Source organism: Ancylobacter rudongensis (genome assembly GCF_900100155.1).
GTDB classification, from domain to species: Bacteria; Pseudomonadota; Alphaproteobacteria; order Rhizobiales; family Xanthobacteraceae; genus Ancylobacter; species Ancylobacter rudongensis.
The window spans coordinates 1-56,676 of sequence record NZ_FMTP01000003.1 but is presented as its reverse complement, the minus strand read 5'-3'; the positions used below and the strand labels follow the sequence as shown (position 1 = coordinate 56,676).

Sequence of the window (56,676 nt, the reverse complement as noted above, 5' to 3'; positions counted from 1 at the left end):
CGGCGGCCTTGGCCGTGACACCTTCGAGTTCGCCGCGAATTCCGGCAACGACGTGATCGTCGATTTCCGGGCCGGGCAGGACATGATCGAGTTCAACGGCCTCGACTTCGAGACCTTCGACGACATTCTGGCGGCGATGCTCGACAGCGAGGACGGCGTGGTGATCCAGCTCGACGACAGCGGCGACCACACGGTGCTGCTGGAAGGCGTGACCAAGGCCCGTCTCGATGCGGATGATTTCTCGATCGTCTGATCGATCCGCGCCGGTTCTTGCCGCACGAAACAGCAAAGGCCGCCCGGCAGGGCGGCCTTTGTCGCGTTGTCCGCCCGCTTATCCGGCCGTGAGCGCGGCCAGAACCCGTTGCCGGCTGAAGGGCAGGTCCGTCAGCCTCAACCCGATGGCATCGCGCACGGCATTGCCGATCGCGCCCGCGACAGGCCCCTGCGCCGCCTCGCCGGTGCCGAGGAACGGCTCGCCCGGCCGGTCGATGACATGGACCTCCACCGTCTCCGGCACACTGGCGAAGCGCAGGATCGGATAGCTCGACCAGTCGACGCTGGTGATCTCACGGCGATCGAAGGTGACCGCCTCATAGAGCGTCCAGCTCGCCGCCTGCAGGATGCCGCCCTCGGTCTGGTTGCGGATGCCGTTCGGGCTGACGGCCTGGCCGCTGTCGATCGCCGCGACCGCGCGCACCAGACGGGTGCGGCCGGTCTCACGCTCGACCTCCACCTCGACCGCCACCGCGAGATAGGCGGCGAGGTTCTTGTAGCGGGCGAAGGCGAAGCCCTTGCCGCGGCCCGGCCCGCGCGTCGCCGTCTCCCAGCCGAAGCGCTCCGCCGCCATCTGCACGACCGCCCGGGCGCGCTCATCCTCCAGATGCGCGAGTCGGAACGCGACAGGATCGGCCTGCGCCAGCAGGGCGAGTTCGTCGATGGCGCTTTCCAGGGCGAACACATTGGCATAGGCGCCGAGCGCGCGCATCGCCGAGACCCGCAGCGGCATGTCGGGAATGAAGTGCCAGAGGATGCGCTTGTTGGGGATGGTGTAGAGCGGGTTGGCGTTGCGGTCGCCATTGCCGGACGGGCTGATCTGAAGGCGGGGCGTATTGGGCGTCGCCGGACCCGACTTCTGCCGGGCGGCGAGCAGCGCGCCCGCGCCGCCGGGGCGCGTGGTGTGGATGTTGCTCCAGAGATCGAAGGTGAAATCGCTGATCCGCCCGTTCGTCACCGCGCCGCGCACCGTGATCGACATCGCCGGCCCAAACGGCTCCCACGCATTCTCCTGCTCGCGCATCCACTGCACCCGCACCGGCCGACCCGGCGGCAGGCGGGAGGCAATGAGGGCGGCGTCGGCGGCGGCATCGTCGGCGCCATTATGGCCGTAGCAGCCCGAGCCCTCGACATGGATGACGCGCACGCGGCCCGGCTCCATGCCGAGCATCTCAGCGATCGCGGCCCGATCGGGGTAGACGCCCTGCGTATGCGACCAGACGATGAGCGTCCCATCCGGCTCCAGGCGGGCAATGCCGCAGGAGGGGCCGATCGAGCCGTGCATCTGGTAGGGGCGGGTGAAGCGCGCCTCGAACACCTTGTCGCCGGATGGGTTCGCATCGCCCTCTTCGGCGACCGTGCCGACCTCGCTTTCGAGGCCCCGCAGCACGTTGTGAATCTCCGCCTGTTCCGGCAGCTCGGTGCCCGCGCTCCAGCGCGCGCGCCGCGCCAGCTCCCGCATCGCCGTGACGGCCTGGAACTCGCGCTCGGCAATCACGGCGAGGAAATTGCCCTCTCGCACGACGCCCACGACGCCGGGCAGGGCCTCGATCGCTGAGGTGTCGACCTGCGTGAGCGTCGCGCCATAGCCGGGCGGACGCACCACGCGCGCATGCAGCATGCCGGGCAGCCGCATATCCTGGATATAGGCGGGGGCGCCCGTGACCTTGCCGGGAATGTCGAGCCGGGGGACATCCCGGCCGATCACCGTCAGCGTATCGGGCGCCTTGAGGGCGGGATCGCCTGCGAGGGGAACCTCAAGGTTCAGCGCCGCCGCCACCTCGCCATAGGAGAGGGCACGGTCGCCGGAGCGGATCTGCTTGCCTTGCAGGGTAAGGCTCTCCGGCGCCACCGCCAGCGTCTGCGCCGCCGCCTCGACCAGCAGGCGCCGCATCTGCGCCGCCGCCTTGCGGATCGAGGTGCCGCTATTGGGCATCGACATGCTGCCGGCGGTGAAACCCTCATTGGGCGTGCGGCCGGTGTCGGCCGTGATCAGCTCGATCTCGCCCGGCGCCACCTCCAGCTCCTCGGCCGCGACCTGGGTGAGGGCGGTGCGGATGCCCTGACCCAGCTCCGCCTTGCCGGTGAAAACGGTGATGTGGCTATTGGCGTCGACGCGAATCCAGGAATCGAGCCGGTCGTTGTCGATTGCGGTGAAGGTGGGCTGCGGCGCGCTGGTGCCGGCCTGAACCTCGCCCTCCTGCGCCTCAGCGCCCAGCGAGAAGGAGACGACGAGCGCGCCCGAACCGAGAAGGAAAGCGCGGCGGCTGGTGGCGATGGTCATCAGCCGGCCCTCCGGTTCGACGGCGCCCCGGCGCTCATCATCTCGCTCGCCCGCCGGATGGCGGCGAGGATCCTCATATGCGTGCCGCAGCGGCAGAGATTGGTGCGCAGCGCGTCGCGTATCTCCTGGTCGCTGGGCGAGGCGTTGCGCTGGAGCAGGGCCTGCGCGCTCATCATCATGCCGGGAATGCAGTAGCCGCACTGGGCCGCCTGCAGCTCGATGAAGGCACTCTGGATCGGGGCGGGGTCCTCGACGGTGCCCAGCCCCTCCAGCGTGGTGATCTCCCGCTCTCCGAGCGCGAGGATCGGCACGACGCAGGACAGCGTCGCCTCGCCATCCACCAGCACCATGCAGGAACCACATTGGCCGAGTCCGCAGCCATATTTCGCCGCGTTGAGTTCGAGATCCTCGCGCAGCACATAGAGCAGCGGGGTGGCGGGATCGGCATCGACTTCATGCACGGCCCCGTTGACCTTCAGCTTCACCGTCATGGTCCGATTTCCACGCCGACATTGAGGGGGGCCCGCTCGATACCGTCCGAGGGGCGGACGACGACCTTGTGTTCGCCGCTGCGGGTGCGCCGCGTCATCTCCGCCACGTCCGGCCAGGGAGTGCCGGAGGAGAAGCGGGTGCGCATATAGGCCAGCACGTCGGCGACCTGCTGGTCGCTCAGCGCCCCGGCGAAGCCCGGCATGACGGAACTCGCCTCCCCATCCGCCGGCGGCAGGCCGAACAGGGTGACGGTGACGATGTTCTGCGGGCTCGGTGCGTTGACGGCGGTGCTGAGGCGGAAGTCCAGCCCGCCGAAAGGCAGCGGCCGGCCGCTTTCATGGCAGGTGGCGCAGGCGGCGGCATAGAGGGCCGCGCCGGGCATTCCCGCGACATCGGGCGGCACAGCGAGGGTGTCGGCATCGCCGCCGGTGCGTTCGGGCGCACCCACATCCTGGCGCAGCCGCTCGGCCTGCTGGCGCCGCTCAGTGGAGGGCTCGCCCATCACATCAGCAACATAGGTGGCGATCGCGTCGATATCGGAATCCGGCAGGCCGGCGAGATTGCCCGTCACCTCGGCCATCGGGCCGCGCGAGACGCCATGCAGTTCGTGCCAGCCATGGCGGAGATAGAAGGCCAACGCCTCGCGGTCCCACGGGATCGGCGCCGGCGAGCTGGCATTGATCGCATAGGCCTGCCAGCCCTCGGCCTCGCCGCCGGCAAAGTGCCGGTCGGGGTCCTGGGCGCCGAGGGCGTTGCGCGGGGTGTGGCAGCCGCCGCAATGGCCCAGACCTTCGGCGAGATAGGCGCCGCGATTCCACTCCTGGCTTTTCGATGGATCGGGCGTGAAGCCGGCCGCCTCAAGGAAGAGCAGCTTCCAGCCGGCGATGAGCGGGCGGAATCCCAGCGGGAAGACGAGATCGTTGGCAAGAGCGTCCTGCCGCACCGGCGCGCGCGTCATGAGATAGGCGTAGAGCGCCTCATTGTCCGCGTCGCTGACCAGGCGGTAATGATCATAGGGGAAGGCGGGATAGAGGTGGTTACCCGCGCGATCCACCCCCTCGCGCATGGAGCGCGTAAACGCCGCGAGCGACCAGCCGCCAATGCCGGTCTCTCGGTCCGGGGTGATGTTGGTCGAGTGGATGGTGCCGAAGGGGGTGGGGATGGCCAGCCCGCCGGCAAAGGCCTCGCCGCCCGGCACGGTGTGGCAGGCGATGCAATTGCCCACGGCAGCCAGTTCGCGCCCCTTGGCGATGAGCGCCGGATCGAAGCTCTGCGCCTGCGCCTGCGCCTGTACCGGAATCTCCGGCCGCCAGACGAGAAAGAAGGCGCCGGCCGCACCGGCCAGCACAACGGCAATGAATACGAGCGACCTGATCCGCATGAGCCCCCTTCCGACGATGAAAGGGCAATGGCGAAGCGGACGGATCGGTTCCTTGGAACCGTTTCACGCTACGGTGTGCAGCGGGCACCGCCCGCCTGTGGCGCCGATCGGTGCCGGTTCCCCAGAGGAAGCCGGGGAAGGCTGCACTCATCTCAGCGCCCGGGACGCACGGGCCTGCTCGCGCCGGGCAGCCCCTCCGCCTTGGGCCGCCTCGTGGGGCCCCGGTCTGGTTCCTCGGCAGCGAGAGCGCGCGCGGTCAGCGCGTCGCTCACCGTCACGGCCCGGACATCGGCTCAACTCGATCGGCAAGGCGGGTCGTTTACCGAGGAAGACGGCGGTTGAGCCTGTGGGCCTCCCCGGCCTGAACGCGGCAAATCCAGGTGAGCGCCCGTTGGGGGCGCCACCTGGATGAGCCTTGGCGGTGCGCTCGGCCCGTCAGGCCGCGCGGCTGATCGCGAGGTTGATGTCCCCGCGCACCTCGACCTCGATCTCGAGGATCGACATCGGCGTCCCGCGCTCCAGCCGAACCTTCACATTGTCCTGCTCGCAGGGAACGTGCTTGGCGACGACCGCGAGAATGTCCTCGCGCAGCCGCGAGAGCAGATCGTCGCCGCCGACCACCTGACGCTCATGCGACAGCAGGATCTGCAGCCGTTCCCGCGCCTGGGGGGCGCTGGCGGGTGAGAAGAGGCGCTTCCACAAGGTCATGCCGCCCTCCGCAGGAGCTTGCTGAACAGACCACGCTGCCGGGGCAGCTCCATGGCGATGTTCTCGCCCTTGAGGCGCAGCGCCGCGTCCTGATAGGCGCGGGCCGGCACGCTGTTGGGATCATGAATCGAAACCGGCACGCCCATATTGGACGCCTTGAGCACGTCATTGCTCTCCGGAATGATGCCGAGCAGCGGCAGCGAGAGGATTTCAAGAACGTCCTCGGTCTTCAGCATGTCGCCGCGCGCCGCGCGGACATGATCGTAGCGCGTCAGCAGCAGGCGCTTGTCGACCGTCTCGCCGCGCTCGGCCTTCAGCGTCTTGGCGTCGAGAATGCCGACGATGCGGTCGCTGTCGCGCACCGACGAGACTTCCGGGTTGGTGACGACGATGGCGATCTCGGCATGGCGCATGGCCAGCGTCGCGCCGCGCTCAATTCCCGCCGGGCTGTCACAGATGACCCAGTCGAAATGCTGCGAGAGCATGCCGATGACCCGGTCGACGCCCTCTTCGGTGAGCGCATCCTTGTCGCGCGTCTGCGAAGCCGGGAGCAGGAACAGCGAATCCAGCCGCTTGTCCTTGATCAGGGCCTGCGGCAGGCGGGCATCGCCCTGAATGACGTTGACGAAGTCATAGACGACCCGACGCTCCGCCCCCATGATCAGGTCGAGGTTGCGAAGCCCGACGTCGAAATCGACGACGACGACCTTATCGCCGGTACGGGCCAGGGCGGCGCCGATGGCGGCGGTCGTCGTCGTTTTGCCGACGCCACCCTTTCCCGACGTGACTGTGATGATCTTAGCCATGTCTTGCTTCGCTCCTAAAGCGCGGTAATTTGCAGGGTCTCGTCTTGGGTCGATACGCGGACCGCCTTGCCCCGGAAGGCATCGTCAATGTCCTCGGCGGTCCGATAGGTGCCGTCCACGGCAAGCAGCTCGGCTTCGAGCTTGGTGCAGAAGATCTGGGCCGAGGCGCCGAAGGTCGCGCCGGCGATCGCCCGGCCGGCGAGGGTGCCGTAAACATGGATCGATCCGCCGGCGATGATCTCGGCGCCCGCTCCGACGGAACCGATGACCGTGACATCGCCTTCGAGGCAGACGATCGACTGGCCGGAGCGCACGCGCCGCTCGACGAGCAGGTTGGCGGGCTCAAGGGGCTTGGGCGGCGCCGGGGGCGGCGCGGCGACATCGGCGATGGTGAGGGTGGCGTTGCGTCCACCGCGCAGGATCGGCGGCATGCCGGCATCCACCAGGCTCGGGCGCACGCCTTCAAGGCCGATCAGCCTCACCCCGCGCGTGGCGAGTTCAGCGATCCAGCGCTCGACCTCGGCCTTGCTCTGCGCCGTGTCGGCCATGTCGAGAACGACGGTGCGCCCGGTGAAGAAGCCGGGAGAGCGTTGCAGCCACACGTCGAAATCGGCCAGCCAAGCCTGCAGTGGCACATCGGCGACGAGCGTCATCGCCATGAACGAGCGTCCACGGAAACGGATCGATGGCCCGGTTTGAGTGACAGCGTTCACGGATCGAATCTCCCATCTGATGGATAGATTCAGTTAATCTCGGTTAACGAGTGGTTAACCGGCCCGGCGATCTCCACTGCCGATGGGTGGCCGTGTCCGGGTCGCCACGCGCGGCCGCTCGGCTCCGGGGCGCGGGCTCACGCAGCGCCCTTCGGCGTTACGGTAGGCGGGTGCCGCGCCTATGCCTTGGTCGAGAGAAATGCCTTGTGGTCGCCATCGATGACCAGCGCGGTAAGGCGGCCGGTTCGATAGGCGCCGGTATCGATGCCGATGCGGTTGATCCGCTCCTCCGGCTTCGCGCTGATCGTGTGTCCGTGCACCACCACTTTTTCCAGCGGCATCAGGGAGTCCAGGAAGGGGGCGCGGATCCAGAGGAGGTCGTCGGGGTCCTGGCGGTCCAAGGATGTTCCGGGGCGGACCCCGGCGTGGCAGAAGAAATAGTCCCCGAACGACAGCGCGCGCTGCAGCCCTTGCAGAAGCTGCACATGCGAGGCGGGGACCGCTTCCACCAGCTTCCGATGCACCTGCGCGAGATCGCCCTCGGTCTTCAGCTTCGAGGGATTGAGCTTCACGCCATAGGAACGCGCCGTGGCGTTGCCGCCGCTATTGACGAAAACGCCATCGATGTCGGGTTGCTCGAGAAAGGCGAGGAATTCCACGTCATGGTTCCCTGCCAGCATCATGTAGCGGGGATCGGCTGCCTGTAGCGCGAGCAGGCGGTCGATCACGCCCTTGGAGTCCGGGCCGCGATCGACATAGTCGCCAAGGAAAACGATCCGCCAGTCGCCTGGCTTCGACCGAGCGATATCCTCATCGATTTTCTGTAGGAGCTTATCGAGCAGCGGCCGGCACCCGTGGATGTCGCCAATGGCGTAGACCCGGATTCCCTCAGGGCCGCGCGCCTCGGAAAGGGTGACGAGGGGTGTTTTCCAAAGCCCGAAAATTATCTGCCGACTCCAAACCGGAGCGCCAGAATGATCCATCGCTCCGTGGAACACAATATTCCGGCAGCGTGCCGCCCGGAAATCTGCGCGGCGAGTGGGCGTCGTCGCGAGTCCCCGGATCCGCCAATGCTACTTTTATGTGACAGTGCGAGCCGCTATCGGTGGCTTTCCAAGCTGACGGGAGGTGGCCTCTTCGTAGCGGCAAACGGGCGTATGCCCGGACGAGCGGAGAGACGACATGTCGGAGCAAACTCCCGAGGTTCAACTCACCGGCGACATCGACGCGCCGGAGCCGGCAGCTGCCGGCCGCGAGGTCGAACTCAAGCTGTTCACGGATCCCGACACCCTGCAGCGCCTCCTCGTCGCGGCCGTCATTACGCGAAATGCGACATCGAAGGGCGTCGTCCGGCGCCTGGAGGCCACCTATTACGATACGCCCGATGCGGTGATCGCCCGGCAGGGCGCCTCGCTGCGCGTCCGGCGTAGCGGCAAGCAGTTTGTCCAGACGCTGAAGCTGGCGTCCGAGGGGAGCCCGCTGCAGCGGCGCGAGATGGAAGCGCGGGTGCCCGATAGCGCCCTGCAGCTCGATGCGCTGCCCCTGGCCGAGCTGGGCGCGCCCTTCGCAACGCTGCCGGGCGCGGAGCTCGTGCCGGTGTTCACCACCAAGATCCGCCGCCACACCAAGGTCGTGGCCTTTGGCGGCGCCGTCATCGAGGTGGCGTTCGATGAGGGAACGCTGAGCGCCGGCGAGAAGGTGGAAGCCGTCTGCGAGATCGAACTGGAACTGAAAGCGGGTGGGGCGGGTACGCTCTATGAGCTGGCCCTGTCGCTGCTGGAGCAGGGGGCCGTTCGCATCGGGTTCCAAAGCAAGGCCGAGCGCGGCTATGCGCTCGCCTTCGGCACCGCGCCTCGCGCCGAAAAGGCGTTTGCGACAGGCATTGCCCCGGCCGATACCACGGACGATGTGATCGCCAAGGTTCTGAGCGCCTGCCAATGGCATGTGATGGCGAATCTGATGGCGGCCCATCATGGCCAGGACCCGGAGGGCGTTCATCAGCTGCGGGTCGCGCTGCGGCGCTTGCGCACCGCCCTGTCGCTGTTCAGGAAAGAAGTGCCGGCCTCGGCGCTCCAGGCCCTCGGCCTTGACGCCAAGCGGCTGGCCAGCGCCCTCGGGCCGGCCCGCAATTGGGACGTGTTCGCCACGTCGACCATCGCCGAGATCGAGCGCGCCAACCTGCCGGGCGTCGATTTCACCGCGCTCCGATCCGCCACCGCCGCGCCACGGGCGCGCAGTTATCAGGCGGTGCGCGTCGATCTGATCGATCTCGAATGCACCCGCTTCCTGCTCTCGCTCGGCCGGGTCATCGAGCGTCGAAGCTGGCGCAACGATATCGGTGTCGAGGCTCTCGCCGTGCTGACCCAGCCGGCCCGCGACTTCGCCGGGCGCGGATTGACGCGCCTGCACCGCAAGGCGCTGAAGCAGGGCCACAATTTCCGTAAACTGCGGCCGACGGCCCGGCATGAGCTGCGCCTGACGCTGAAGAAGCTGCGCTATGGGTCGGAGTTCCTGCTGCCGCTCTACGACCACGACGGCGCCGCCCGGAAATATCTGAAGCGGATGTCCCGGCTGCAGGACATTCTCGGCATCGATAACGATATCACCACGACGCAGTCGCTGCTGCGCGAGGTGGAGGAGAGCACGTCGCTCCCGCAGGTCCACAAGGCCATCGGCGCCATCACCGGCTGGCAGGGGCGCGACCGCATCGAGACCGCCGAGGCGCTGCGGCGCAGCTGGCGGAAGTTCATCGACGCCGAGCCGTTCTGGCACGGCTAGAGCATTTCTGGCGCTAGGGAGACCCGGCAGGTCCCTGCCAATGTGGTCGCCCAACGGTCGATCGACGCAGCAATTCAAATATGTGGGGTAAAATGAGGGCGGCTGGGCTAAGTCAGTCGTAAAATGTCTTGTAAATCAGTTCCTTAGGCTAAAAATCTGGCGGGCCGGAAGCAATCGAGATGAGAACTATGTGTTCGCTCTAGCACTCTCTGTGCCCCATTCTGACTCGCCCGCGCGACCACGATGAGCCTTATGTGTTGCAATCCAACTCCGCCTAAGCTCGCTGCACACACTTCACATTCGGATTCTGATGGGCTTAAGCCCCCTTGTTCTCCCTTTCCGCCAAATGACCGAACATCCGTTGCGCCTTTTGCGCGCCTTCTCACGTCTGCAAAATACCTCTCGTCACAATCGCCAAAATGTTATAACAAATTACAAATTAACATGTGGCGGAGGCTGACATGACGGCACGGACGAATGTTCAAGTCCTTCTCATTGGCTGCGGCAATATGGGGTACGCGCTGGCCGTCGGCTGGCTGACTGGCGCAGAGGCGATAGAGGTCCACATCGTCGAGCCGTCCGCGCCGCTGCGCGAACGCGCGGCAGCGGCAGGCGCCGCGACCTCGGCGGAGTTGGGCGACGTGTCCGCTCGGCCCACACCCGATGTCGTGTTACTGGCTGTCAAGCCACAGCAGATGGACACGGTCCTGCCTGACATCAGGCGATTCGCTGAGAGCAGTGCCTTGGTCATTTCCGTGGCCGCGGGTGTGGGGCTGGAGCGCATGGAAGAGGCTCTCGGAACCCGCACCTCTCTCATTCGCTGCATGCCCAATACGCCTGCGGCCATTGGCGCCGGCATGATGGTCTGCGTTGCGAATGGCCAAGCCTCGCCGGACCAGCGCGCGCTGGCACAGCGCCTGCTCTCCGCAACTGGGCAAGTGCGCTTCGTCCAGGACGAGGCCTTGATGGACGCGGTCACGGCGGTTTCGGGCTCCGGCCCGGCCTATGTGTTCCACATGATCGACTGCCTGGAGCGGGCGGGCATTGCCGAGGGGCTGCCGGGCGACCTCGCCCGCGAGCTGGCGCTGCAGACGGTCTATGGCGCCGGACGGCTCGCCCGCGAGGGCGACACGGACCCGGCAACCCTGCGCCGGCAGGTCACCAGCCCAAACGGCACGACCGCCGCCGCGCTTGCCGAACTCATGGGACCTGCCGGCGTGGACCCGGTCATCGCCCGCGCCGTCCATGCCGCACGTCGCCGCTCGGTGGAGCTTGGCGGCAGCTAGGGGCCGGTGTAGCTCTCCTCCCTCGGTCCCTCGCCCCCTTGGCGGTCCATGCTGCCCCTGTTCAATCGCCTGATCAGCCCCGCCAACGCCAACGCGTTCTGGATCGGCATCATCTTCATGGTGCTGGGCAATTTCTTATTCGCCCTCAACGACACGATGGGGAAGATCCTGGTCGGGACATTTGCGGTCAGCCAGGTTCTGGCGATCCGTTCCATCGGCGCCTTCCTGGTGCTGGGGCCCATGCTGTGGGCGGGGCGCAGCGTCGGGCGGATTAATCGCCCCTGGCTGCAACTCATGCGGATCGGCGTGGCGACGGGCGATACTGCGCTATTCTACGCCGCTGTCGCCTATCTCCCACTGGCCGATGTCTTCACCTTCTACATGGCCGGCCCGATCTATGTCGCCGCCATGTCCAGCTTCCTGCCGGGAGGCGGGGTCGGCTGGCGCCGCTGGCTAGTCATTCTCGCCGGGTTTGGCGGCGTGGTGATCGCGCTCGGCCCTTCCGTCGCGGTGTACTCGCCGGGCATCCTCTACGCGCTTGCCGGCAGCTTCTGCTATGCGGGCGCCTTGATGATGAACAAGTTGCTGGTGAAAACCAGCGATACCGCTCTGGCCACGCTTCAAGCGCTCGGGGCGCTTGTCGGCGGCGGGGTGTTCGCCGTCTTCCAGTGGACGCCGCCGGATGCCGTGGATATCGGCCTTCTGCTGCTGCTCGGCATCGTCGCCTGCCTGGCGCATCTGGTGATCAGCCGGTCGGTCAAGCTCACCCCGGTCAGCGTGCTCGCCCCGTTCCAGTATTCGCTCCTGCTGTGGGGTGTCGGCTTCGGCCTTCTGGTCTTCGGCGACGTGCCGAACGAGCGCACCCTGGTGGGCGCCGCCATCATCACCACGGCCGGGCTGTTCCTGCTCTACAGCGAATCGCGCTCGCGCCGGCGGATGCGGGCGGACGCGCTGATAAAGGACTTTCCCTGACAGGCGCCGCCGCCTTACTCCCCGGCGGTGCGGGCGGCGAGGTTGCGGAAATAGATCACCTCGATCTCGCGCAGCACCGCCTTGGGCTCGTCGTCATAGCCTTCGGAGAAGGTACCCGCATCGCTCTCCACCGTGATCGCCCAATGCCCGTGATGCGGGTTCAGGGCGCAGGCGGGGAAGTTCATGTGGTGGTGCCAGTGCACGCCCTGCGCGTCGATCGCGCGCACCCGCTTGAGCAGCGCCGAGCCGGCCACCTCGGCAGGGTCGGCCGCCCGCGCCGCGCCCTCGTCGAGAATGTCCTCGCCATGCAGCATCTTCACGAAGGTCTTGTCGACCTCCGGAAACCCTTCCGACGGGGCGATATAGGCAACATGCGCGCCATCATCCTCGACGACGATGGCGTAGCACCCGTCATAGGGATTGAAGGCGCAACCGGGCGAGAGAACGTGCGAATGCCATTTCGTGCCGGCGGCGATGAAGCCCTCGACCAGGTTCAGGCAGTGCTCAAGCGCGATCACGTGGTAGGTAATGTCGCCATGGGTCAATGTCTGGGTCAGCGTCTGCGTCATCGCCGGGCCTCGTTTCACAGGGGGTGGGTCAGCCGCGCCGCGTCGAGCATGGCGGCGTGGAGATTGCGCGAGGACCAGGCGTCGCCAACCTTGTAGAGCAAGAAGCGGCCCTCGCTATTGCTGACGATGGTCTGCTCGCGGGCGTCGGAGAGCGCCCGCAGGTCCACCTCGCCGAGATTGCGCGAGAGCGGCTTCAGCGCGGTGTAGACGTCGTCATTGGGCAGCGTGCCATTGTCGCCGATCACTAGATCGACCGGGATGTCGCGACGTTTCTCGCTATAGGTGTTCTCCACCGTGGCAATCAGCCCGTTGCCGGTGCGGCGAACCGCGACGAGGCGGGTATCGGTCTCGATCGTCACGTCGTGCTTGTAGAGCTCGCTCATGTGGGCGCCGAGATTCGTGCCGCCAATCTCGCGGCCGAATTCGCGGTCCGGCGTGACGATGTGCAGGCGCGCGCCCTTCGCGGCAGCAAATTCCGCCGTGGAGGCGACCGAGGAGGTGCCGTTCTCGTCGGCGATCAGCACCGTGCCGGAGACCGCCGTCTGGCCGGAGAGCACGTCCCAAGTGGAAACCGCCAGCTCCACGCCCTCGAACCGACCGAGATTGGGCAGACCGCCAGTGGCGATGATCACCACGTCCGGCCCCTCCGCCAGCACGTCCTCGGCCTCGGCATAGGTGTTGAGCCGCACATCGACGTTCAGGATCTCCATCTGCCGCGCGAGCCAGGCGGTGATACCGGAAATCTCGCGTCGCCAGGTCGCCCGTGCCGCTAGGAGAAGCTGGCCGCCGAGCTGTTCTCCGGCTTCGAACAGCACCACCTCATGGCCGCGCCGCGCGCTCACCCGTGCCGCTTCCATGCCGGCCGGGCCGCCGCCGACGATCACCACCTTCTTCTTCACTGCGGCGGGCACTACGTTTTGCGGGATCGTCGCCTCGCGCGAGGTCGCGACATTGTGGGCGCAAAGCGCGTCGATGCCACGAATCGCGCGGTCGACGCAGTAGCCGACACCGACGCAGGGGCGGATGTTCTCTTCCTCGCCCGCCCTCAGCTTGTTGGCGTAATGCGGATCGGCGATGAAGACGCGGGTCATGCCGACCATGTCCACCGCCCCGCTCTTCAGCGCGTGCTCGGCGGTGGCGGCGTCGGTAATGCGGGTGGCGTGGAAGATCTTCACCTTGCCCTGCACCTCGTCCCGGATCGCCTTGGCGAGCGGCAGCCAGGCGGCGGAGGGCACCCACATGGTGGGCCAGATGCGCGCTTCCGACTTGTAGTCGGAGGCCTGCCCGCCGACCACCGAGATGAAGTCGATGAGACCCGAGCCGGCATAGGTGGAGGCGATGGTGAGGCAGTCCTCCTGGGTGAGGCCACCCTTCAGCATCTCGTCGCCCGGCATGCGGATGCCGATGACATAATCATCGCCCAGGCGCCGACGCACCGCTTCGAGGATATCGAGGCCAAACCGCATGCGGTTGGCGAGCGGGCCGCCATAGCCGTCGGTGCGGTGGTTCATCGCCGGCGACCAGAACTGCTCGATCAGCGTGCCGGCCTGGCAGGAAATCTCCACCCCGTCGACATCGCCCTCGCGCACCCGAGTCGCGGCGGCGACATAGTTCTCGATGGTGCGCCTTATGTCGTGATCTTCCATGGTCGCCGGAAAGGTGCCGTGGATGATTTCGCGCAACGGCGAGGGCGAGAAGGTGGGCAGCCAGTTGGTGAGGTCCCAGCGCTCGCGCCGCCCGCCATGGGTCAGTTGCACCGTGCAATGGGCGCCATGCTGGTGGATTGCGGCCGCCATCTTGCGAAACTGCGGGATGACCTTGTCCACCGAGCCGTTGATCTGGCCGTAATAGAACGAGTTCTCGGCCGAGACGGCGGTCGCCCCGCCGAACTGCGTCAGGCCTATGCCGCCCTTCGCCTTCTCCGCCTGATAGGCGATGTAGCGGTCGGTGATGTCGCCGGCCAGAACATAGCCGGGCTCGTGGCTGGTGGAGAGAAAGCGGTTGCGGATCGTCAGGTTGCGGATCTGCAACGGCTGGAACAGAACATCATAGGCCGCCATGGTGCGCTCCGATGGGCCGGAAGTCGAAACCCCGCCACCGTCCACGCTCCCGGGCGCAAACGGCACGGGGCGGAAAGGGCCGCCTCAGCTCAGGCCGAGCCGGTCCTTGGCCTGGTAAAGCGGGAAGACAAGGCGGGCGGCCCGTACCTTCAGCGCCCAGAGCGGCACGTCGCGCCGCTGCTCGATCACCGCGACCGGCACCTCGTCGAGGCTGCGCGTGCCGGCGGCGAACTCGCCCACCACCCGCCCGAGATTCTGCGCCAGATTGACGCCGCGGGTGGAGAAGCCCACCACCGCGAACACCTCCTTGCCCAGGCGCTGCACCTGCGGCAGGTAGCTTTCGGTGACGGCGCAGTAGCCTTCCCAGTAATCCTCGAATTCGCAATCCGCATCGGTCAGTTGCGGGAAGAGCTGGCGCATGCGGTTCTTCGCATGGGCGATGCCATAGGCCTGCTTATCGCCGAAGGCGAACACCGCGCCACCGGAAATCAGCCGCCCGGCATCGTCCAGCCGGCCGAACCCGCCGGACTTGCGCAAATCGGTGAAGCACTCCCCACCCGGCAGGATCGAGGCCCTCAGCTCCGCCCGCAGCGGGTGGGTGGCGGCGTGGTAGAGATAGACCGGCACGGTCGCGCGCTGCACATCGGGGAGGAAATCGCCGGTATAGGCATTGGTGGCGACGATGACACGCTTCGCCAAAACACGGCTGGGACCGGCCTTGACGGTGACGCCGCCGGGGCCTTCCTCGATGCCGTCGACCGGGCTCTTCTCGAAGATGCGAACGCCTTCCTGGGTCGCCGCCCGGCCGAGGCCGATGGTCAGGCCATAGGGGTTGACCGTGCCGCCGGTCGGGTTGAACCAGCCGGCGATATAGCCGGCCGCCCCGAGGCGGGCGGAGAGGTCGCCCTGCGAGAGCCAGGTCACATCCGCGCCCCAGGCCTTCCAGGCGTCAAACACCTTCTTCACCTTGGCGAGGGAAGCTTCGGAATGGGCCGGCTGCACCCAGCCATGCTGCACCGCCGAACAGTTGATCTGGTAGCGCTCGATCTGCCGGAAGACGGCATCCGCGCCGCCGAGCACCAGCTCGGAAAGCGCCTGTCCCTTTTTCTTGCCGATGACCGCCTCAACGACGCCGGGCGTGATGGGGCCGGGGAATTGGGGGACATTGTAACCGCCATTGCGCCCCGAGGCGCCGCTGCCAACAATGCCGGCTTCCAACAGAATGACCTTCTGTCCCGTCTTGGCGGCGGCGAGCGCGGCATTGAGGCCGCAGAACCCGGCCCCGACCACCACGATATCGGTACTCTCCTCGCCGGCAAGCGTCGGGTAGGAGAGCACGGGCTCCTTCAACGTCCGCTTCCAGACGACACCTTCGAGTTTGCTGTCGATCGGACTGGCCAGCGACATGGGAGGGCCCCTGTGTTCGGACGTTGAGGAGTGGATTCAGATCAGCGAGAGGCTGCGGCGCGCCATGTCGAGCGATTCGCGCGGCGGGGGGCGCAGCTGCAGGCGCGTGCTCTTCACCGTGCCGAGCTTCATCGCGATGTCGGTCATGGCTTCGAGATATTTGAGCGCCACGGTCGAGGAATCCACCACCGGCACGCCCGTGCCCGGCACTTCCGTGTAGCCGGCCATGCGCAGCAGCGGGCCGTAATAGGCACAGCCGACGAGGATGACGTCGGCCCCGTCGGCGATGCAGGTCTTCGCCACCTCCTCGACGCGCGGGATGAAGGCGGCATACGGGTCGGAGACCGCGCCGAGCAGCAGATCCGCATCGGATTCCGGCAGGATGGTGCGTACCGGACGCACGATCGCGCGGTCGCGCAGGCCATAGGCCAGCAGGTCATTCTCGATCGCAACCGTGGTCTTCTGCGAGACGGTGACGACCGCGAGCCGCTTGCCCATGGCGAGCGCCGCCAGCATGGACTGCTCGCTGACTGAGCCGACAGGCACCGAAAGCACCTCGCGGGCCTCCCAGAGCGGGTCGTTCCAGCAGCCGAGGAAGATGCCGTCGAACCCGTCCGCCTCCGCCTTCAGTGCCGCCTCGACGATGTGCACCGAATTGATGTGCTCGGCATAGGCGGAGCGGACGAAATTGCCGCTTCTGGGCAGAAAGCGGAACTCCAGCTCGGTGCCCTGGTGCAGCGCGGGCCGCACGGCCGCGTCCAGCTTCTGCCAGAGCGGGGCGAGGGCGTCACTGGCGGTTGTGGGGTGTATCCAGCAAAGTTTCACGCAACCAGATCCTTCGTGCGGACCGACAGGCGAGAGGCGGCCGACTGGGCGTTGCGGCTACCTTCATCGCGGCCACCTTGGCATCGACTGGCGCGAAGTGTAATATGTTATAAAAGTTTTGCAACAGTGAGCGTGCGTTGAAACAGGAAGGGCGTGGCCCCGCCTTAAACGACCCGCAGCAAAGGTTATGAGCTTGACGCGCTTGATGCATATCATAACAAACGAAGAAATTGGCCGGGGACGTACCGATGGTTGAAGCTCTCTCCAACTTCTCTCCCTTCCAGCGCACCGAGACGCTCGGCGTGCGCGTACGCGACCAGCTTCGGAATGCGATCATGGCCGGCCTGTTCAAGCCGGGAGAGAAGCTGACCCTGCGCGCGGTGGCCGGCTCGCTCGGAGTCAGCCTCACCCCGGCGCGCGAGGCCCTGTTCAACCTGGCGGCCGAAGGCGTATTGGAGCTTGGCAGCAACGGCTCGATCTATATTCCCCGTCTCGATGAAGAGAATATCCGGGAACTGGTCAAGATCCGCTGCTCGCTCGAAAGCCTTGCCGCCCGCGAGGCCGCGCCAAACATCACGCGCGACGACATCATCGAGATAAGCTCCATCAACGACCGGCTCATCGAAGCAAACCGCGAAAAAAACTACACGTTGCTGACTGAGTTGAACTGGATCTTCCATTTCACCATTTACGAGGCATCGAAGATGCCGCTCCTGGTGAAGATGATCGAGAGTTGCTGGCTGCGCACCGGGTCCTACATCAAGACAATTTACCCCGCCTTTTCCAATACGGACGACGGTATTCTCAACCATATCGCCATCATCCGCGCGGTGCGCGAAGGCAATCCGCAGGCGATCGCCGACGCTATCGCGCACGACATCGAATATTCCTCGCAGGCCTTTTATCGCGCCGTGCGCGAAGAGGAATGAGGCGGACGGCGCGGGCGGGCGACGGAATCACCCGCGCAGCGCCGCCGGGTTCCGAGCGGTCGGTTGGCCCGTGCCACCGCTGAAATTTCGCGTTCAAACGGTCTTGGCGCGCCCATCGACGGTCGTATCGATGCGCGCACGCATTCCCCGCAATGACGCTTGACGGAGGCTTGATATAACAAATAACATCCTTCATGTCGGATCACGTGAAGGGGAGGGTCTCCATGCTTGAGAAGGGAATGCGCGCTCTGGTCACGGGCGGCAGCGGTGGTCTGGGCTCCGCCATGGTGCGCATGCTGACCCGCCATGGCGTCCATACCATCGCCCTGTCGAACGACCAGGCGAAGCTCGACGAACTCAAGGGCCTGCCCGAGGTCGAGACGGTGTTCATGGATGTGACCGATTCGGAGGCGATGCGCAGCACCTTCTCCGGCCAAGAGATCGACATCCTCATCAACGCCGCCGGCGTACTGGGGGTGACGGGCACGCTCTATTCGGTGCCCACCGCGTCGGCCCAGCGCATCCTCGACGTCAATGTGATGGGCATCCACAACGCGCTTTCGGCCACCGTCCCAGGTATGGTGGAACGCAATCGCGGTCATATCGTCAATTTCGGCTCGCTCGCCGGCCCCTATCCTTCCGCCGGCCAGCCGATGTACAGCGCCTCCAAAGGCGCGGTGCACAATATGAGCGCCAATCTGCGCATGGAACTGTTCGGCACCGATGTCCGGGTCACTGAGATCCGCCCCGGCCGCGTCCGCACCGGCATGCATGCCGAGATGTTCGACGGCGACCATTCCAAGTCCGACGCCCTGCTCTACGACCCCTATGAATGCCTGCAGGCGACCGACATTGCCGACGCCATCGAATATGTACTGAGCACGCCCCCGCATGTGTGCGTCTCGCAGATCGAGGTGGTGCCGACCCATCAGGTCGTCGGTGGAACCCGGATGTACAACCGCCAGCTCGGCAAGTGAGCGAAGGCGGATCCGCAGAGCGCGATCGGAGGACGCCATGCCGGCACCCGGCGAGCAGAACATAGCCGTCATCGGCGCGGGCATTGTCGGCATCTCCTCGGCCCTGTACCTCCAGAAGGCGGGGTTCGCCGTCACCTTGATCGATCGGGACGAGCCCGGCCAGGGCGCGACCTTCGGCAATGCGGCGGCGCTGGCGCCGCATGCCTTTGTGCCGATCAACAGCCCGTCCATTCCCCGGCGGCTGCTCCCGCTGCTGTTCGCCGCCGGCTCGCCGCTGAGCATCGATTGGGGCTACGCGCCGCGCATGCTGCCGTGGCTGCTGTCGTTCCTCTCCCACTGCACCGCGGCGGAAGTGACGCGTATCGCGCAGGCGATGCACACGCTGCTGTCGCGCAATCTCGATTACGCGCTGCCGCTGTTCCGCGAGTGCGGGGCGGACCGGCTGATGCGCGGCGGCGGCTATCTCCATCTCTATGAAAGCGAGGCCGCCTACCGCGCCAGCGCCGGCGAAGTCGCGCTCTACAAACGGCTCGCCGACGACGTCCAGGAGATCGACGCTGCCGAGATCCGTCGGCTGGAGCCCAATCTGGCCCCAGTGTTCGTGCGGGCGTTGTATTTCCATTCGGCCCTGCACTATCTCAGCACGGTCGATGTCTGCGCCACGCTGGTGGAGCATTTCTGCGCCCAGGGCGGGCGCTTTCAGCGCGACGAGGTGCGCACGCTGGAAGCCCGCCCGGACGGACGGATCCGCGTCGCCGGCATGCAGGACAGTGTCTACAACCAGGCCGTCCTTGCTGCCGGCGCGCAGGCGCGCCGCCTGTTCGGCGGTGCCGTCGAAAAGCTGCCGCTGGAGACTGAGCGCGGCTACCACATCATGTTCGCCGGGCAGGCCGGTATCATCAGCCGCACCTGCTCCAGCGCCACGGCGGGCTTCGCCATGACGCCGATGACCGCGGGCCTTCGCTGCGCGGGAATGGTGGAGCTTGCCGGCCTCGACAAGCCACCGAACCCGGCCTGCCACGCCTATCTCGACCGCACGGCCAAGCGCTTCCTGCCTGATATCATCGAAAGCCCGTCATCGAGCTGGATGGGCTTCCGCCCCTCCATGCCCGACGCGCTGCCGGTGATTGGGCGTTCCAACCGCACGGCGAACATCATCCTGGCCTTCGGCCACCAGCATGTCGGCATGTCTAGCGGCTGCGTCACCGGCGCCATCGTCGCCGACATCGCCACCGGCCGCACGCCGCCGATCGACATCACCCCCTTCTCGCCCGCCCGTTTCTAGAGGATGCGATGCTCCCCTATTACGACCGAGACCAGATCGCCGCCGTGCTCAACATCGATACGCTGATCAACGCCATGGAGAAGGCGCTCATCGCCTTTTCTACCGGCGCCTCGCTGCAGCCCGTGCGGATGCGGGTGATCGATGCCGAAGCCGGGGGCGACATGTGCCTGATGCCAGCGGTGACTGATGTCTTCGCGGTCAAGCTGGTCGGCAACTATCCCGGCAATCATGACCGGGGCCTGCCGAGCCACAATGCCGTGGTGGTGGTGTTCGATCGCTGGACCGGCCTCCCGAGGGCGGTCCTGGATGGCACTTACATCACCCAGATGCGGACCTCCGCCGTCTCGGCCATGGCGGCGCGCCGGCTCGCCGCCCCGGACGCGAAAGTGCTCACCATTATCGGCAACGGTATCCAGGCACACGGCCATTTCGAGACGATGCGCCGCGTGCGTGCCTTCGACGAGGTCCGGGTCTGGGCGCGCGATGTCGCCAAGGCGCAGGCCTTTGCCGCCGAGATCGGCGCCACCGCCTATGCCAGCGCCGAGGACGCAGTGCGCGGTGCCGACGTGATCGCCACCACCACCTCGGCCCGTGAGCCGGTGGTGAAGGGCGAGTGGCTCAAGCCCGGCGCCCATCTCAGCGCGGTCGGCTGGAACGGGCTTGACGGCCGCGAGCTGGACGACGCGGTGATGAAGAACCTCGTGCTTGTGGAATCGCGGGACGCGGCGAGCCAGGAATCCGGCAACATCCTGCTCTCCGGCGCCACCATTCACGCCGAACTCGGCGAGGTACTCGCCGGGACAGCCCAGGTCGACATCACGAAGACCACCGTCTTCATCTCGGTCGGCATCGCTACCGAGGACGCTTTCGCGGCCAGCCTCGCTCTCTCCGCGCTCGGCGGCTGAATCCGGCGACAAAGCTGCGAAGGGCGTCGACTTGGCGCCAAATATGTTACAACATATATCGTGTAACGATGCCCGATTGGCATCGGAGGTTCGCAAATGAAGAATTCGCCTTCCCTCGACGAACAGCTTGAGATGCACCGCAAGATGGTCATCGTGCGCCGGCTGGAGGAGCGGCTCGGCGAGTTGCACAAGGCCGGCAGGACGCGCGGGCCGATCCACCGCTGCGACGGCCAGGAAGCCGTCGGCATCGGCGCCACCGCCGTGCTCGGCACGAGCGACTTCGTCACCTCCACCCATCGCGGCCATGCCCATTACATCGGCAAGGGCGTCGACATTCGCGGCGTGACCGCCGAGATCCTCGGCCGCGCCACCGGCACCTGCGGCGGGCGCGCCGGCCATATGCTGATCGGCGACAGGGACAACGGCATGATCGGCGGCAACGCCATCGTCGGCGGCTCCATTCCCGCCGCCACCGGCATGGCGCTGTCGATCCAGGTGCGTGGCACGGCTGATGTCGCCATGTGCTTCTTCGGCGACGGCGCCGCCCAGACCGGCATCTGCCATGAATCGATGAACATGGCCGGGCTGTGGAAGCTGCCGGTCGTCTTCATCCTCGAACACAACCAGTTTGGCCTAACTGTCCACCACACTGTCCAGTCGCCGGTGGCCGATCTTAGCATCCGCGCCGCCGGCTACGCGATGCCGGCGGAGATCGTCGACGGCAATGACACGGTGGCGATGTACCGGGCGGTAGCGACCGCGGTGGAGCGTGCCCGCCGTGGCGAGGGCCCGACCCTGATCGAGGCCAAGACCTACCGCATGCAGGGTTTTTCCACCTCAGACATGGGCGGCTACCAGAGCGATGCCGACCTCGCGGAATGGAACCGGCGCGATCCCATCCAGGTGAGCCGCCGGGGCCTTGCCGATGCCGTCAGCGCGGAGCGGCTAGACCAGATCGAGGCCGGCGCCGTCGCCGAGGTCGATGCCGCGGTTGAGGAGGCCCTCGCGGCCCCCTTGCCGACTTTCGAGCTCTTCACCCGTAGCTCCCCCTACGCCACCGCGCCGGAGGCCGTCTGATATGGCGATGATGCGATATGCCGAAGCGCTGAATCAGGCGCTGCGCGAGGAAATGCAGCGTGATTCCAGCGTCTTCCTGTTCGGCGAGGACATTGGCCGCTATGGCGGCGTGTTCAAGGTCACCAAGGGGCTGATGGACGAATTCGGCGAGAGCCGGGTGCGCGACACGCCGATTTCCGAGCAGGCCCTGGCCGCTATGGCGGTTACCGCCTCCATGACTGGCACCCGCCCGGTGCTAGAGATCATGTATGCCGATTTCATGCCCCTCGTGCTCGACGCACTGATCAACCAGGCCTCGATCTACGAATATCTCTGGCAGAACGTGACCATGCCCTTCGTCCTGCGCACCCAGGGCGGCGGCGGCGCGGGGGCGGGGGCGCAGCATTCCAAGAGCCTCGATTCCCTCGTCGCCCATATTCCCGGGATCAAGGTGGTGGCGCCGGTGACGCCGGCCGACGCCAAGGGCCTGCTGAAATCCGCCATCCGCGACAGCCAGCCGGTGATCTTCCTCGAACACAAGCTGCTCTACAACCTGCGCGACGAGGTATCCGACGATCCCGAGCTTCTGGTGCCGATCGGCAAGGCGAAGACGGTGCGGGAGGGCACGGACGTGTCGATATTCGCGACGTCGCGCATGGTGCTGGAGAGCCAGAAGGCGGCCGAACTCCTGGCGCAGGATGGCATTTCCGCCGAGGTGATCGACCTGCGCACCCTGCGCCCGCTTGATCTCGACGCCATCACCGCCTCCATCGCCAGGACGCACCATGCGGTGGTAGTGAACGAGGGCTGGCGCTTCTGCGGTTATGCCGCCGAGCTTTCCGCCACCATCATGGACTTCGCTTTCGACAACCTCGACGCGCCGGTGGCCCGGGTGACCCTGCCCGACATGCCGGTGCCCTATGCCGAGCCGCTCGAACTCTCCGTCCTGCCGAACGCCGCGCGCATCGCCGATGCCGCGCGCGCCACGCTGAAGTGAGGGGGCGGCCGTGAAGGGGAGGATCTTGCCGTGACAGATATCACCGTCGTCGGCGCTGGCGGCGAATACATGGAATCCGTCGTCGTGGTCTCCTGGCACAAGACGCCCGGCGAATACGTCGCGGCGGGCGAGCTCGTCGTCACCGTCGAGACGGCCAAGGCGGCCACCGAGATCGAGGCCCCGGTTTCCGGCATTCTGGCCGACATCCGGGCGCAGATCGGCGAGGAAGTGGCGATCGGCACGGTGCTCGGCACCATCCGCGACGGCACGGTGGAAAGCGCGCCGGCCACGGCCGCGCCGACAGCCGCTGCCGTTCCTGCCGCCCCCGCTGCGCCGGCCCTCGTTCCCGTGGCACCACCCGTCGCCACTGCCAGGCCGACACGGATCAACGCCTCCCCGCTTGCCCGGCGCATTGCCGCGAGCCGGGGGATCGACCTGTCAGCGATCGTCCCCTCCAGCCCCTCCGGCCGCATCAAGCTGCGTGACGTCGAGGCCGTCGATAGGGCGCGCGAGGCTCCGGAAAGACATTCCGTGGCGTCTGGGCCGACCTCTCCGGCCCCCAGCATCAGCCTCACCCGGCGTGGCAGCGGGAGCCGCACGCCCTTCGTGTTCCTGCACGGCTTCGGCGCCGACGGCTTCTCCTGGCAGCCTCTACTCGCGACACTCGGCGCCGACCATGCCGCGGTGCTGGTGGACCTGCCTGGTCACGGCCGTTCGCCGGCGCTTTCCAATGCCGGCAGCTTTGAAGACCTCGCCTCCGCCGTCGCGCAGGCGCTAACGGAGACCGGCATTGGGGAGTGTCATCTCGTTGGCCATTCGCTGGGCGGCGGTGTCGCCATCGCTCTCGCCGAAACTGGCCGCGTGGCCCTGCGCTCGCTCACGCTGATCGCGCCGGCGGGGCTAGGCCCGGAGATCGACGGGGATTTTCTCGATGGCTTCTGCCGCGCGACCCGTGCGGAAAGCCTGAGGCCCTGGCTGCTGCGCCTCTTCGCCGATCCGTCCATCGTGTCGCCCGGCTATGTCCAGGCGACACTTAAGGCGCGCGGCGAAGACCACCGGCGAGCGCAGACCACCCTGGCCGACAGGCTTTTCCCCGACGGCACGCAGGCTTGGGAGATGCGCGCGGCGCTGCGCCGTGTGGCGGTGGCGCAGAAGATAATTTGGGGCGAATGCGACCGCATCATCCCGATGCGCCACGCGCTCGGCGCCGGCCCCGAAACGGCCATCCACCTGCTGCCTCATGTCGGCCACATGCCTCATGTCGAGGCCCCGGCAACGGTGGCGCGGTTGATCCTGCAAAACGCCCGCTGCGCCGGCCGAAACGGAGCGGGGGCGACATGAAACCGACGGCGATCGTGACAGGCGCGACAGGCGGCATCGGTCGCGTCATCGTCGCCGAGCTCACTCAGGCGGGCTATGCGGTGCTTGCGCTGGGCACCAATGCGGACGGCCTCGCCGACCTCGCCCGCCGAACCGGCTGCCGCAGTCGCACGCTCGACATCCGCGATGCGCTCGCGGTGATGGCGGCACTGGCGGACGAGACAGCCGATGTTCTGATCCACTGCGCGGGCATTCTCGGGCCGCAGATTCCGCTCCACGAAACGCCCGGCGATGTCGCCGAGGCCCTCGTCGCGATCAATATTCTCGGCACCGTCAACCTGCTGCGGGCGGTGGTGCCGGCCATGAAGGCCGCCGATGCCGGCACCATCGTGCTGCTGGGCTCGATCTGCGGTACGGTTCCCGGCACCGGGCCGGCGCTCTACAGCGCCACCAAGGCCGCCATGCATGCCATGTCGGCCAATCTGCGGGTGGATCTGCGTGACAGCCACATCCGCGTGACCGAGATCCTGCTCGGCCGTGTGCAGACCGGCATTCACGACCAGCTTGGCACCGAAGACGAATTCTATGACGGCTATGAGTGCCTCACCCCCGCCAATGTGGCCGCAACCATCCTGCATGTCCTGAGCAGTCCGGCCTTCGTCGATCTCAGCACCATCGAAATGCTCCCGACCCGGCAGGTTGTCGGCGGTGCGCTTTTCTCCAAGGGATAACAGTCACATGCCCTCGCTTTCTTTCAACCTTGACGGGATCGCGCACGAGATCGAGCTCTATCCCGACCTCGCACCGGTAACTATAGGCAAGGTGATCGCCAGTTTGCCGGCTGCGCTCGACATCCACTGCGCCAAGATCGCAGGGCAGCACATCTTCTGGCACGCGCCCGTCGTGGCCGATATCGAGAAGCCGGCGGACATCCTCACCCTTCCGGCTGGCACCTTCCTTTATTGGCCGGAACGCCAGTTCCTGGAACTGATCTACGGGGATCTGCAGGCGGAGAAGGCGCAGGTTTCGGTGCTCGGGCGGCTGACCGGGGATCTTGGCTGGCTGAAGGATTTCGGCCGCCGCGTGGTCGAGAATCACGGCCAGGAGCCGCTGCTGGCCCAGCTCGCCGCCAATGAGGACGCGCTCGCCCTCGCTCTGCCAGAAAAGTCATTTACCTCGCCGGGGCTGAATGCCCTGCGGGCCGCGCGCAAGGCGATGTGGCAGGCGCCGCCGGAAGAGATGTATGCATTGCTGCGCCGGGAGGGGATGATGATCCCCTATGGCCCGCTCGCCATGGCGGAAGGGGAGCTTCGCAAGCTGCACGAACTGATCTGGCGCCTGCGCAGCCCCTCCTACGGCATCGGTACCGCCGAGCGCGCGAGCGTGCTGTCCTTCCTCATCAACGCTTTCAATGCGCGCATCGACGGCTTCTGCGCCATGCACGCCACCGGTAAGGTGCTGGACGACGCCAAGGCGCTGCTCAGCGCGCCGGACGACATCGACGACGTGATCGAGGAACTGGTGCTTTTCACCGGCCGCGCCGCCGCGTGGCTGGACACGTTCATTCCCTGGAACGCCCTCAACGAGGCGACCCGGACCGCCCTTGCCCGGCAGGATCTGCGCTGAGCCCACGCGCTTCTGCCTAGCGAGAACGGGCGCCTCATCGCGGGGGGCGCCCGTTTCCGTAGGTGCGGAACGTTCAGTTGAGGCCGAAATAGATCCGCTCGACGCGGTTCAGCACCCGGGAGGGCTCGTCAGCATAGTCGCGGGTCACCGGCTCGTTTCCGTCGATCTCGACGAAAAGTCGCCATTTGCCGTCCGAGCTGTTTAGCCCGCAGGCCGGGAACATCATGTGATGGTGCCAGCTCGTGCCCTCCTTCGCCGCCGCCTCGATGAGGGCGAGCAGGGCCTCGTCCTCATCCGACAGGCTGACCCCGGCCGGCTTGTCGGCGAGGGCGTCCGTGCCGTGCAGCAGAGGCAGGAGCTGCTTGTTCACCGCCGTCGGCTTGTCGTCGTAGAAGGCGCAGAGCGCCCGCTTCGCGTCGGTCAACTCCAACAGGAAGGTGTAGGCGCCGGGCTTCGGGCTGAAGGTGCAGCGGGGTGCCAGCACATGAAAGTGCCAGGCCTGCTGGCTTGCATGCGCGGCGGTTGCCGCCGCGACGATGCCCGCCTCGTCCACGACCTCGAAGCTCAGGGGCAGGCCGGAATGGCAGGACTGGCACATGGGAAATCTCCGTCCGTTCCAGAGCCGTTCCGGGGAAGACCCGTTCACCGGAAAGGCTCTATCCATTTGTTTTATGCACTTTCTTTACGCGAGCCGGAATGCACGTCGCGTGAAATGGGAGCCGGTCATTCACAGCCAATGACGGCCGTCGCCGAGATTTCGACCAGCACGTGCGGCACTGGGAAAGCGACGACCAGCGCCGCATTGGTCGGCAGGATGTCGCCGAAGATCACGCCGAGTTCAGGGCCGACCTCCTTGAATACTTCCGGCGCCGTCACGTAGGTGGTGATCTGGACAATGTCCTTGAGCGAACCGCCGGCGGCCGCCAGCGGAAGCTCGAAATTCTTGATGATCTGGCGCACTTGGCCGACCGCATCCTCCGGCATCTTGCCGGCCGCATAGTCCATGCCGATAGTGCCGGAAATGTACAGCGTGTTACCCGCCTTCACGGCGCGGGAGTAGCCGAAGAGCTTCTCGAACTGAGAGCCGGAGGAAATATTCTGGCGCTTTACCATGGAGGTCTCCATCAGGAATGGGGCCCTCGGGCGAGGGCCGCACGAGGGATCAGGCGCCCGCCTTGGGCGCCATGAGGAAGCCGTTGGCGAGCCAGCCGCCATCGACGGCGAGGTGATGGCCGGTCGTCATGCCCGCCTCGTCGCCGGCGAGGAAGCCGCAGGCGGCCGCAACCTCTTCTGGCTCGGCGATACGGCGCAGCGGCGTGCGGCGCGAGACGGCATCGACATCGTAGATGCCGCGGTCGATCAACTCTTGGACCATTGGTGTGCGGGTGCCGGTGGGCGCCACACTATTGACCCGGATGCCGAGCGGACCCCACTCCACCGCCAGTGAATTGGTGAGATTGACGACGCCCCCTTTGGACGCGCAATAGGCGGTGCGGCTGGGGGCGCCCTGGAAGCCATAGACCGAGCTGATATTGACGATCGAGCCGCGGCCTGCCTTTGCCATGTGGCGCGCCGCCGCCTGGCAGACGATCCAGGTACCGATCAGATTGACCTCGATCACCTCACGGAAAATGTCGATCCGCGCCTCAAGCGCCGGTTCGACCACCACAACGCCTGCCGAGTTCACCACCGCATCGATGCCGCCATAGGCCGCGACCATCGCGTCGACCACATCGGCTATTGCCGCCTCGTCAGTCACCGAGGCGGCATGGCTCAGCACCTCGGTGCCCGGTGGCAGCTTGGCAATGGTGGCGGCCAGCGCTGCGGGGGCGATGTCGACAAGACACAGGCGCGCGCCCTCGCCCGCGAAGAAGCCGGCTGCCGCCATGCCGATTCCATTTCCGGCACCTGTGATGAGAACCCGCCGACCTGCGTGACGCTGCATATCCATCCCCTCCACTATTATATAACAAATGACACACTTGCCGAGTGAGGCAAGGAGAAAGGGGCGCCCCTTCACCCAGGATCGGGCCCGGAAAGAGAGAGATCGCAGCATAGGCGCGGAAAAGTTCCTTTATTTTCAGGCGATTGTAAGGATCTCCAAATGAGCGCCCCGCCCGGCGAATCTTCATTTGACAGGGGGGCTAAGATTTATACGATATAACAAAAAGAGCGCTCCAAACCTGATCGCCCGCTTCGACAGACATCATGCGTGCCTATCGGCTTCCGCAAAGGGGAACATGGAAATGACTTTAGCTCGCGTTTGGAAAAAGTTAGCAAGGCTCTGCACGCACGGCATCGGCGCAGGCGCCCTCGGCCTTGCCGTCGTCACCGGGCTGCAGGCCGCGCCGGCCCATGCCGACGGGTACTGGTCGGAAGTACAGAAGCGCGGCACGCTGCGCTGCGCCTCCGCCATCTCGCCGCCTTATGTCATGAAGGACCTCAAGACCGGCGAGTATGGCGGCGCCTATCTCGACCTGTGCAAGCAGTTCGCCGACGTGCTCAAGGTGAAGATCGAGTTCGTCGACACCACCTGGGACAACGTCGTCGCCGGCCTTCAGGCGGGCAAGTGGGACATGTCGCCGGCGCTGAACCGCACCCCGGCTCGCGCCCTCGTCATCAATTACAGCGGCATCGCCGGCTATGATGAGATGAACTTCGCCTATCTCCTGGCGACTGAGAAGACCAAAAACCCGGCCGGCGATCTCTCAACCTTCGACGTGCCCGGCATGCGTATCGGCGTGATGTCCGGCTCGGCCCAGGACCACAAGGTCACCGAGCGCTTCAAGAAGGCGCAGATCGTCCGCCTTCCGGACGCCAACGGCCTGAATCTCGCGCTTCTCTCCGGCCGCGTAGACGTGGCGGGCGCGGATTCCACCACAAATCTGCTGCTTCAGACCGCCAATGCGGACAAGGTCGGTATTCTCGAAGCCCATCCCGCTCTGATGAAGCAGGGCATCTCCTTCGGCCTGCCGCCGCAGTTGACCTATCACGACATTCAGGTGCTCAACATCTTCCTCGAAGAGAAGGTGTCGCTGGGGGCCGTGGACGCCTCGCTCAAGCACTGGAGCGAAGTGTATCTCGCCGGCGCCAAGTGAGCTGACGGTTTCTGGAGCGGACGGCACCAGCCGGTGCCGTCCGCCTCCCTATTTCAGAAAAGAGGGGTCGGCATATTGTCCAGCTTCCTGAACGTGCAAGGACTGCGCAAGTCGTTCGGCGGGCACTTGGTCGTCCTCGACGACATCAATTTCCAGATGGAAGCCGGTGAGCGCGTCGTTATCATCGGGCCGAGCGGTAGTGGCAAGAGCACGCTGCTGCGCTGCGTGATGGGCCTGGAAAAGATTGACAAGGGCCGCATCGAACTTGAAGGCGCGCGCTACATCGAGGCCAACCCCAAGTCAAAGAAGGACAATTTCGTCGATATCCCCGTCCGTAACAAGGTCGGGATGGTGTTTCAGCACTACACTCTGTTCCCCCATCTCACCGTGCTCGGCAACCTCATCCTCGCGCCGATGCGCGCCCGCGGCGAAAGCCGTTCGAGCGCCACGGAACGGGCCATGCAGCTGCTGGACCGCCTTGGCCTGAAGAGCAAGGCCGGCGCCTTCCCCGGCATGCTGTCCGGCGGCCAGAAACAGCGCGTCGCCATTGCCCGCGCCTTGCTGCTCGACCCCAAGATCATGCTCTTCGACGAGGTGACCTCGGCCCTCGACCCCGAACTCGTCACCGAGGTGGAAGGGGTGATGCTTGAGCTCGCCGAGCAGAAGATGTCGATGATGATCGTCACTCACGACATGTGGTTCGCCAAACGCATAGCCACCCGGGTGATCTTCTCCGCCGATGGGCGGATCATCGAGGACGCGCCCCCCGCGAAGATGTTCACCAACCCCTCCGAGCCGCGCACCGCGGATTTCCTGAAGAAGGTCCTTCACGTCGAGACCATTTCCTGAGGAGTGGAGACGATGGGTCGTTATACCTGGGACTTCTCGGTCATCACGGCGAACTGGGACCCGCTAATGGCGGGGCTTGCGGTCACGCTGCAGCTCACCGCAATCTGCGCCGTCATCGGCCTCATCGGCGGCTTTCTGGTCTGCCAGATGGTGATGAGCCGCATCGCGCCGCTGCGCTGGGTGGCGATCGGCTTCATCGAGCTGTTTCGCTGTACCCCCGCGCTCGTGCAGATCATCTGGATCTTCTACTGCGTGCCGTATTTCTTCGGCGTTTTCTTCGATCCCTTCTACATGGCCATCCTGGCGTTGGGCATGAACATCACGGCCTTCAACGCCGAGGCCTACCGCGCCGCCATCCAGTCCATTCCCGCCTCGCATTACGACGCCTGCACGGCGCTCGGGCTTTCGCCGCTGAAGAAGACACTGTTCGTGATTCTGCCTCAGGCGGTGCTGATGGCGATCCCTGTGCTGCTTACCAACACCATCGGCCTGCTGCAGCAGACCTCGCTGGTTGCGATCGTTGCCATTGCCGACCTCATGTATGAGGGCAAGACGCTAGCAACCCAGACCTATCGCCCGATCGAGATCTACACCACGGTCGCCTTCATCTACTTCGCGCTCTCCGTCCCTCTCTCGCAGGCCGTGGGCCTGTTCGAGCGGCGCCTGCGCTCGCGCCTGGCCTGAGGAGAAGGACGACATGAACATCTCCGCCGCCCTCGACTTCCTCTGGGACTATCGCCTTGCGCTGTCCATCGGGCTCGGCAACACGCTGTATTTCACCGCCTTCGGCCTCGCTTTCGGCCTCGCCATAGGCTTCCTCGTAAGTGTGGTGCGCCAGGCCGGCCATCCGGTGCTGAAGGTGATCGCCACGACCTATGTGGAGATCTTCCGCGGCACGCCTGTATTGATCCAACTGTTCTGGTTCTTCTTCTGCCTACCGGCCCTTCTCGGGATGGAACTCGGCAACGTGTTCTCCACCGTGCTTACATTGTCGCTCTACATGGGGGCCATTTCCAGCGAGAGCTTCCGCGCGGCGCTGAAATCCATCGGCACCGAGCAGCGCGATGCCTGCATCGCCCTCGGCCTGCCGGCGCGGGTGAGCGTGCCTTATGTAATGCTGCCCCAGACGGTGCTGCGCGCCGTCCCTACGCTGCTGTCCAATTGTGTGACACTGTTCAAGGAAAGCGCGCTGGTCTCCGCTGTCGGCATGGCGGACCTGATGTATCAGGGCCAGATGATTGCCGATGCGACCGCCCGGCCGATCGAGATTCTCACGGCGACAGCATTGATCTATTTCATCATCGCCTTCTCGGTGACGCGGATCGTCTCCTTCTACGAGCGGGGCTATCTCGCCCGCATGCGGCTGTAGATTCTCTGTCGAGCGCTGCGCCCACGGGCTTACCGGAATTGGCCGCGCTTCCTCGGAGGCGGCCGTGCCGGTTTTCTTCCAAGCATGATGAGGCGCATGCCACCTTTCCGGCCAATGGCTGCGTGATCGAGGAGGTAAGAGGCCGTCCATGGTCGCAGTCGGCAGCGGCGTGGGATTAGGTTGGAGGCGACCGAGCCTGCCATGTTCCACTCACTGCCGTCATGCAGGCGGTGCTGCACAGCAGGGTGAACTCGTACGGCGCGCGGATTCAGATATCGAGACGCCATATGTTCGAACAGCGAGCAACAGAGCGAAATCGGCGGTCAATGGCGGAGGGAGCGTCAGCCGGCGTGAAATCCAGAGCCGTCCACCATCGTGCGATAAGCTTAGCACTATTAATGGCTTAGTTACAGCCGATTGTTCGGAATTGTCCATTGCAATCCCGCGCCAGCCCGATCAATATGTGGGGTGAAATGTGGGTTGTATGCTGATGAAGCAGCGCGGTCGTCATCGCGAGAAAGTCCTCACCGCCGTGCAAGTGCGGCAGCTCAAAGAGCCCGGTCGCTATGCTGATGGTAACGGCCTCTATCTTGTTGTCGATCCCACCGGCGCGAAGCGCTGGCTTTTGCGGACTGTTGTCCAAGGCAGGCGGCGGGACATCGGCTTAGGTGGGGCGGCGTTAGTCAGTCTGAGCGAGGCCCGCGAGCAGGCTCTGGCATATCGGAAGCTGGCCCGATCGGGCGGCGACCCACTCGCCCAGCGACAGAAGGAACAGGCGGTCCAGAAGCCGCTGACCTTTGAGGAAGCTGCGGTAGACGTGCATGAGGCGCACCGGGCCAGCTGGAAGAATGCGAAGCATGCCGCTCAATGGCTTTCGACGCTTCAGCAATATGTCTTTCCTGACATCGGTAATGTCCCGATAGCGCAGGTCGACACGCCCGACATTCTGCGCGTTTTAACCCCTATATGGCTCAGCAAACCAGAAACGGCCCGGAGAGTGCGGCAGCGCATTGGCGCCGTGTTGGACTGGGCGCGTGCGGCGGGTCATCGTGACGGCGAGAACCCGGTGCGAGGTGTTGCAAAGGGCTTGCCGAAGCAGACGCAGCAGGTTCGCCATCACGAGGCATTGCCCTATGCCAAGCTGCCCGAGTTCATTCTGCAATTGAGAAAGGCTGATTCGAGCCCCTTCGCGAAGCTGGCGTTCGAGTTCCTTATTCTCACGGCCACCCGCACCGGCGAGACGTTGGGGGCACGGTGGAGTGAAATCGACCGCGATCAGCGCGTTTGGACAATTCCCGCCGTGAGAATGAAGGCAGGGAAGCCACACCGCGTACCTCTGAGTGCCCGGGCGTTGGAGATCCTTGCCGATGCGCGCAGGTTCGATGTCACAAGCGACTACGTTTTTCCGGGGCGGAAATCCGATGCACCCCTTTCCAATATGGCGCTCGCGATGATCCTGAGGCGCCTTGGTAGCACCGTGACGGTGCACGGCTTTCGCTCCAGTTTTCGCGATTGGACGGCCGAAGTAACGAACTACCCGCGTGACGTTGCCCCCAACTTCTATCCAGCTGTTAGTTCGTTCTGGCGGTTGGATTTGCCCTCTCGGGCGTGCGGAGCGGCGGGGGCGGACGCGGCACCATTCATGGCGCGGAGCGTCGGATCCCGCCGCAGGTGGAACGTTGAGGCGAAGGCGCTTGGCGTCTGCCATCCGATCTTGGAGTGCGGCCGGGCGGTGTTGTAGTCGAGCTGCCACCGGGCGAGAGCGGCTCTGGCCTGGGACAGGCTGGAGAACAGCGTTTCGTTCAGCAGTTCGTCCCGCAGGCGGCCGTTGAAGCTCTCGATGAAGCCATTCTGCATCGGCTTGCCGGGTGCGATGTAGTGCCACTCGACCCTCGCCGCGTCAGTCCAGGCCAGAATGGCATTGGAGGTGAACTCGCTGCCATTATCGCTCACGATCATCTTCGGCCGCCCGCGCTCTGCCAGAAGCCTGTCGAGTTCGCGAGCGACCCTCACCCCGGATAGCGACGTGTCCGCTACCAGCGCCAGGCATTCGCGGGTGCAATCGTCCACGATGGCCAGCATCCGGAAGCGGCGGCCGTCGGTCATCTGGTCGGCAACGAAGTCGAGCGACCAGCGCTCGTTCGGTCGCATCGGGATCATCATCGGCGCCCGTGTCCCGATCGCTCGCTTGCGACCGCCCCGCCGGCGGACCATCAGCCGTTCCTCACGGTAGAGCCGGAACAGCCGCTTGTGGTTGACCCGGAAGCCCTCCCGCCGCAGCAGGACGTGGAGACGGCGATACCCGAACCGCCGCCGTTCCTGGGCGATGGCTTTCATCCGCTCCCGCAGCGAGGCGTCACTCCCGCGCCTGGCTTTGTATCTCATGGTCATACGGCAGAAGCCGGTGGCTTTACACGCCCGCCGTTCGCTCATCCCATGGGCATCCATGAGGTGGGCGACAGCCCTGCGCTCGGCAGCGGACGTCACCACTTCTTTCCCAGCAGATCCTTCAGCGCGACGTTGTCCAACATGGCGTCGGCGAGCATGCGCTTCAGCTTGGCGTTCTCATCCTCGAGCGCCCGCAGCCGCTTGGCCTCCGATATGTCCATCCCGCCGAAACGGGCCTTCCACTTGTAGATGCTGGCGTCGCTGACCCCGTGCTTCCGGCACAGGTCCGAGACCGGCACCCCGGCCTCGTGCTCCTTCAGGATCCCGATCATCTGCTCCTCGGTGAAGCGGCTGCGCCTCATGTGCTCTGGTCCTTTCAATGGGCCAGAACGAACTTCAAGCTGGATTAGCCAGGAGGGGCAACGTCACCGGCGCTGAAGCCAATGATCCTTTCTGGCACAGAGGTGCCGACGTGCCCTACCTCGCTTAATACCGCTTTTGGGCCTGTGCCGCTGCTAGAGGCAATGACTGAGATGGCGGCGCAAAGCGGACGCTCATGAGAGGCCGCTCGGGGGAGGCAAAGAGTGATGGGGGGCGGCTCACGGGATGTCCTGACCGCGTGGCCGACGCCCGTGGCATGGGTGAGGTGCAGTTCGAAGGGGACCATTTCGGCGTGCGCCGCAGCTGAGCCGTTGAGCCCTTCGGCCCGCAGGGCGCTTGGCCGCTTGCTCGCGGCGCGTCGTTGCCGAGGTGGCCGATCGCGTACCAGCCCACTCCCTCATCAGGAAGCCAAGCCGCCGTCAAACCATCACTTGCCGTTGTTGGCCACTTGGCCAATGCGGCAGGGATTATCGGTCAGGTCCAAAAGGGGTCACGAGGGCTCACCCGGGGGCTTGAGGCGACTGCCGCAAAACACCTGTTTTCGGTTGAGACAACTCCCGGCATGGCCCCATGCCAGATCGGTGGTGTGCTGGGAAGGAACACAGATGCCCGCCGCTTCACGAAGTAATTGTTATGTCGTTGAGGCGGATTGGTTGCGTTGGGCGAAATCCGAAGGCTGGTTTTGATGCGGAACCGCGCGCGCTTCGCGCACCGTGTCAGCCCTCTGTTGGTGCGAAGGCCACGGGGGAGGCGCGCTCTCTGCATATGTGACCTTCTATGTGGCTGGCAAAATGCGCTGCAGCCTCGGAAAGCCCCTCTCGTCGACGCCAGAGCATGAGGTCCACCGGCGGAAGGGCCGGCAGGCCGCAATTCTCGGGAAGATTGACGAGGCCGCGGGCGTAGACGGATTCGGCCAGGACGATGATCGCCGCATCCGCCAGCGCCATGGCCTGTAGCCCCGCAATGCTCTCCGAGACACAGGCGACGCGCCACTTGATTCCCGTCTCGTTGAGTTCCATCAGCGCCAGATCACGATACAGATTGCCTTCAGGCAGCAAGGCCAGGGGAATAGGTTCGCGCCGATGCGCGTCCCCCCCTTCGGCGCCGAGCCAGACCAGGGCCTCCTCGCGAAGATGGGTGGCGTGGGCGGATTTCGGTAGGACGCCCGGCATGCGCGTGACGATGGCCACATCGACAAGGCCGCTGTCCATGTCGGCGGCGATCTGCCGGGTCAGGTTGCAGCGGACCGACACCTCGACGCGAGGATAGGCCGCGCGAAAACTCGCCAGCGTCGCCGGAAGCAGGAACGCGGCATACAAATCCGGGCAGGCCAACGTCACGCGGCCCTCGATCTCATCGGAGGCGAGTTTGGCCTGCGCCTCGTCATGCATGCGGAGCACAGCCCGCGCATAGGGAAGAAGCATTTCCCCATATGGGGTCAGCCGTAGCTGGCGCAGGCTGCTCTCGAACAGGGGGCGGCGCGCCGCATCCTCCAGTCGACGTATTTGGAGGCTGATAGCGGGCTGCGTGCGGCCCAATTTCTCAGCAACGCGCGTCACACTTCGCTCTTCGACCATGAGAACGAAGGTTCGCAGCAAAACGATTTCGAGCGTCCGGATCATCAATAATAAATATCACTTATATTCAACCAAAACATTATAAATTTGTAGGTGCTAAGGCTTCACATATACACTGACATACGTAAAAATACTGAACATAAGATGGGCTAATGCACGTCATAAAGGCATCGAATGCGCACGGTTTGTGCACTGGACGGCTTGCGAAGGGGCGGCGCGGTGGATAAGCGCCCCGCCTTCCTCGAGGTCTGCACGGTCACGAAACGCTATGGCGGTCTCGTTGCGCTCGATGCCTGCACACTCTCGATCGCCACCGGAGGCATCACCGGCCTGATCGGGCCCAATGGCGCGGGCAAGACGACACTGCTCAACGTCATGACCGGGCTGGTCCGGCCCGATAGCGGCACGGTCCACCTGTCGGGTGCCGACATCACGTCGCTGCCCGTCCATCGCTTCGCCGAAATGGGCATGGCCCGCACCTTCCAGATCGTGCGTGAACTCGGCAGCCTCACTGTCTTCGAGAACCTGCTGCTGGCGCCGCGCCATCAGTCGGGCGAGGGCGTCGGCGCGGCCCTGTTCGGGCGGCGCAAATGGTGGGCCGAGGAACACGCCAATGCCGTGCGCGCCCGTGCCCTGCTGGAGCGCATCGGGCTCTGGCATCTGGCTGATCAGCCCTCCTCTGGCCTGTCCGGCGGACAGAAGAAGCTCCTCGATATAGCCCGGGCCCTGCTGCTCGAACCCCAGCTCATTCTTCTTGACGAGCCCGGAGCGGGCGTATCGCCACCGCTCAAGCTCGAAATGATCCGGCTGGTGCGTGAACTGAGAGCGGAAGGCGTCACCTTCGGCATCGTCGAACACGACATGCATCTGATCGGGGAGCTTTGCGACCACGTCCATGTGATGGCCGAAGGCCGGCTGCTGGTTTCCGGCTCTTTTGAGCAGATTTCGCGGGATCCGCGCGTCGTCGAAGCCTATCTCGGAGCAGCCGCATGACCGAGGGGAATAGCATTCCAGCCTTGGCGATCGAAGGTCTGCGCGCTGGTTATGGTCGGGGTGGCGACATTGTGCGCGGCATTGACCTGCGTCAGGACCCCGAGACCATCCTCGCGGTCATCGGTCCGAACGGCTCGGGCAAGTCGAGCTTCGTGAAGACCCTCGCCGGCCTGCTCGATGTCCGGGGCGGCTCGGTGAGGGTGACAGGCCATGACGTGACCCACGAGGCGCCCGCCAGCCGCGTCTCCGCCGGCCTCGCCTATGTCCCGCAGGAAGCGAACGTCTTTGCCAACCTGACGATCGGCGAGAATTTCAAGCTCGCCACCGAGTTCCTGCGCGGTCGCGCCGGAGTGGGGCCGGAACAGCGCGAGCGGGTGCTGGCGCTGTTTCCCGAACTGGCGGGACGCTTTCGCGCCCGAGCCGGGGACCTATCCGGCGGCCAGCGCCAAATGCTCGCCTTTGCCAGCGCGCTGCTGGCCAATCCGGAAGTCCTGCTGCTCGACGAACCGTCGGCGGGCCTCTCGCCCAAGATCGTCGACCAGACCATGGAGGCCGTACTGCGTGTCCGCGAGGCTGGCGTCACTGTGCTGCTGGTCGAGCAGAACGTAACTGCGGCCTTGCGCATCGCCGACGAGGCCGTCGTGCTTGTCGCCGGGCAGTTGAGCCTGCGCGCCCGTGCCGCCGATCTCCGTGCCGCCGATCTCGGCGAGCTTTTCTTCGCGAAGGTCGTCTGACATGGTCGCGCAGCTTTTCCTCAATGGCCTTGTCACCGGACTTCTGCTGGCACTTCCCGCCCTGGCGCTGACGCTCGTGTTCGGCGTGCTGAAATTTGCCAATTTCGCGGTGGGGGCGATGCTGACCCTGGGCGCCTATGCCGCCTGGGTCGCCAATACCCAATTGGGGCTTTCCCTGCCGGCGTCGGCGGCCGTTGCGGCCACCACCGTTGCGCTGACGGGCATACTGTCCGACCAGCTGGTGTTCGAGCGCCTGAAGAACCGCGACTCGATCTCGCTCCTGGTCGCGTCCATGGGGCTGTCGCTCGTCCTTGAGAACATCTGCCGCTTCTTCCTCGGCAATGCCAGCCGCAGCTTCGATGTGCCGATCTCCCGGCCGATGCGCTGGGAGGGCCTGCGCATCAATCAGGAGCAGATCACCACGGCCCTGACCGTGTGCGTCTGCCTGGTTCTGGTCCACCTGCTGCTGCGCCATTCTCCCCTTGGCCGGGCCATGCGCGCCGTTGCGGACAATCCCTCGCTCGCCGCGACGCGCGGCGTCGACCGGAGGTTGATCGCGCGCCTGACCTGGGCTCTCGTCGGGGCGCTCATCGGCCTTGCGGGTGTCCTGGCAGGCCTTGACCGTTCAATCGACCCGCAGATCGGCTGGAACTATCAGATCCCCATCTTCGCGGCGGCCATACTGGGCGGGCTGGGCTCACCCGTGGGCGCCGTCGTGGGTGCACTGGTCATCGGCCTAGCGGAAGAGATGTCCGCCCTCATCATCCCCACCAATTACCGGCAGATCGTAAGCTTCACGGTCATCCTCGTCCTGCTGCTGTTCCGGTCGAACGGCCTGTTGAGTGCCAAGGCGGTGCGAAAATGATCCCCTATCTCATTACGATCGCCATTCTCGTCATCATTGCCGCGCTGATCGGCCTTGCGCTCAATCTGCAATGGGGCCTCGCCGGTCTGGTCAATTTCGGCGTGGTCGGCTTCGTCGCGATCGGCGCCTACACCACTGCTCTGACGGCTCCGTCCATCGGCTGGCTCCCGGCCATGATCCTCGCTGCCCTTATCGCTGCCGCGCTCAGTGCAGGACTGGCGCTGCTCTCGATCCGCCTTGAGGAAAATTACCTTGCCATCATCACCATCGGCTTCGGCGAGGCGGTGCGCCTCGTCATCCTCAATGAGGGCTGGTTGACCAATGGCGCCCTCGGCATCGCCAATATCCAGCGCCCTTTCGCCAGCCTCACGGAGCAGTTCGGCGGCGACATCGTGTTCGTCATCTTCGCCATTGGCGTGCTGGCAGTGGTGTTCGTTGCCCTGGAGGGATGGACGAGGGCGCCGTTCGGCCGGGCGCTGCGCGCCATTCGCGATGATGCCACTATTTCGGCGGCTCTCGGCAAGCCGGTTTTCGCCCTGCGCGTTCGGGCCTTCGCCATAGGCGGCGCCGTCATGGGGCTCGCGGGTGCGCTGCAGGCCTTTTATCTCACCTATATCGACCCCAGCCAGTTCTCCGCCATCGTCACCTCCTATGCCTTCATGGCGGTGATCGCCGGCGGGCGCGGCTCCAATGTCGGGCTCCTGGTCGGCGCGGGTTCGATCATGGCCCTGCTTGAAGGCACGCGCTTCCTCAAGGACTTCATCTCGGTCATTGACGGCGTCCAATTGTCGGCGTTGCGGCTCGGCCTGATCGGCGTCGGCATCATATTGCAGCTGATCCTGCGCCCGCAGGGCCTCGTGCCCGAAGCTCGCCGCAAGGCCGCCGATGTGCTCGCAAAGCCGAGGGAGGCTGCCTGATGGCGCGCGTCACCCCCCTTCCATCCTCCGTGCTGTCGGCCGACCAGGCCGCGCTCTATGAGCGCTTTGCCTCGGGCTACGCGAACTTTCGCGGGCAGGCGGCAACGCTCGCCCATGTCCCGCCTGCCCTCGATGGACTTTACTCGATGCTGCTCGCCTTGCGGGCGCATGCCAACCTCCCGCTGCGCTATGTCGAGCTGACGGTGGTCACCGTCTCCAAGCTGAACGCCTGCCCTTATTGCGTCGCCCACCATGAGCCGCTTCTGGCGGTGGAGGGCGTGCCGGAGGATGCCATCGCGGCCCTGCCCGGCTTCGATCACCCCGCCTTCGACGCCAGCGACCGGCTTGTCATCGAATATGCCGGCCTCGTCACTCAGCGCGCCTGGGGAATACGCGACGACGTTTTCGAGCGGCTGCGGGGCTGCTTCTCGCAGAGCCAGATCGTCGAACTGACGCTGCGCATTTCCCTGGCCGGCTTCTTCAATCGCTTCAACGACGCATTGCAGGTCGACGACGACCTTCCCCCATCGTCCAGCCCTTCTGGAAAGGAAACACCCGATGAGTGAGCGTTCTTTCTCACCGAGCCGCCGAACGGTTCTTGCCGGCCTCGGCTCCCTTCCCCTCGGTTTCTCTCTGGGAGCGCCCGTCCTCGCGCAGGCGGTCGACGTGCCGATCGGTATGGTGCTGCCGTTCTCGGGCGCCACGGGTGCCTATGGCCCGGCCATGAAGCAGGCCGCCGAGCTTGTCGTCGCCAAGGTGAACAACGCAGGCGGAATTCTCGGCGGGCGCAAGGTCAAGCTGATCATCGAGGATTCCGAGACCAGTGCCACGGCGAGCGTCGCCGCCAGCAAGAAGTTGCTCGAAGTGGACAAGGTCGAGATGGTCGGCGGCTTCTGGGGCAGCCCGGAAGCACTTGCGGCCAAGCCGGTCATTCTGGCATCCGACAAGGTGCAGATGCTGTCCTGCGCCGCCGATGCCGTGACCGAAGGCGAGACCAAGGGGCTGATCTATCGGCTGCAGGCGCGCAGTTCGCAGTGGGGCCCGGCCGGCGCCAAGGTGATGGACAAGCTCGGCGCCAAGAAGGTGGCTGTGTTGGCGCAGCAGAATCCCTTTGTAGTGGCCATGATCGAGCCGTTCAAGGCCGAGATGGCCAAGCTCGGCGGCGAAGTGGTTGAGGTCGTGATGTATAATCCCGACCAGGCCTCCTACCGCGCCGAGGTCGAGAAGGTCTTCTCGCCCAGCTATGACGCCGTCTTCTGCCTTCCGCTGCTGACCGATTTCGTCTCCATCTCCAAGGAGATCTATCGCGGCGGGTTTGAATCCAAGGTGGTAGCCCTTGGAACCGGCGCTGATGCGGAGGGCAAGTTCATTCAGTCCGTAGGTCCCGAAGTCGCCGAAGGCATCTATCACCTTCAGCCCTCGCCGCCGATCGACAGCCCCTCCTATGCGAAGTTCGTCCAGGAAATGGGCGCGCCGGAGGGCACTGTCTTCCTGTTTGCCGGCAATGCCTGGGATCAGGCCTGCATCGCCATTCTGGCGATGGAGCATGCCAAGACGCAGGAAGCCGCCGTCTGGACCAAGTCGGTGCGCGAAGTGTGCAACCCGCCAGGTGAGCCGGTCGACGACATCGTGCAGGCACTGGCCATGGTGCGGGAGGGCAAGAAGATCAACTTCAACGGCGCGGGCAGCACCTGCGACTTCGACGACGCCGGCAACTCTCTCAACCGCACCTTCTACGTCCAGCTCATCAAGGACGGAAAGAACACGCCCTTTGCCGTCGTGAGCTGACACCCCTCTCGATCCCGCCCTCTTGAAATCAAACCGCGCGGCATTCGTGCCGCGCAGCAGGGAGGCGCGTGCCCTTGACGGCACGCGGTTAGACAATGAGCAATCCCAAGCAGATGCACCTATGTGGCTTCATGGTGGCGGGCCCGGTGGTGCATAGCCATGCCATCTGGCGCAACCCCGCCCATGAGACGCCCTTTCTGACCCTGCCGTACTATGCCGACATCGCCCGGACGCTTGAGCGTGGCATGTTCGATTTCGTCTTCTTCGCCGACCGGTTGGCCATTTCGGATCGGTACGGCGACAGCCATGAGATCGGCATCGGGCTTGGCGACCAGGACGCCACGCGCATGGATCCGATGCCGATCCTCGGCGCCATGGCGAGCGTCACCACCCATCTCGGCCTTGGCGCGACGCGTTCCACGACCTATGACGCGCCGTTCAACCTTGCCCGCGAGTTCGCCACGCTCGACCACTTGTCGGGCGGCCGCGCGGCGTGGAACGTCGTGACCTCGATGAACGATGGCGAAGCCCTCAATTTCGGCCTCGCCGCCCATCTCGGCCATGACGAGCGTTACGATCGGGCCGACGAGTTCCTGGAACTGGCGTTCAAGCTCTGGGACAGCTGGGATGCGGATGCCCTGATCCTTGACCGCGCCCGCGGCCTCTATGCCGACCCCGGCAAGGTGCACTACGCGAACCATGCCGGGACGTTCTTCCGTTCGCGCGGCCCGCTGAACATTCCACGCAGCCCGCAGGGCCGGCCGGTGATCATCCAGGCCGGTTCGTCGGGGCGGGGCAAGGCCTTCGCGGCGAAATGGTCGGAAGTGATCTTCGCGCTTCAGCCCAGCCTCACCCGCATGGCCGCGTTCAAATCCGACGTGGTACGCGCGCTGGAGGTGGAGGGGCGGCCCCCCGATGCGGCCAAGGTCATGATGGCCATCATGCCGTTCATCGGCAAAACCCGTGCAGAGGCAGAGGCCAAGCGCGATCTGCACGACAGCCTGGTCGATCCGCGCGTCGGCCTGTCAACCCTTGCCGCCCACGCCAACGCCGATTTTGGCTCGCTCCCATTGGATGCCACCGTCGACGAAATCTGCGATACCGGCAGCAAGGGAAACCTTGCCGCACTCCGCTCCATTGCCGGCAACGGATCCATGACGATCGCAGAGGCGGGCCGCATCTATGGCCGGGGCATCATGTGCCCGCGGACTGTCGGGACGGCTCGGGAGGTGGCCGACGAATTGATCGCCATCATCGATTCCGGTGCCGCCGACGGCTTCGTCATTTCGCCCGCTTTCCTCCCCGACACGTTCGAGGATTTCGTTGACGAGGTGGTGCCACTCCTACAGGCGAGTGGGCGGCTGCGTTCCTCCTATGCCGCAGGATCGTTGCGCGAGCGTCTGGCAGGTGTGGGAGACGCGACATGAGCGGCGAGCGGACGGCTAAGGCCGCTTCGCGCGCCAGTGTGGACGAGGCAGCATTTCGAGCCACCATGCGCCGTCTCGCGGCGGGCGTAACGGTCGTTACCAGCCGACATGGCGCGCGGCTTAATGGCATGACGGCCACGGCGGTATGCAGCGTCAGCGCCGACCCTCCACTCGTGCTCGTGGTCGTCAATCGCAGCAATGCCTCGCATGAGTTGATTACTCAAGGACGGGCCTTCGCGCTCAATTTCCTCAGTGCCGACCAGTCCGAGTTGGCGAGCCTATTTGCGAAACGCGGCGACAAGCCGTTCGACACGATCCCGCACAGGCTGGGAAAGACCGGCTGCCCTCTGCTTGAGGGATGCACTGCGCTGGTCGAATGCGAGCTTGAGACCCTTCACGATGTCGCCACCCATACGGTCTTCATCGGCCGCGTTATCGACAATGAAACCTCGGAGTGCGCGCCATTGACCTATCACGACGCGCGCTTTTGGGCGCTTCAGGCGCTCAACCAGCAACGCTGAAGCCAGAGCACCCACACCGTAGATGGCCGCAGCGGGAACCCCTACTGGCGTGACCCTGAAAACATGTGTTTTGCGGCAGGCGACGTCTCTCTGAATGTGGCCGGCAGCGACCGCCTGCGGAAGTGGCCGGAAATCCCTGCCGAATTAGCTTGATGGCCAACAACGGCAAGCGAGGGTTTGTCGGCAGCTTTGCCTCTGTTGCAGAGCGGAGCCAACCCGGCACCCTATCGAACACGTTGGCAAAGGCGCAAAGCGAGCAGGCGCCGAGCGGGCGAAGGGCTCAACGGCTCACATGCGGTACACGCCGAATTGGTCACAGCCGAACTGCACCTCACCCATGCCATGGGTACCGGCCGTGGGGCCGCCGCAGGGTGTGAGCCGTGAGCCGCCGCCCCATGATTTTTTGCTGCCCTCTAGCGGCCTCTCAGACGTCCGCTTTGCGCCGCCATTTCGGCCATTCATCTGGTGAAGGCCGCGGCCCAAAAGCGGACATTAGCGAGGTAGGGCAGGTGGGCACCTTGGCACCAGAAGTGATATTCAGCTCCGCCCGCAAAGCGGACCTTATGTCATGTCCCACCTTGTTGTCGGACGACGGTGGACCATACGGCCAAATCGGCTAAGCGCCAGCTGCTGTGCGTCCCCTGCAGCCGCTGACAATCGAACCGTCTTCGGTCGTTGGCAAGCTCGCACAGCCTTTCGCGCAGTTCTGTCTCCGGTGGAAGTCAGGATCGGGATTGCACCAACTTCCAATCGTGCCGACGATGGAACAGGCCCGCCATTACGGCGAATCATCAAGGCTTGCAGATGCGCACAGCACTCGCCTCGGGTGCCAAATCCCGCCATTTTTCGACAGATGCTCCTTACGCGTGGTCGCGTCCATATGTCAGTAAGCTGCGAGCGCCTAATCGTTATGCACCCTTTGCAGCCGAGATGAATTCCGGGAAGCTTCTTCTCGAACATTCGAGCGCCGCTAAGGCTAAAATATTACTCCTAATCTTCCGAATATAGGATCGATACAATTCCGCATGTCCAAAAAATTTGTATATGTCGGAGTGTTTGCTCGCGGTATGGGAACGATATGCGGACAATATTTCTGATTTGACGTTGCGTTCGGAACGGAACATATTGGCATTATACTGCAATGCCGCCCTGTTGGGGAGAGCTACAAGACTCGGGTTGAGGGAAATGATCCGACTTATACTGTTGGTGCTGGTCGCCGTTTTTATTGTTCCGCGAAGTTCCCGCGCGGAGGAGCGCGTGGCGCTCGTCATCGGAAATGGCACCTACACCACGATTTCGTCGTTGCGGAATGCGCGCAGTGACGCCGCATTGATGGCCGATACGCTGCGAAAGCTCGATTTTGACGTTGTGGAAGCGCTCGATGTTGACCGTGCCGACATGGCGGCGGCCGTGCGTGCGTTCGGCGCCAAGCTTCGGGGGGCGGGCGAGAACGCGGTGGGCTTGTTCTATTATGCTGGCCACGGCGTACAGGCCCGAGGCGTGAACTACATGGTCCCGGTCTCGGCCAGCATCGACACCGAGTCGGACCTTGAGGTGGAGGCGCTGCCGACCGACAGCGTCCTGTCGCAGATGCGCGATGCGGGCAATGCCACCAGCATCATCATCCTCGATGCGTGCCGAAACAATCCTTTCGCCAGCCAGACACGCTCCGCGACGCGCGGGCTGGCGCGCGTCTCGGCGTCGGGAGGGGCCATCGTCGCCTTTTCCGCCGCCCCCGGGCAGGTGGCAAGCGACGGGGAGGGCAACAACTCGCCCTACACCGCGGCGCTGACCAAAGCGATGCAGACCGACGGGCTGTCGATCGAACAGGTGTTCAAGCGCGTGCTCGTCGACGTCGAAACCGCCACGAGCGGGGAGCAGGTGCCGTGGGTGGAGTCGTCGCTGCGCGACGAATTCTACTTCCGACCGGCCGCTCCGCAGGCATCTGCCGCGCCGCACAACCAGCTCGGCGCCGAAGCCGCCGCGTGGGCGAGGATTCGCGATACGGATGACGTGGCGCAGATCCAGGCCTTCATCGACGCCTTTCCCGGCAGTGTATTCGCCGATCTCGCCCGCCTGAGGCTGGAGGAACGTGCCGCCAGCGCACCGGCGCAGGCGCCGGTCCCCCAGGTTCTGGCGGCGCTGCCGCCGCCCACTGCGGAGCGGAACGATGCCGCGCCCGTCACGCTCGATGCCGCTTTCTACAGCCAGATGCAGGCTGAGTTGAACCGGCTCGGCTGCTCGGTGGGCGAACCGGATGGGGTGTGGGGCCGCCGGAGTGAGCAAGGCCTGGCGCTCCTGCGCCGCCATGCCGACCGCTCGCTTCCGGACAGCGAGCCCGACCCGGAATTCCTGAATCAGCTCAAAGCGATGGATGGTCGTGTCTGCCCGCTGAGCTGCTCGGTGGCAGAAGAAGTGAGAGGCGGGATCTGCGTCGCCAAGACCTGCCCGTCCGGGCAGAAGCTCTCGGCCAAGGGCGTCTGCTACACGCCGGCGCAAACCGCGAGCAAGCCGAAGCCCAAGATCGGGCGCAACTGCTGGACGCTGATCGACGAGGTGATCTGCGACTGAGGTCGCGCGGGGGCGGCCGGAGACACTGAAGAGGGGGGCATAGTGACGGGGCATCAGGAGAACAAGGCTGCGGGCGCGAGTGCCGTCGCGGACGGCGCGGCCGTCGTCGGTATCGTCTTCCCAGGGGTACAGCCGGCTGTCGCGCGTCCGAGTCGAATGGGTTGCCAGCTTATCCTTGACTGGAGGGCCCCCTGAGATGGCGATCCGTCTCCCATTCGTCAGACGCACCTTCCGTGGCCTGCTGGTCGCTGCCGGTGTGCTCGTGCCGAGCGCCCTCCGCGCATCAGGCCTGCCGGACGGGTGGACGCTGGAGATCAAGGCCGAGATCATTCTCGACAAGACCTATTGGGAAGATAAGGGCAAGGGGCGCCGCGTGACCGAGCGGGCGTCCTCCGACTGGTCGCGGCATTTCCGCGTCTTTGCCCTGCGCGATCGGCTCATCGTCAGCCGGCCCGACTTCACCTACGACGTCACGGTAGACAATAAACCGGCAAAGAAGGACGCGATTGGCGTGCCGGGCGGGCGCTGGCATTGCGTCAAGGTTCGCGCCGCTGGCGACATCGAGGATATGTGCGCGACCTACCGGGCCGAGCCAAACGGAGTCGCGCTGAGGCTGCGCCGCGATGCGATCGCCGGGCCGTGGAAGGGGCGCATCGAAGAGGCCTACCGTCTCACCGTGTCGCCTCCCTCGTGCCAGGTAGAATTGATCGCTGTGAGCGGCGACTTGACCCAGATGCTCCACGCCGTGGTGGGCAAGACGACAGGGTATGCCCAGACCGGGCGTCTCGCGAGCGGCTCCTGCCGGCTCATCAAGGGCAGGGAGGCGTTCTGACGATGGCTGGTAGTGGTGGATATGGTGCCGGCCCGCTGCCCGGCGAAGGGCCTCGCTCTTCGCCGGGCTCGGGCTGTTCCGGCAAGCGGCGCGCCGGCGGCTTGGCACTCGCCGCCGCCGTGGTCGCCGTGAGTGCGCCGGGGGCAGGTGCATCGCCGATACCCGCGGGCAAGACGGTCGATGCGCGCGTGATGGTGGCGTGGCCGCTGACGACCTCGGGTGTGCCGGCGTCCGATGCGGCGTTCTATCGTCCCGTGACGATCGATGCGGGGGTCGGCCTGCGCCTGTTCATGGTGAAGGGAGAGCTTCTGGTCAGCGTCCCGAGTTTCACGACCGAAGACGTCTCTGCCGGCGATGTTTCGACCCGAAACGTCGCCTTTCTGGCGGGCAGGGGGGCTTATCGCTGCAAGAAGGCCAGGATGAGAGGTCCCGCCGACGCGAGCGGGCGCGAGGTCAATTTTTGCGTGTCCTATACGCCTGCTGCCAACGGATTTGTCTTAAAGTTCAAGTATGACGGCGAAATCGCGTTGAATTCGCGCGGTTTCTACGACTATGCGCTGCGCTTCGATATCGCCGACCGATCATGCCAGGTGGCTCTGCGATCAGGTGCGATGAAGATGACCATCAAGACGCCCAATTACGACGTGGTCCAATCCGCAAAAGCGCGGGCGAAGTCGAGTTCCTGCACGATCATCGACGGCAGGCAGACATTTTGAGCGCCGGTCTGGCGGCGCGCGGTTGTTTGGAAACGGGAGGGGTGTGATCGTGGGTGAACGTCGTCGTGTAGCCTGTGTCCGGGCCGCGTTCGGCCGATCTGCCATGAGCCTCGCGATTGTCGTGGCGGGCTGCTGGAGCGGCGGTGCTATCGCCATGCCGCTGCCGGAGGCCTTTACCGTCGAGGCGAAGGTCGGGCTGCTGTGGCACAATCGGGAGACCGTGAAGCAGGCGGGCGGGCGTCCGAAACTCCGCAGCTTCACATCCGACGAGACGGCGACGTTCCGCCTGTTCAGGGTCGGCAAGCAGCTCGTCGTCAGCATGCCGGATTTCGGTTCCGGAGCGGTGTTCACCGAGGGTAAGGAGCGCGTCAAGAACGCCTTCCGGGTCGGGGACGGGCAATATGCCTGCAAGAAGCTGGATCAGGAAGCCGGCGCCGTCGGGCAGACCTGCTTCATGTATCAGACGCAGGGCGACACCCTGGTTCTCAGCCAGCGCTATATCGGCGATGTCTATGAATCCACGGGTGAATACGAGAAGGTCTTCCGCATACGGGTGGCCGCCGGCGACTGCACGGCCAGCCTGGCGTCGGGTCGCTCGCAGCTTAGCCATGACGGCGGCGGGATGATCGCGCTTCCCGGCATGCAGGGCAGCGAGACGGTGGCCACCGCGCAGTTCAACGGCTCCTCGTGCCGGCTGCTCAAGGGGCGGAAAGCATTTTGACCCGGCGCGGCACCATCGCCCCCCCATGGCGGGAGGGCTAGCGGATGGCGGTCGCACTGGCTCTGCTTCCCGCCCTACTTGCCGTGCTGCTCGCCATACCGGCAACGAGCGCGGCCGGTGGCGGCACATGGCTGTCGCTGTCGGCGTCCTCGGCGGCCTTCGCCGCGATGGCGACCAATCTCTTTCTCGCCACCCGGCCGCGCTTTCTTGAGCCGGTCTTCCACGGGCTGGACCGCATGTACCGGGTCCACCGGGCGCTCGGGATCACGATCGTCCTGCTGGTGCTGGTGCACTATGTGGTCGCGCCGAATTTCCAGGGCCTGACCCTGGCCTCCGGGCTGAACAGGCTCGCAAAGGACCTCGGTGAATATGCCTTCTATGGCCTGCTGGTTCTCGCCGCGCTCAGCCTCGTCAAGCGCATTCCCTACACGCGCTTCGAGCTTCCCTACGGCATCTGGCGCCAGTCGCACCGGCTTTTCGGGCTGGTGTTCCTGCTCGTGGCGATTCATCAGGCCTTCATCAAGCGGCCATTCGACGGCGCCGCGCTGCTGGCGGTGTATCTCAACCTTCTGGCGGTGATCGGCATCGCCAGCTTCGCCCTCACCCAGTTGCGCCCTTTGCTGCGGGGGCGGCGCTACCTTGTGACCGGCGTCGCACGCGCACCGGGCGGGACGCTGGTGACGGCCCGTCCGGCGAGTGCCGGCATCCGGGCCCGGCCCGGGCAGTTCGCTTTCATTCGGTTTGACCGTGCCGGGCTGGGCGAGGCCCATCCTTTCACCATCGCCGGGGGCGAGTCCGGGTCCAACGGGCAGCTGCGCTTTGCCATTCGTCCGCTTGGCGATTTCACCCGGCGCCTGCGCGACACGCTGCAGGTCGGCGACGCCATGGTGGTGGAGGGCGGCTATGGCCGCTTCGACCCGGCGCGCGGGGGCGCGCGCCAGATATGGATCGCCGGCGGCATCGGCATCACGCCGTTTCTCTCGGCGCTCGACAGCGCCCTGGCGGTGCCGGGCCGGCAGATCCACCTGTTCCATTGCGTGCGCGGCGCCGAGGAGGCGATCGACCGGGAACGGCTGGACGCGGCGGCACGGGCCGAGCCGGGCTTCGCGTTCACGCTGCACGCTTCCGCTGAAGCCGGGCGTCTGGGGGCAGGGCACATTGTGAGCGGCTGCGGGTTCGATCCGGCGGGGGCGGAGCTGTGGTTCTGCGGCCCTTCCGCCATGCGCGAGGGCTTGGTCGGTGATCTCGTCCGGCAGGGCAAGGCCCCGTCCCGGGTGGAATTCGAACGCTTTGAATTCAGGTGAGGTTCATCTTACCGCTGGTCATATAGTGCTGGGGAAGCTGGGGAGCAGGTGAGATGCCGGGGGGCAACGAACTGAGGCAGGGCCGCGCTGAGGCGGGCTTGTGGGGTAGGGGGGCACGGCTGCTACTGGCCGCAGCGGGCCTGATGCTCATGAGCACGGCGCCGCAGGCGCGCGAGCCGTTCAAGCAAGATGCCTTCGCCACCTACACGCCGAACCTTGCCAATGGCGAGGTGCTCGCCAATGCCGCCGGTTGCGTCGCCTGCCACGCCTCGGGCGAGAACACCCAGCTGCTCTCCGGCGGGCGCAAGCTCGACACCTTCATCGGCACCTTCTACGTGCCCAACATTACCGGCCATGCCAAGGGAGCCGGCAGCTTCAGCAATGCCGACTATCTCAACGCCGTCATCAACGGCGTGGCGCCGGACGGGCACAACTATTATCCGGTCTTTCCCTATGCCTCCTATGCCGGGATGAAGCCGGAGGATGTGCTCGACATCAAGGCCTATATCGCGACGCTGCCGCAGTCCGACAGCGAGACGCCGCGGCACGTGGTGGGCTTTCCCTACAATCTCGACGCCACCGTCGCGCTGTGGAAGCGCGCCAATTTCGGCACGCCCGCCTTCCAGCCGGGCGATGGCTCGCAAAAGAGCCGGGGGCGCTATCTCGTCGAGGCGGTCGGTGCCTGCGGCGAGTGCCACACGCCGCGTACACTCACCTATGGCCTCGACAATGAGCGCCGGTTCGAGGGCGAGAAGGGGCTGAGCGGCGAGGCGGCGCCGGCGATCACGGCGGCGCATATGGCCGCCTTCGCCCAGGGGGACGCCTTCCAGACCTATATTGAGGAGGCGAAGAAACCCTCCGGCTCGCCAGTCGCCTCGCCGCTCAAGCGCCAGATGCTGCGCGGGCTGGCGCTACTGCCGGAGACGGACCGGCTCGCCATTCTGGCCTATCTGACGGATAAGGAAATCAAGCCGAAATCACCGGAATTGACGCTCGAGGCGAGCTGCGCCGCCGCCGCGCCCCCGCCCGTGGCGATGAACGACCTCGCCGCCTCAGCGGATGACTTTGTTGGCCGCTACTGCCGCAACTGCCACGGCCCCGGCGAAAGCGCGCAGGGGAGCTTCCCGGCCGGCGACCTTGCCTCTATCGCGGCCAATCCCGCTTTCGTCGCGCCCGGCAACCGCAACGCCTCGCTGCTGTTCACCAGCGTTTCCAGCGGGCGCATGCCCTATGGAACCAAGCCGAGCGCGGAAGAGCTGGAGAAACTCGGCGCGTGGATCGACCAGCTCAGCGCGCCCGCCCCGGTCGCGGCGTCGTCGAAGCCGCCCCGCACGCGCGATGTGGTGACTACCGAGACGATGCAGCGCGCCGCGCTGGCCGACCTCGAGCGGCTGCCGGCCGAGGATCACCGCTTCATCCGCTATGCGAGCTTTCACAATCTCCATAACGGCATCGCGCCCTGCGAAGATCTGCGCGTGTTCGCCCGGCGGCTCGATCTGTTCCAGGCCAGCTTCCGCAAGATGCTCAATTCGGTGTCGCTTGGGCCCCAGCTGGTGATGCCGCCGGCGGTGGAGGGCTCCGACAACCTCCTGCTGCGGATCGACATGCGGGATGTGAAGTGGACACCCGCGCAATGGGAACTGCTCGTCGCCGACTATCCCTTCGCCCGCAGCGCCGGACGCGACCCGGCGCTCAAGGGGCTGACGGAAGGCACCGACACCGACATTCCGCTCATCCGGGCCGACTGGTTCATGGCCAATGCCTCGCGACCGGCCAACTACCATCTCCTTCTCGCCCTGCCCGAACATATCGGCGAGCTGGAGCGGCGCATCGGCGTCGACGTCAATGCCAATATCGCGGACAAGAGGGTGGCCCGTGCGGCCTTCCTCGAAGGCGCGTCCGGCGTCTCGGACCATAACCGCCTGGTGGAACGCCACGACCTGCCGCATGGCGGCTATTACTGGAAATCCTACGATTTCGCCGGCAGCCGTGACGCGCAGAACCTGCGCTCGCATCCGCACGGGCCTCCCGACGCGGCCCCGCTCGCGGCCCATCTCGACCCGTTCGAGCATGATGGCGGGGAAATGATCTTCTCGCTGCCGAACGGCCTGCAGGGCTATTACCTCTCCACCGGCAAGGGCGACCGCATCGATCGCGGTCCCACCGAAGTGGTGTCGTTCCGCCAGCGCCCGATCGGCAAGGGGATCGAGATCGTCAATGGCCGTTCCTGCATGGACTGCCATTCCGACGGCATCATCGCCAAGCGCGACCAGTTGCGCTCGCACATTGAAAGCTCGGTCGCCTTCTCCAAGCCGCAGCAGGAGCTGCTGCTGGCCATGTATGTCGACCAGATCGAGCTTGATCGCCTCTACGCCCGGGACCGAACCGCCTTCGTTGCCGCGCTGGAGCATATAGGCGCCGCCGAGAAGGCGCCGGACGGCTCGCTGAAGGGCCGGCGCGGGCCGGGCGAACAGGAGCTGGCGACCTGGTTCGCCGACCTCTACGAGGCCAATCTCGACGCCGACCAGCTGGCGGCCGAATTCGACATGCTCCCCGAGGAGATGGAAAGCGCCGTGCTGCGGGTCCGCGACGACACGGCGCGCAACCTCGCGATCGACTGGCTCACCCAGCTGAAGGCGGGGGTGAAGGTGCCGCGCTTCGAGGTCGACCGGCATTACGCCCCGATCCTGAAGGCGCTGCGCGACGTCGATCCGCTCGGCTCCGCCGACGTCGCCGTCGTCCTGCCGGACTACAAGGACGCCGATTATCGCGACGACGCCTACCGGCCGTCGGAGGAGGGCGGCAAGCTGGAGCTCAGCGTGCGTGTCCCCCGAACCTCGGTGCGCGTGGACCAGGAACTGCGCTTCGACGTGACGGCCAATCGGCGCTGCGAATTGCAGGTGCTGTATGTCGAGGCCAACGGCAAGGTGGAGGTGATCCCACAGGAGATGATCGGCGCGCCGTTCCTGGAACCGGGCAAGCCTCGCCGCATCCCGCAGGAGGGCGTCGGCGCATTGGTCTTCGACACGCCGGCCTATAATGAGACGCTGCTGGCGTTTTGCCGCGAGGGCGGGCTCGGCAAGGAGCGGCTCGACGCGGCGGCCGCCCGCGCGCTGATCGCCAAATCCGGCGAGCCGCCCTCGCGCGGCCTCGCCATCAAGCTGGTGGAGCGCCAGAAGGCGCAGGCGGCTGCGGCCCCACAGCAGAAGGGCCGCTCCGCCATCAACATGCTGTCCTTCACCATTCGGGAGTAGCGGCGATGGCGGCGAGGACCGGAATGTCTGTGGCGGGTAGGAATTGCGCGGGCGGGAAGTGGCGTGAACGGCGGCACCGGATCCTGCGGGTGCTCACCGCGTCGCTGGCTGTTGCGCTTGCCTCGCTGTGTGGCGCGGCCCTCGCCGGCGAGCCGCGCCGGCTTTCGACCGTGACGACCGGCCATTCCGAGCTGTCGGCGCTGGCCTTCTCGCCGGACGGCAACCTCATGCTGACAGGGGGCGACGACGGCACGCTGGAACTGCGGCAGGTGCCGTCCGGCCGGCTGGTGCGGCGGCTCGATCAGCATGGCGATCGTGTGATGGCCGCCACCTTCGCGCCGGACAGAGGCATGGCGGCGACCGCGGACGCCGACCGATTTGTGCGGCTCTGGGATGTCGCCAGCGGGGCGCTGTTGCACATCCTCGATGCGGGCACCGGCTTGCCGCGCGCCCTTGTCTTCGTTCCGGGCACGCGCCTCGTGGCCGCCGGGGGTGACGACAAGACGCTGCGCGTCTGGAACATCGACAGCGGCGCGCCGGTGCACAGGTCGAGGGTCGATACATCGACCGCGACGATGGGCATTGGCGGGCTGGCCGTGTCCCAAGACGGCAAGGCCCTGCTGGCCGGCACCGTGCATCAGGCGCGCCTGATCGAACCGAAGTCGGGTCGCCCGGTGCGGGATATCGATATCTCCGCCCCCTCGACTTTGAGCCGGATCGCTCTCTCCGGCGATGGCCGTCGGATTGCGACCGCCGAGGGCGACGGCACGCTCAGTGTCTGGGAGGCGGGCAGAGGTTCCGAGGTCTGGAGCACGCCGGGCGATCGCTGGTCCATGCTCGCGCTTGCCTTTTCCTCCGATGGACGCCGCGTTCACTCACTGCACGCCGACCGCACGCTCAGGGTCGCGGACGCCGCGACGGGGCGCCTGATAACGGCCGCGCGACTGACCGACCGTGAGCCGGATGGCTTCGCGGCCGCCGCCTTCTCGCCGGATGGGCAGCGCGCAGCGTTCTGGGAGGTGGGGCCGGAGGTGACGCTTTGGAGTGTCGACGGCGAGGCGGCGGCATTGCCGGCCGCCATGGTCATCCCGCCCGCCTCGGATGCGCCCGGGCCGGCAACCGTCTCTCCCTCGGCTCCGGCCGGATCCCTGCCTTCGCCCGCCATGGGCCGCCGCCTCGCGCTGGTGATCGGCAACTCGGCCTATCGGCACGTCTCGCCCCTCGCCAATCCGCAGAACGACGCGCGCCTGATGGAGAGCGCGCTGCGCGAGGCCGGGTTCGAGGTGACGCAGGTGCTCGACGCGGATCTCACGCAGATGCGTCGGGCCCTGCTGGCGTTTGGCCGGGCGCTGCGCGAGGGCAATGTCGAGGCGGGGCTCATTTATTACGCCGGCCATGGGGTGCAGGTGGGCGGCGAGAACTATCTGGTGCCGGTGTCGGCGCAGATCGCGGATGAGGACGAGATCCCGATCGAGACGATCAACGCCAACGACATGCTGCGCACGCTCGAATCCGCCGGCAGCCGCATCAACATCGTTGTCCTCGACGCCTGCCGCAACAACCCCTTCGCCCGCTCCGTGCGCTCGGCGACGCGCGGCCTCGCGCCGGTCGACGCGCCGCGCGGCACGGTGATCGCCTATGCCACCTCGCCGGGCGATGTCGCCTCCGATGGCGAGGCGGGCAACAGCCCTTACGCGGCCGCGCTGGCGGGGGCGATCCGCGAGGCACGAGGCCTGCCCATCGAGTCCGTGTTCAAGGCCACGCGCCGACAGGTGCTTGCCGCCACCGGCGAAAAGCAGGTGCCGTGGGAGACCAGCTCAATCACCGGCGAGTTCTATTTCCATCCGCAGTCCGGCAGCGCCGGACCTGCCGCCCCGCGACCGGTGGCGGCGGCTCCGGCTCCCGCGCTCGCGCCCACGCCCGCGCGCGTCGAGCTGGCACTCGCCCCGAGCCCGCCGCCGGTGATCCACGCCCCCGCGCCCGGACGATCCGCCATCGGCTGCCGGCAGGTCGATTTCGATGCCGGGCCGGCGAGGCTGTGCGCCAGCTCCGAACTCGCGGGGCAGCACGGCAATGGCTATGGCGTCGGCAATCTCGCCGATGGCGATCGGGCGACGGCGTGGGTCGAGGGTGAGCGCGGCGACGGGATCGGGGAAACGCTGCTGGTCCTCTTCGAGCGGCCGACCCGCATCAAGGGGCTGTCGCTGATCAACGGCTACGACAAGAATACCGACATTTTCACCAAGAATAACCGGGTGGCGACCGTCGAACTGCGCAGTTCGCGCGGCGACATGGTCGGCGCCGCGCTGCAGGATCGTGGCGGCTGGCAGCGTATCCTCGACCGTGATCTCGGCGACGTCACCTGGATCGAGCTGTCGATCACGGCGGTGAATCGGGGCAGCAAGTACCGCGACACGGCCATCAGCGAGCTGAGGATCGAATGAGCGGTCCGAACCTGCCTCGGGGCGCCACCGGGGCATCTGCCTTCTGTCTCGCGAGCCTGCTCGCCCAGGCTTTGCCGGCCCTCGGCGGCGACCTGCCCCAAGGCTTCGTGCGGTTGAGCGAGGTGGCGCCCGGCATCGCGCAGGACATGCGCTACGCCAGTGCCGACAATTTCACCGGCGCCGTCGTGCCTGGCTACCGGGCCGGGGTCTGCATTCTGGCCGCGCCCGTGGCCGTGGCCCTCGCCAAGGTTCAGTCCGACCTCGATGGCGAGGGGTTCCGGCTCGTCACCTATGACTGCTACCGCCCGGCACGCGCGGTGCGCGCCTTCGTCGACTGGGCGAGGGGCAATCAGAAGACCGACCCGGTGTACCATCCCGACGCCCCCGCCAGCCGGTTGTTCGCGCAGGGCTACATTGCCGCCCGCTCGGGCCATTCCAGCGGCGGGTCGATTGATCTCGGGCTGTTGCGCCGGGAAGGCGAGGGCTGGGTGCCGCTCGATATGGGCAGCGGCTTCGACTTCTTCGGCGCACGCAGCCATGCCGGCGCCAAGGGCATCGGCGCGGCGGCGCAGGCCAACCGGAAGCGGCTCGCCGAGGCCATGACGCGGCACGGATTCGCCCCCTATGCGCGGGAGTGGTGGCACTTTCGCTACCGCGCCGAACCGTTCGAGGGCCGCATCTTCGACTTCGAGGTGACGGGTCCGAGCGACATCAAGGAAGGAGAGACGCGATGAGAACGATCCTCACCGGACTGGCCGCCCTGCCTCTCCTCCTGGCGACGCTGGCGGGGGGCGCGGCCGAGACCCTGAGCCGCGACGCCATCGTGCGCTCGCTCGCACCTGCGCCCAAGGCGACGACGCGCTCGCTCCGCCCGGCCGCGCCGGCCATGGCAGCCTCAGACAAGGCCTATCTCGACCAGTTGCCGACCCGCGGCCTTCGGATCGAGATGAAGGACAAGCTGGCGGAGATCGTCGAGCGCAACGACCTGCCGCGCATCGATATCGAGATACGCTTCGCCTACAATTCCGCCGAGATCGCGCCGGAGGCGTGGGTGGAGCTGGATGCGCTGGGCGGGGCGCTGCTGGCCGATTCGCTGGTCGATGCGCGGATCGCCCTCAACGGCCATACCGATGCCGTCGGTGGCGACGCCTATAATATGCAGCTGTCCGAATCCCGGGCGGAGGCGGTGCGAGACTATCTCATCCGCCATCACGGCATCGACGGGGAGCGGCTGATCGCCGTCGGATTTGGAGAGAGCCGGCTCAAGACCCGCTCCCATCCCGAAGCCGCCGAAAACCGTCGCGTTGAAGTCGTCAATCTGCACTGATCAACCCGTCCCGCGTGCGACAGTTCTGAAGGGACGACGCGGGCCGGTCACTCGATTAGAACAACTGAGGCGACCTACGCTCCGCTTTGAGTGAAATTGGTTCGATCCCCTAAAAGGGGACGTCCCCAGAGTCCGCGAAGGGGTCAATTTCGACCTTGGCCTTCCTTCGAGATATGTCCGCTTATCGTCAGGCCTGACCAATAGCGGAAAGTCCGCCACCGGCCCCTTATCGGCCATTCGTCCTCATTGCAGCGAACCCCTGCCTCCGCCGCCACGGAGCTGTCTTGTCGCTCGGCGCCTCACGCCTTCTTCGCCGGCGCCGTCCTAAGTTCATCGAGATAGTCCGCCCACACCTGCATCATGCGCACGCGCTCGTCCCAATATTCGGCGGCGTGGGTGTAGGCGCGGCGGATGGCGTTGGCGTCTTGATGCGCTAATTGAGCATCAACGCAGTCGAACGAGGTGATGGGAGCGGCGAAGTAGGCACCTCGGCAAAGACGCACAGCGAGCAAGCGGCCAGTGCCCTGCGGCGAACGGCTCAACGGCTCAGCAGCGGTGCACGCCGACATGCTCCCCACCGAACTGCACCTCACGCATGCCACGGGCACCGACCGCACGGTTGCTGCATAGCATGAGCCATGAGCCGTGAGCCGAAAGGCAACGTCCGCGAGCTTACCTCCGGCATTCTGGTTCGCGCTCTTGGACGTACGGCTCATCGCCGCGTGTCCGCCACTAGCTATTTGGCCGCTCGGATGGGTTGGGGGAAAGGGCCGATCGTTGCGGCCCGTCGGCCGGGCAGCTTAACGTGCCGTCGCTGCCACTTCTTGCCGCAAAGCAAAGGGCTTCAAAGGCTCTCATTAATGACCCGCGGCGCTGGCGACTTCAGAAGCGTTGCATTCAGTCGGAAGGAATGGGCGCCCCATGCGCGTTGGACGGTTCACAGCCCTGCTG

51 protein-coding genes and 1 pseudogene (1 of these 52 only partly in view) are annotated in these 56,676 nt (G+C 65.7%); 35 read left to right on the top strand and 17 right to left on the bottom strand.

Annotated elements, in window-relative coordinates:
* Nucleotides 1–253: the 3' portion of a cadherin-like domain-containing protein gene (locus BLO63_RS08530; protein WP_091439097.1), read on the top strand. Its footprint begins 5,885 nt before the window's first position; only the last 253 of its 6,138 coding nucleotides appear in the window; its start codon lies off the left edge, out of view; the stop codon is at nt 251–253.
* Between the two features lie 78 nt (nt 254–331).
* Here the strand turns inward: BLO63_RS08530 and BLO63_RS08525 are convergent, their stop codons facing one another.
* From BLO63_RS08525 to BLO63_RS08495, 7 genes are all read right to left on the bottom strand, one after another.
* On the bottom strand, nt 332–2,557 hold the full coding sequence (locus tag BLO63_RS08525) for a xanthine dehydrogenase family protein molybdopterin-binding subunit (protein WP_091439094.1): 2,226 nt from the start codon (nt 2,555–2,557) through the stop codon (nt 332–334).
* Entirely contained in the window at nt 2,557–3,048 is a 492-nt protein-coding gene (locus tag BLO63_RS08520) for a (2Fe-2S)-binding protein (RefSeq protein WP_091439091.1), read from the bottom strand. The genes BLO63_RS08525 and BLO63_RS08520 overlap by 1 nt, the downstream gene beginning before the upstream one ends.
* The gene (locus BLO63_RS08515) at nt 3,045–4,430 is read right to left on the bottom strand and encodes a c-type cytochrome (RefSeq protein WP_091439090.1); all 1,386 of its coding nucleotides are present in this window, start codon (nt 4,428–4,430) and stop codon (nt 3,045–3,047) included. Before BLO63_RS08515 ends, BLO63_RS08520 begins: the two co-directional genes overlap by 4 nt.
* Before the next feature lie 435 nt (nt 4,431–4,865).
* Complete coding sequence (minE, locus tag BLO63_RS08510; RefSeq protein WP_091439088.1) at nt 4,866–5,138, bottom strand: cell division topological specificity factor MinE; 273 nt, start codon at nt 5,136–5,138, stop codon at nt 4,866–4,868.
* Complete coding sequence (minD, locus tag BLO63_RS08505) at nt 5,135–5,944, bottom strand: septum site-determining protein MinD (RefSeq protein WP_091439085.1); 810 nt, start codon at nt 5,942–5,944, stop codon at nt 5,135–5,137. The genes minE and minD overlap by 4 nt, the downstream gene beginning before the upstream one ends.
* Nucleotides 5,945–5,958: 14 nt before the next feature.
* Nucleotides 5,959–6,603 carry a septum site-determining protein MinC gene (minC, locus tag BLO63_RS08500; protein WP_244517764.1) on the bottom strand — a complete coding sequence of 215 codons (645 nt, stop codon included), beginning with the start codon at nt 6,601–6,603 and terminating at the stop codon, nt 5,959–5,961.
* A gap of 233 nt (nt 6,604–6,836) precedes the next feature.
* Entirely contained in the window at nt 6,837–7,640 is an 804-nt protein-coding gene (locus BLO63_RS08495; RefSeq protein WP_091439080.1) for a metallophosphoesterase family protein, read from the bottom strand.
* Between the two features lie 199 nt (nt 7,641–7,839).
* Here BLO63_RS08495 and BLO63_RS08490 point away from each other — a divergent pair, with 199 nt between their 5' ends.
* The 3 genes from BLO63_RS08490 (at nt 7,840) to BLO63_RS08480 (ending at nt 11,693) form a co-directional block, all read left to right on the top strand.
* The gene (locus tag BLO63_RS08490; protein ID WP_091439077.1) at nt 7,840–9,435 is read left to right on the top strand and encodes a CYTH and CHAD domain-containing protein; all 1,596 of its coding nucleotides are present in this window, start codon (nt 7,840–7,842) and stop codon (nt 9,433–9,435) included.
* 461 nt (nt 9,436–9,896) lie between these two features.
* On the top strand, nt 9,897–10,721 hold the full coding sequence (gene proC / locus BLO63_RS08485; RefSeq protein ID WP_091439074.1) for a pyrroline-5-carboxylate reductase: 825 nt from the start codon (nt 9,897–9,899) through the stop codon (nt 10,719–10,721).
* A gap of 48 nt (nt 10,722–10,769) precedes the next feature.
* The gene (locus BLO63_RS08480; protein WP_091439070.1) at nt 10,770–11,693 is read left to right on the top strand and encodes a DMT family transporter; all 924 of its coding nucleotides are present in this window, start codon (nt 10,770–10,772) and stop codon (nt 11,691–11,693) included.
* Between the two features lie 14 nt (nt 11,694–11,707).
* On the opposite strand, the gene BLO63_RS08475 is transcribed toward BLO63_RS08480, so the two are convergent.
* The 4 genes from BLO63_RS08475 to BLO63_RS08460 form a co-directional block, all read right to left on the bottom strand.
* On the bottom strand, nt 11,708–12,262 hold the full coding sequence (locus BLO63_RS08475; RefSeq protein ID WP_091439068.1) for a hypothetical protein: 555 nt from the start codon (nt 12,260–12,262) through the stop codon (nt 11,708–11,710).
* Between the two features lie 14 nt (nt 12,263–12,276).
* Nucleotides 12,277–14,322: an oxidoreductase gene (locus BLO63_RS08470; RefSeq protein ID WP_091439065.1), complete on the bottom strand. Its 2,046-nt coding sequence runs from the start codon at nt 14,320–14,322 to the stop codon at nt 12,277–12,279.
* 84 nt (nt 14,323–14,406) lie between these two features.
* Nucleotides 14,407–15,729, bottom strand: coding sequence for an NAD(P)/FAD-dependent oxidoreductase (locus BLO63_RS08465; protein ID WP_091439063.1), 1,323 nt, complete (start codon nt 15,727–15,729; stop codon nt 14,407–14,409).
* Between the two features lie 36 nt (nt 15,730–15,765).
* On the bottom strand, nt 15,766–16,554 hold the full coding sequence (locus BLO63_RS08460) for an aspartate/glutamate racemase family protein (RefSeq protein ID WP_091439061.1): 789 nt from the start codon (nt 16,552–16,554) through the stop codon (nt 15,766–15,768).
* A gap of 248 nt (nt 16,555–16,802) precedes the next feature.
* Here BLO63_RS08460 and BLO63_RS08455 point away from each other — a divergent pair, with 248 nt between their 5' ends.
* From BLO63_RS08455 to BLO63_RS08415, 9 genes are all read left to right on the top strand, one after another.
* Entirely contained in the window at nt 16,803–17,483 is a 681-nt protein-coding gene (locus BLO63_RS08455; protein ID WP_091439059.1) for a GntR family transcriptional regulator, read from the top strand.
* A gap of 224 nt (nt 17,484–17,707) precedes the next feature.
* Entirely contained in the window at nt 17,708–18,460 is a 753-nt protein-coding gene (locus tag BLO63_RS08450; RefSeq protein ID WP_162841793.1) for an SDR family oxidoreductase, read from the top strand.
* Nucleotides 18,461–18,497: 37 nt separating this feature from the next.
* A complete protein-coding gene (locus tag BLO63_RS08445; protein ID WP_162841792.1) occupies nt 18,498–19,745 on the top strand; it encodes an NAD(P)/FAD-dependent oxidoreductase in 1,248 nt (415 codons plus the stop codon).
* A gap of 8 nt (nt 19,746–19,753) precedes the next feature.
* Entirely contained in the window at nt 19,754–20,650 is an 897-nt protein-coding gene (locus tag BLO63_RS08440; RefSeq protein ID WP_091439052.1) for an ornithine cyclodeaminase family protein, read from the top strand.
* Nucleotides 20,651–20,746: 96 nt separating this feature from the next.
* Nucleotides 20,747–21,727 (top strand): thiamine pyrophosphate-dependent dehydrogenase E1 component subunit alpha, encoded by a 981-nt coding sequence (locus BLO63_RS08435; RefSeq protein WP_091439049.1) that lies wholly within the window; start codon nt 20,747–20,749, stop codon nt 21,725–21,727.
* A 1-nt stretch (nt 21,728) separates the two neighbouring features.
* Nucleotides 21,729–22,703, top strand: coding sequence for an alpha-ketoacid dehydrogenase subunit beta (locus BLO63_RS08430; RefSeq protein ID WP_091439046.1), 975 nt, complete (start codon nt 21,729–21,731; stop codon nt 22,701–22,703).
* Nucleotides 22,704–22,733: 30 nt separating this feature from the next.
* A complete protein-coding gene (locus tag BLO63_RS08425) occupies nt 22,734–24,044 on the top strand; it encodes an acetoin dehydrogenase dihydrolipoyllysine-residue acetyltransferase subunit (protein WP_091439044.1) in 1,311 nt (436 codons plus the stop codon).
* Complete coding sequence (locus BLO63_RS08420) at nt 24,041–24,754, top strand: SDR family oxidoreductase (protein WP_091439041.1); 714 nt, start codon at nt 24,041–24,043, stop codon at nt 24,752–24,754. The genes BLO63_RS08425 and BLO63_RS08420 overlap by 4 nt, the downstream gene beginning before the upstream one ends.
* 7 nt (nt 24,755–24,761) lie before the next feature.
* On the top strand, nt 24,762–25,649 hold the full coding sequence (locus BLO63_RS08415) for a hypothetical protein (protein WP_091439038.1): 888 nt from the start codon (nt 24,762–24,764) through the stop codon (nt 25,647–25,649).
* Between the two features lie 73 nt (nt 25,650–25,722).
* Here BLO63_RS08415 and BLO63_RS08410 read toward each other — a convergent pair whose 3' ends face one another.
* From BLO63_RS08410 to BLO63_RS08400, 3 genes are all read right to left on the bottom strand, one after another.
* Nucleotides 25,723–26,247, bottom strand: coding sequence for a hypothetical protein (locus tag BLO63_RS08410; RefSeq protein WP_091439035.1), 525 nt, complete (start codon nt 26,245–26,247; stop codon nt 25,723–25,725).
* A 125-nt stretch (nt 26,248–26,372) separates the two neighbouring features.
* On the bottom strand, nt 26,373–26,762 hold the full coding sequence (locus BLO63_RS08405) for a Rid family hydrolase (RefSeq protein ID WP_162841791.1): 390 nt from the start codon (nt 26,760–26,762) through the stop codon (nt 26,373–26,375).
* Between the two features lie 49 nt (nt 26,763–26,811).
* Nucleotides 26,812–27,594: an SDR family NAD(P)-dependent oxidoreductase gene (locus BLO63_RS08400; protein ID WP_162841790.1), complete on the bottom strand. Its 783-nt coding sequence runs from the start codon at nt 27,592–27,594 to the stop codon at nt 26,812–26,814.
* Between the two features lie 301 nt (nt 27,595–27,895).
* Between BLO63_RS08400 and BLO63_RS08395 the strand changes: the two genes are divergently transcribed.
* From BLO63_RS08395 to BLO63_RS08375, 5 genes and pseudogenes are all read left to right on the top strand, one after another.
* Complete coding sequence (locus BLO63_RS08395; RefSeq protein WP_091439025.1) at nt 27,896–28,747, top strand: substrate-binding periplasmic protein; 852 nt, start codon at nt 27,896–27,898, stop codon at nt 28,745–28,747.
* 72 nt (nt 28,748–28,819) lie between these two features.
* A complete protein-coding gene (locus tag BLO63_RS08390) occupies nt 28,820–29,596 on the top strand; it encodes an amino acid ABC transporter ATP-binding protein (protein ID WP_205409309.1) in 777 nt (258 codons plus the stop codon).
* 12 nt (nt 29,597–29,608) lie between these two features.
* Nucleotides 29,609–30,280, top strand: a complete 672-nt coding sequence (locus BLO63_RS08385) for an amino acid ABC transporter permease (RefSeq protein WP_091439022.1) — start codon at nt 29,609–29,611, stop codon at nt 30,278–30,280.
* 13 nt (nt 30,281–30,293) lie between these two features.
* Nucleotides 30,294–30,965 (top strand): amino acid ABC transporter permease, encoded by a 672-nt coding sequence (locus BLO63_RS08380; RefSeq protein ID WP_091439019.1) that lies wholly within the window; start codon nt 30,294–30,296, stop codon nt 30,963–30,965.
* A gap of 484 nt (nt 30,966–31,449) precedes the next feature.
* Nucleotides 31,450–32,463 (top strand): annotated as a pseudogene (locus BLO63_RS08375) (tyrosine-type recombinase/integrase); the annotation flags it as partial.
* 62 nt (nt 32,464–32,525) lie between these two features.
* Here BLO63_RS08375 and BLO63_RS08370 read toward each other — a convergent pair.
* Nucleotides 32,526–33,715, bottom strand: a protein-coding gene (locus BLO63_RS08370) for an IS3 family transposase (RefSeq protein ID WP_091439017.1) whose coding sequence is annotated in 2 segments (ribosomal slippage) — nt 32,526–33,466 and nt 33,466–33,715 — 1,191 coding nt in all. Because the reading frame shifts where the segments join, the coding sequence is not laid out codon by codon here.
* A gap of 735 nt (nt 33,716–34,450) precedes the next feature.
* Nucleotides 34,451–35,356 (bottom strand): LysR substrate-binding domain-containing protein, encoded by a 906-nt coding sequence (locus BLO63_RS08365; RefSeq protein ID WP_091439014.1) that lies wholly within the window; start codon nt 35,354–35,356, stop codon nt 34,451–34,453.
* Between the two features lie 174 nt (nt 35,357–35,530).
* Here BLO63_RS08365 and BLO63_RS08360 point away from each other — a divergent pair, with 174 nt between their 5' ends.
* The 17 genes from BLO63_RS08360 to BLO63_RS21435 all read left to right on the top strand — a co-directional run bounded on the left by BLO63_RS08360 (nt 35,531) and on the right by BLO63_RS21435 (nt 55,725).
* A complete protein-coding gene (locus BLO63_RS08360) occupies nt 35,531–36,304 on the top strand; it encodes an ABC transporter ATP-binding protein (protein WP_205409296.1) in 774 nt (257 codons plus the stop codon).
* Nucleotides 36,301–37,038, top strand: a complete 738-nt coding sequence (locus tag BLO63_RS08355; RefSeq protein ID WP_091439009.1) for a branched-chain amino acid ABC transporter ATP-binding protein — start codon at nt 36,301–36,303, stop codon at nt 37,036–37,038. Before BLO63_RS08360 ends, BLO63_RS08355 begins: the two co-directional genes overlap by 4 nt.
* A gap of 1 nt (nt 37,039) precedes the next feature.
* Nucleotides 37,040–37,903, top strand: coding sequence for a branched-chain amino acid ABC transporter permease (locus BLO63_RS08350; RefSeq protein WP_091439008.1), 864 nt, complete (start codon nt 37,040–37,042; stop codon nt 37,901–37,903).
* On the top strand, nt 37,900–38,820 hold the full coding sequence (locus BLO63_RS08345) for a branched-chain amino acid ABC transporter permease (RefSeq protein ID WP_091439005.1): 921 nt from the start codon (nt 37,900–37,902) through the stop codon (nt 38,818–38,820). The genes BLO63_RS08350 and BLO63_RS08345 overlap by 4 nt, the downstream gene beginning before the upstream one ends.
* A complete protein-coding gene (locus BLO63_RS08340) occupies nt 38,820–39,386 on the top strand; it encodes a carboxymuconolactone decarboxylase family protein (RefSeq protein WP_091439002.1) in 567 nt (188 codons plus the stop codon). The genes BLO63_RS08345 and BLO63_RS08340 overlap by 1 nt, the downstream gene beginning before the upstream one ends.
* Nucleotides 39,379–40,608: an ABC transporter substrate-binding protein gene (locus BLO63_RS08335; RefSeq protein ID WP_091439000.1), complete on the top strand. Its 1,230-nt coding sequence runs from the start codon at nt 39,379–39,381 to the stop codon at nt 40,606–40,608. Before BLO63_RS08340 ends, BLO63_RS08335 begins: the two co-directional genes overlap by 8 nt.
* Nucleotides 40,609–40,739: 131 nt before the next feature.
* Nucleotides 40,740–42,035 (top strand): LLM class flavin-dependent oxidoreductase, encoded by a 1,296-nt coding sequence (locus BLO63_RS08330; protein WP_205409295.1) that lies wholly within the window; start codon nt 40,740–40,742, stop codon nt 42,033–42,035.
* Nucleotides 42,032–42,556, top strand: a complete 525-nt coding sequence (locus BLO63_RS08325) for a flavin reductase family protein (protein ID WP_091438996.1) — start codon at nt 42,032–42,034, stop codon at nt 42,554–42,556. Before BLO63_RS08330 ends, BLO63_RS08325 begins: the two co-directional genes overlap by 4 nt.
* Before the next feature lie 1,257 nt (nt 42,557–43,813).
* Entirely contained in the window at nt 43,814–45,127 is a 1,314-nt protein-coding gene (locus BLO63_RS08320) for a caspase family protein (protein ID WP_162841789.1), read from the top strand.
* 196 nt (nt 45,128–45,323) lie between these two features.
* Complete coding sequence (locus BLO63_RS08315; protein ID WP_091438990.1) at nt 45,324–45,959, top strand: hypothetical protein; 636 nt, start codon at nt 45,324–45,326, stop codon at nt 45,957–45,959.
* Nucleotides 45,960–45,961: 2 nt separating this feature from the next.
* On the top strand, nt 45,962–46,675 hold the full coding sequence (locus tag BLO63_RS08310; protein WP_143007061.1) for a hypothetical protein: 714 nt from the start codon (nt 45,962–45,964) through the stop codon (nt 46,673–46,675).
* Between the two features lie 103 nt (nt 46,676–46,778).
* The gene (locus tag BLO63_RS08305; protein ID WP_091438985.1) at nt 46,779–47,396 is read left to right on the top strand and encodes a hypothetical protein; all 618 of its coding nucleotides are present in this window, start codon (nt 46,779–46,781) and stop codon (nt 47,394–47,396) included.
* A 44-nt stretch (nt 47,397–47,440) separates the two neighbouring features.
* Entirely contained in the window at nt 47,441–48,700 is a 1,260-nt protein-coding gene (locus BLO63_RS08300; RefSeq protein ID WP_091438982.1) for a ferredoxin reductase family protein, read from the top strand.
* A gap of 143 nt (nt 48,701–48,843) precedes the next feature.
* Nucleotides 48,844–51,954, top strand: a complete 3,111-nt coding sequence (locus BLO63_RS08295) for a c-type cytochrome (protein WP_162841788.1) — start codon at nt 48,844–48,846, stop codon at nt 51,952–51,954.
* Nucleotides 51,955–52,043: 89 nt separating this feature from the next.
* Nucleotides 52,044–54,398, top strand: a complete 2,355-nt coding sequence (locus BLO63_RS08290; protein ID WP_162841787.1) for a caspase family protein — start codon at nt 52,044–52,046, stop codon at nt 54,396–54,398.
* On the top strand, nt 54,395–55,132 hold the full coding sequence (locus tag BLO63_RS08285; RefSeq protein ID WP_205409294.1) for a M15 family metallopeptidase: 738 nt from the start codon (nt 54,395–54,397) through the stop codon (nt 55,130–55,132). Before BLO63_RS08290 ends, BLO63_RS08285 begins: the two co-directional genes overlap by 4 nt.
* Complete coding sequence (locus tag BLO63_RS21435; RefSeq protein WP_091438974.1) at nt 55,129–55,725, top strand: OmpA family protein; 597 nt, start codon at nt 55,129–55,131, stop codon at nt 55,723–55,725. Before BLO63_RS08285 ends, BLO63_RS21435 begins: the two co-directional genes overlap by 4 nt.
* Before the next feature lie 299 nt (nt 55,726–56,024).
* On the opposite strand, the gene BLO63_RS21485 is transcribed toward BLO63_RS21435, so the two are convergent.
* A complete protein-coding gene (locus BLO63_RS21485) occupies nt 56,025–56,294 on the bottom strand; it encodes a hypothetical protein (RefSeq protein ID WP_091438971.1) in 270 nt (89 codons plus the stop codon).
* Between the last annotated feature and the right edge of the window lie 382 nt (nt 56,295–56,676).

What these genes read in the sequence shown, in the direction of transcription:
- BLO63_RS08525 (WP_091439094.1), bottom strand. Translation starts at nt 2,557, where the DNA reads ATGACCATCGCCACCAGCCGCCGCGCTTTCCTTCTCGGTTCGGGCGCG.
- BLO63_RS08520 (WP_091439091.1), bottom strand. Translation starts at nt 3,048, where the DNA reads ATGACGGTGAAGCTGAAGGTCAACGGGGCCGTGCATGAAGTCGATGCC.
- BLO63_RS08515 (WP_091439090.1), bottom strand. Translation starts at nt 4,430, where the DNA reads ATGCGGATCAGGTCGCTCGTATTCATTGCCGTTGTGCTGGCCGGTGCG.
- minE (WP_091439088.1), bottom strand. Translation starts at nt 5,138, where the DNA reads ATGACCTTGTGGAAGCGCCTCTTCTCACCCGCCAGCGCCCCCCAGGCG.
- minD (WP_091439085.1), bottom strand. Translation starts at nt 5,944, where the DNA reads ATGGCTAAGATCATCACAGTCACGTCGGGAAAGGGTGGCGTCGGCAAA.
- minC (WP_244517764.1), bottom strand. Translation starts at nt 6,603, where the DNA reads ATGGCGATGACGCTCGTCGCCGATGTGCCACTGCAGGCTTGGCTGGCC.
- BLO63_RS08495 (WP_091439080.1), bottom strand. Translation starts at nt 7,640, where the DNA reads ATGGATCATTCTGGCGCTCCGGTTTGGAGTCGGCAGATAATTTTCGGG.
- BLO63_RS08490 (WP_091439077.1), top strand. Translation starts at nt 7,840, where the DNA reads ATGTCGGAGCAAACTCCCGAGGTTCAACTCACCGGCGACATCGACGCG.
- proC (WP_091439074.1), top strand. Translation starts at nt 9,897, where the DNA reads ATGACGGCACGGACGAATGTTCAAGTCCTTCTCATTGGCTGCGGCAAT.
- BLO63_RS08480 (WP_091439070.1), top strand. Translation starts at nt 10,770, where the DNA reads ATGCTGCCCCTGTTCAATCGCCTGATCAGCCCCGCCAACGCCAACGCG.
- BLO63_RS08475 (WP_091439068.1), bottom strand. Translation starts at nt 12,262, where the DNA reads ATGACGCAGACGCTGACCCAGACATTGACCCATGGCGACATTACCTAC.
- BLO63_RS08470 (WP_091439065.1), bottom strand. Translation starts at nt 14,322, where the DNA reads ATGGCGGCCTATGATGTTCTGTTCCAGCCGTTGCAGATCCGCAACCTG.
- BLO63_RS08465 (WP_091439063.1), bottom strand. Translation starts at nt 15,729, where the DNA reads ATGTCGCTGGCCAGTCCGATCGACAGCAAACTCGAAGGTGTCGTCTGG.
- BLO63_RS08455 (WP_091439059.1), top strand. Translation starts at nt 16,803, where the DNA reads ATGGTTGAAGCTCTCTCCAACTTCTCTCCCTTCCAGCGCACCGAGACG.
- BLO63_RS08450 (WP_162841793.1), top strand. Translation starts at nt 17,708, where the DNA reads ATGCTTGAGAAGGGAATGCGCGCTCTGGTCACGGGCGGCAGCGGTGGT.
- BLO63_RS08445 (WP_162841792.1), top strand. Translation starts at nt 18,498, where the DNA reads ATGCCGGCACCCGGCGAGCAGAACATAGCCGTCATCGGCGCGGGCATT.
- BLO63_RS08440 (WP_091439052.1), top strand. Translation starts at nt 19,754, where the DNA reads ATGCTCCCCTATTACGACCGAGACCAGATCGCCGCCGTGCTCAACATC.
- BLO63_RS08435 (WP_091439049.1), top strand. Translation starts at nt 20,747, where the DNA reads ATGAAGAATTCGCCTTCCCTCGACGAACAGCTTGAGATGCACCGCAAG.
- BLO63_RS08430 (WP_091439046.1), top strand. Translation starts at nt 21,729, where the DNA reads ATGGCGATGATGCGATATGCCGAAGCGCTGAATCAGGCGCTGCGCGAG.
- BLO63_RS08420 (WP_091439041.1), top strand. Translation starts at nt 24,041, where the DNA reads ATGAAACCGACGGCGATCGTGACAGGCGCGACAGGCGGCATCGGTCGC.
- BLO63_RS08415 (WP_091439038.1), top strand. Translation starts at nt 24,762, where the DNA reads ATGCCCTCGCTTTCTTTCAACCTTGACGGGATCGCGCACGAGATCGAG.
- BLO63_RS08410 (WP_091439035.1), bottom strand. Translation starts at nt 26,247, where the DNA reads ATGTGCCAGTCCTGCCATTCCGGCCTGCCCCTGAGCTTCGAGGTCGTG.
- BLO63_RS08405 (WP_162841791.1), bottom strand. Translation starts at nt 26,762, where the DNA reads ATGGTAAAGCGCCAGAATATTTCCTCCGGCTCTCAGTTCGAGAAGCTC.
- BLO63_RS08400 (WP_162841790.1), bottom strand. Translation starts at nt 27,594, where the DNA reads ATGCAGCGTCACGCAGGTCGGCGGGTTCTCATCACAGGTGCCGGAAAT.
- BLO63_RS08395 (WP_091439025.1), top strand. Translation starts at nt 27,896, where the DNA reads ATGACTTTAGCTCGCGTTTGGAAAAAGTTAGCAAGGCTCTGCACGCAC.
- BLO63_RS08385 (WP_091439022.1), top strand. Translation starts at nt 29,609, where the DNA reads ATGGGTCGTTATACCTGGGACTTCTCGGTCATCACGGCGAACTGGGAC.
- BLO63_RS08380 (WP_091439019.1), top strand. Translation starts at nt 30,294, where the DNA reads ATGAACATCTCCGCCGCCCTCGACTTCCTCTGGGACTATCGCCTTGCG.
- BLO63_RS08365 (WP_091439014.1), bottom strand. Translation starts at nt 35,356, where the DNA reads ATGATCCGGACGCTCGAAATCGTTTTGCTGCGAACCTTCGTTCTCATG.
- BLO63_RS08355 (WP_091439009.1), top strand. Translation starts at nt 36,301, where the DNA reads ATGACCGAGGGGAATAGCATTCCAGCCTTGGCGATCGAAGGTCTGCGC.
- BLO63_RS08350 (WP_091439008.1), top strand. Translation starts at nt 37,040, where the DNA reads ATGGTCGCGCAGCTTTTCCTCAATGGCCTTGTCACCGGACTTCTGCTG.
- BLO63_RS08345 (WP_091439005.1), top strand. Translation starts at nt 37,900, where the DNA reads ATGATCCCCTATCTCATTACGATCGCCATTCTCGTCATCATTGCCGCG.
- BLO63_RS08340 (WP_091439002.1), top strand. Translation starts at nt 38,820, where the DNA reads ATGGCGCGCGTCACCCCCCTTCCATCCTCCGTGCTGTCGGCCGACCAG.
- BLO63_RS08335 (WP_091439000.1), top strand. Translation starts at nt 39,379, where the DNA reads ATGAGTGAGCGTTCTTTCTCACCGAGCCGCCGAACGGTTCTTGCCGGC.
- BLO63_RS08330 (WP_205409295.1), top strand. Translation starts at nt 40,740, where the DNA reads ATGGTGGCGGGCCCGGTGGTGCATAGCCATGCCATCTGGCGCAACCCC.
- BLO63_RS08325 (WP_091438996.1), top strand. Translation starts at nt 42,032, where the DNA reads ATGAGCGGCGAGCGGACGGCTAAGGCCGCTTCGCGCGCCAGTGTGGAC.
- BLO63_RS08315 (WP_091438990.1), top strand. Translation starts at nt 45,324, where the DNA reads ATGGCGATCCGTCTCCCATTCGTCAGACGCACCTTCCGTGGCCTGCTG.
- BLO63_RS08310 (WP_143007061.1), top strand. Translation starts at nt 45,962, where the DNA reads ATGGCTGGTAGTGGTGGATATGGTGCCGGCCCGCTGCCCGGCGAAGGG.
- BLO63_RS08305 (WP_091438985.1), top strand. Translation starts at nt 46,779, where the DNA reads ATGAGCCTCGCGATTGTCGTGGCGGGCTGCTGGAGCGGCGGTGCTATC.
- BLO63_RS08300 (WP_091438982.1), top strand. Translation starts at nt 47,441, where the DNA reads ATGGCGGTCGCACTGGCTCTGCTTCCCGCCCTACTTGCCGTGCTGCTC.
- BLO63_RS08295 (WP_162841788.1), top strand. Translation starts at nt 48,844, where the DNA reads ATGCTCATGAGCACGGCGCCGCAGGCGCGCGAGCCGTTCAAGCAAGAT.
- BLO63_RS08285 (WP_205409294.1), top strand. Translation starts at nt 54,395, where the DNA reads ATGAGCGGTCCGAACCTGCCTCGGGGCGCCACCGGGGCATCTGCCTTC.
- BLO63_RS21435 (WP_091438974.1), top strand. Translation starts at nt 55,129, where the DNA reads ATGAGAACGATCCTCACCGGACTGGCCGCCCTGCCTCTCCTCCTGGCG.
- BLO63_RS21485 (WP_091438971.1), bottom strand. Translation starts at nt 56,294, where the DNA reads ATGTCGGCGTGCACCGCTGCTGAGCCGTTGAGCCGTTCGCCGCAGGGC.